The sequence below is a fragment of the Mariniflexile sp. TRM1-10 genome (assembly GCF_003425985.1).
In the GTDB taxonomy this organism is placed as follows: Bacteria; Bacteroidota; Bacteroidia; order Flavobacteriales; family Flavobacteriaceae; genus Mariniflexile.
Genome location: NZ_CP022985.1, coordinates 1,825,313 through 1,882,983, shown reverse-complemented (window position 1 = coordinate 1,882,983; position 57,671 = coordinate 1,825,313). Strand labels below are relative to the sequence as shown.

Annotated in this window: 49 protein-coding genes and 1 tRNA gene (1 of these 50 cut by a window edge); 14 read left to right on the top strand and 36 right to left on the bottom strand. The window is 34.9% G+C overall.

Annotation, left to right across the window (positions count from 1 at the left end; genetic code table 11):
• Nucleotides 1-40 precede the first annotated feature (40 nt).
• Together CJ739_RS08105 and purN are read right to left on the bottom strand one after the other, a co-directional pair.
• The gene (locus tag CJ739_RS08105) at nucleotides 41-682 is read right to left on the bottom strand and encodes a ribonuclease H1 domain-containing protein (protein WP_117178831.1); all 642 of its coding nucleotides are present in this window, start codon (nucleotides 680-682) and stop codon (nucleotides 41-43) included.
• A gap of 43 nt (nucleotides 683-725) precedes the next feature.
• Nucleotides 726-1,298 (bottom strand): phosphoribosylglycinamide formyltransferase, encoded by a 573-nt coding sequence (gene purN / locus CJ739_RS08100; protein WP_117174177.1) that lies wholly within the window; start codon nucleotides 1,296-1,298, stop codon nucleotides 726-728.
• Nucleotides 1,299-1,662: 364 nt separating this feature from the next.
• Between purN and CJ739_RS08095 the strand changes: the two genes are divergently transcribed.
• The 5 genes from CJ739_RS08095 to pyk all read left to right on the top strand — a co-directional run bounded on the left by CJ739_RS08095 (nucleotide 1,663) and on the right by pyk (nucleotide 5,944).
• The gene (locus CJ739_RS08095; protein ID WP_007647141.1) at nucleotides 1,663-1,896 is read left to right on the top strand and encodes an acyl carrier protein; all 234 of its coding nucleotides are present in this window, start codon (nucleotides 1,663-1,665) and stop codon (nucleotides 1,894-1,896) included.
• Nucleotides 1,897-1,908: 12 nt separating this feature from the next.
• A complete protein-coding gene (fabF, locus tag CJ739_RS08090; protein WP_117174175.1) occupies nucleotides 1,909-3,159 on the top strand; it encodes a beta-ketoacyl-ACP synthase II in 1,251 nt (416 codons plus the stop codon).
• A 7-nt stretch (nucleotides 3,160-3,166) separates the two neighbouring features.
• Complete coding sequence (gene rnc, locus CJ739_RS08085; protein ID WP_117174173.1) at nucleotides 3,167-3,907, top strand: ribonuclease III; 741 nt, start codon at nucleotides 3,167-3,169, stop codon at nucleotides 3,905-3,907.
• Nucleotides 3,908-4,025: 118 nt separating this feature from the next.
• On the top strand, nucleotides 4,026-4,511 hold the full coding sequence (locus CJ739_RS08080) for an IPExxxVDY family protein (protein ID WP_117174171.1): 486 nt from the start codon (nucleotides 4,026-4,028) through the stop codon (nucleotides 4,509-4,511).
• Nucleotides 4,511-5,944, top strand: coding sequence for a pyruvate kinase (gene pyk, locus CJ739_RS08075; protein ID WP_117174169.1), 1,434 nt, complete (start codon nucleotides 4,511-4,513; stop codon nucleotides 5,942-5,944). The genes CJ739_RS08080 and pyk overlap by 1 nt, the downstream gene beginning before the upstream one ends.
• Before the next feature lie 184 nt (nucleotides 5,945-6,128).
• On the opposite strand, the gene bglX is transcribed toward pyk, so the two are convergent.
• The 10 genes from bglX to CJ739_RS08025 all read right to left on the bottom strand — a co-directional run bounded on the left by bglX (nucleotide 6,129) and on the right by CJ739_RS08025 (nucleotide 22,538).
• Nucleotides 6,129-8,417: a beta-glucosidase BglX gene (gene bglX, locus CJ739_RS08070; RefSeq protein WP_117174168.1), complete on the bottom strand. Its 2,289-nt coding sequence runs from the start codon at nucleotides 8,415-8,417 to the stop codon at nucleotides 6,129-6,131.
• A 2-nt stretch (nucleotides 8,418-8,419) separates the two neighbouring features.
• Nucleotides 8,420-9,553, bottom strand: a complete 1,134-nt coding sequence (locus CJ739_RS08065; protein ID WP_205419396.1) for a glycoside hydrolase family 16 protein — start codon at nucleotides 9,551-9,553, stop codon at nucleotides 8,420-8,422.
• Nucleotides 9,554-9,601: 48 nt separating this feature from the next.
• A complete protein-coding gene (locus CJ739_RS08060; RefSeq protein WP_117174166.1) occupies nucleotides 9,602-10,489 on the bottom strand; it encodes a glucan endo-1,3-beta-D-glucosidase in 888 nt (295 codons plus the stop codon).
• 11 nt (nucleotides 10,490-10,500) lie between these two features.
• The gene (locus CJ739_RS08055) at nucleotides 10,501-12,588 is read right to left on the bottom strand and encodes a hypothetical protein (RefSeq protein ID WP_117174164.1); all 2,088 of its coding nucleotides are present in this window, start codon (nucleotides 12,586-12,588) and stop codon (nucleotides 10,501-10,503) included.
• Between the two features lie 101 nt (nucleotides 12,589-12,689).
• A complete protein-coding gene (locus tag CJ739_RS08050) occupies nucleotides 12,690-14,171 on the bottom strand; it encodes a RagB/SusD family nutrient uptake outer membrane protein (RefSeq protein ID WP_117174162.1) in 1,482 nt (493 codons plus the stop codon).
• Nucleotides 14,172-14,180: 9 nt separating this feature from the next.
• Nucleotides 14,181-17,198, bottom strand: coding sequence for a SusC/RagA family TonB-linked outer membrane protein (locus CJ739_RS08045; protein WP_117174160.1), 3,018 nt, complete (start codon nucleotides 17,196-17,198; stop codon nucleotides 14,181-14,183).
• 229 nt (nucleotides 17,199-17,427) lie between these two features.
• Entirely contained in the window at nucleotides 17,428-20,244 is a 2,817-nt protein-coding gene (locus CJ739_RS08040; RefSeq protein ID WP_236951628.1) for a triple tyrosine motif-containing protein, read from the bottom strand.
• A 299-nt stretch (nucleotides 20,245-20,543) separates the two neighbouring features.
• Nucleotides 20,544-20,620, bottom strand: a tRNA-Ala gene (locus CJ739_RS08035).
• Nucleotides 20,621-20,626: 6 nt separating this feature from the next.
• Nucleotides 20,627-21,421 (bottom strand): universal stress protein, encoded by a 795-nt coding sequence (locus CJ739_RS08030; protein WP_117174158.1) that lies wholly within the window; start codon nucleotides 21,419-21,421, stop codon nucleotides 20,627-20,629.
• A gap of 475 nt (nucleotides 21,422-21,896) precedes the next feature.
• Nucleotides 21,897-22,538, bottom strand: a complete 642-nt coding sequence (locus tag CJ739_RS08025; RefSeq protein ID WP_117174156.1) for a 2OG-Fe(II) oxygenase — start codon at nucleotides 22,536-22,538, stop codon at nucleotides 21,897-21,899.
• 111 nt (nucleotides 22,539-22,649) lie between these two features.
• Here CJ739_RS08025 and CJ739_RS08020 point away from each other — a divergent pair, with 111 nt between their 5' ends.
• Together CJ739_RS08020 and CJ739_RS08015 are read left to right on the top strand one after the other, a co-directional pair.
• Nucleotides 22,650-23,102, top strand: a complete 453-nt coding sequence (locus tag CJ739_RS08020; RefSeq protein WP_117174154.1) for a 6-pyruvoyl trahydropterin synthase family protein — start codon at nucleotides 22,650-22,652, stop codon at nucleotides 23,100-23,102.
• A 254-nt stretch (nucleotides 23,103-23,356) separates the two neighbouring features.
• Nucleotides 23,357-24,109: a UDP-2,3-diacylglucosamine diphosphatase gene (locus tag CJ739_RS08015; protein ID WP_117174152.1), complete on the top strand. Its 753-nt coding sequence runs from the start codon at nucleotides 23,357-23,359 to the stop codon at nucleotides 24,107-24,109.
• A 53-nt stretch (nucleotides 24,110-24,162) separates the two neighbouring features.
• Here CJ739_RS08015 and CJ739_RS08010 read toward each other — a convergent pair whose 3' ends face one another.
• The 9 genes from CJ739_RS08010 to CJ739_RS07970 form a co-directional block, all read right to left on the bottom strand.
• Nucleotides 24,163-25,428, bottom strand: coding sequence for an MFS transporter (locus CJ739_RS08010; protein WP_117174150.1), 1,266 nt, complete (start codon nucleotides 25,426-25,428; stop codon nucleotides 24,163-24,165).
• A gap of 6 nt (nucleotides 25,429-25,434) precedes the next feature.
• Nucleotides 25,435-27,123 (bottom strand): single-stranded-DNA-specific exonuclease RecJ, encoded by a 1,689-nt coding sequence (recJ, locus tag CJ739_RS08005; protein WP_117174147.1) that lies wholly within the window; start codon nucleotides 27,121-27,123, stop codon nucleotides 25,435-25,437.
• A 42-nt stretch (nucleotides 27,124-27,165) separates the two neighbouring features.
• Entirely contained in the window at nucleotides 27,166-27,588 is a 423-nt protein-coding gene (locus CJ739_RS08000) for an OsmC family protein (protein ID WP_117174145.1), read from the bottom strand.
• A gap of 344 nt (nucleotides 27,589-27,932) precedes the next feature.
• Nucleotides 27,933-28,943 carry a dipeptide epimerase gene (locus CJ739_RS07995; RefSeq protein ID WP_117174143.1) on the bottom strand — a complete coding sequence of 337 codons (1,011 nt, stop codon included), beginning with the start codon at nucleotides 28,941-28,943 and terminating at the stop codon, nucleotides 27,933-27,935.
• 155 nt (nucleotides 28,944-29,098) lie between these two features.
• Nucleotides 29,099-29,668 carry a uracil-DNA glycosylase family protein gene (locus CJ739_RS07990; RefSeq protein ID WP_117174141.1) on the bottom strand — a complete coding sequence of 190 codons (570 nt, stop codon included), beginning with the start codon at nucleotides 29,666-29,668 and terminating at the stop codon, nucleotides 29,099-29,101.
• A gap of 13 nt (nucleotides 29,669-29,681) precedes the next feature.
• Complete coding sequence (locus CJ739_RS07985) at nucleotides 29,682-30,026, bottom strand: HopJ type III effector protein (protein WP_117174139.1); 345 nt, start codon at nucleotides 30,024-30,026, stop codon at nucleotides 29,682-29,684.
• 49 nt (nucleotides 30,027-30,075) lie between these two features.
• Nucleotides 30,076-30,540: a hypothetical protein gene (locus CJ739_RS07980; protein ID WP_117174137.1), complete on the bottom strand. Its 465-nt coding sequence runs from the start codon at nucleotides 30,538-30,540 to the stop codon at nucleotides 30,076-30,078.
• 32 nt (nucleotides 30,541-30,572) lie between these two features.
• Nucleotides 30,573-31,244: a 16S rRNA (cytidine(1402)-2'-O)-methyltransferase gene (gene rsmI, locus CJ739_RS07975; protein WP_117174134.1), complete on the bottom strand. Its 672-nt coding sequence runs from the start codon at nucleotides 31,242-31,244 to the stop codon at nucleotides 30,573-30,575.
• Nucleotides 31,244-31,999 carry a DUF8457 domain-containing protein gene (locus CJ739_RS07970; protein ID WP_117178825.1) on the bottom strand — a complete coding sequence of 252 codons (756 nt, stop codon included), beginning with the start codon at nucleotides 31,997-31,999 and terminating at the stop codon, nucleotides 31,244-31,246. The genes rsmI and CJ739_RS07970 overlap by 1 nt, the downstream gene beginning before the upstream one ends.
• Nucleotides 32,000-32,105: 106 nt before the next feature.
• Here CJ739_RS07970 and CJ739_RS07965 point away from each other — a divergent pair, with 106 nt between their 5' ends.
• The 4 genes from CJ739_RS07965 (at nucleotide 32,106) to CJ739_RS07950 (ending at nucleotide 35,452) form a co-directional block, all read left to right on the top strand.
• Nucleotides 32,106-32,753, top strand: coding sequence for a thymidine kinase (locus CJ739_RS07965; protein WP_117174132.1), 648 nt, complete (start codon nucleotides 32,106-32,108; stop codon nucleotides 32,751-32,753).
• Nucleotides 32,746-33,852 carry an alanine racemase gene (gene alr, locus CJ739_RS07960; RefSeq protein ID WP_117174130.1) on the top strand — a complete coding sequence of 369 codons (1,107 nt, stop codon included), beginning with the start codon at nucleotides 32,746-32,748 and terminating at the stop codon, nucleotides 33,850-33,852. Before CJ739_RS07965 ends, alr begins: the two co-directional genes overlap by 8 nt.
• A 64-nt stretch (nucleotides 33,853-33,916) precedes the next feature.
• Complete coding sequence (gene mscL, locus CJ739_RS07955; RefSeq protein WP_117174127.1) at nucleotides 33,917-34,318, top strand: large conductance mechanosensitive channel protein MscL; 402 nt, start codon at nucleotides 33,917-33,919, stop codon at nucleotides 34,316-34,318.
• A 144-nt stretch (nucleotides 34,319-34,462) separates the two neighbouring features.
• Nucleotides 34,463-35,452, top strand: coding sequence for an aspartate-semialdehyde dehydrogenase (locus CJ739_RS07950; RefSeq protein WP_117174125.1), 990 nt, complete (start codon nucleotides 34,463-34,465; stop codon nucleotides 35,450-35,452).
• 215 nt (nucleotides 35,453-35,667) lie between these two features.
• Here CJ739_RS07950 and CJ739_RS07945 read toward each other — a convergent pair whose 3' ends face one another.
• Complete coding sequence (locus tag CJ739_RS07945) at nucleotides 35,668-36,627, bottom strand: M28 family metallopeptidase (protein ID WP_117174123.1); 960 nt, start codon at nucleotides 36,625-36,627, stop codon at nucleotides 35,668-35,670.
• A 131-nt stretch (nucleotides 36,628-36,758) separates the two neighbouring features.
• Between CJ739_RS07945 and CJ739_RS07940 the strand changes: the two genes are divergently transcribed.
• Together CJ739_RS07940 and CJ739_RS07935 are read left to right on the top strand one after the other, a co-directional pair.
• Nucleotides 36,759-38,906 carry a prolyl oligopeptidase family serine peptidase gene (locus CJ739_RS07940; protein ID WP_117174121.1) on the top strand — a complete coding sequence of 716 codons (2,148 nt, stop codon included), beginning with the start codon at nucleotides 36,759-36,761 and terminating at the stop codon, nucleotides 38,904-38,906.
• Nucleotides 38,907-38,990: 84 nt separating this feature from the next.
• Nucleotides 38,991-39,905: an ABC transporter ATP-binding protein gene (locus CJ739_RS07935; RefSeq protein ID WP_117174119.1), complete on the top strand. Its 915-nt coding sequence runs from the start codon at nucleotides 38,991-38,993 to the stop codon at nucleotides 39,903-39,905.
• 21 nt (nucleotides 39,906-39,926) lie between these two features.
• Here the strand turns inward: CJ739_RS07935 and CJ739_RS07930 are convergent, their stop codons facing one another.
• From CJ739_RS07930 to pdxA, 9 genes are all read right to left on the bottom strand, one after another.
• A complete protein-coding gene (locus CJ739_RS07930; RefSeq protein WP_117174117.1) occupies nucleotides 39,927-40,388 on the bottom strand; it encodes a 3-oxoacyl-ACP synthase in 462 nt (153 codons plus the stop codon).
• 3 nt (nucleotides 40,389-40,391) lie between these two features.
• The gene (gene mtgA, locus CJ739_RS07925; RefSeq protein WP_117174115.1) at nucleotides 40,392-41,075 is read right to left on the bottom strand and encodes a monofunctional biosynthetic peptidoglycan transglycosylase; all 684 of its coding nucleotides are present in this window, start codon (nucleotides 41,073-41,075) and stop codon (nucleotides 40,392-40,394) included.
• The gene (locus tag CJ739_RS07920) at nucleotides 41,068-42,189 is read right to left on the bottom strand and encodes an NAD(P)/FAD-dependent oxidoreductase (protein ID WP_117178823.1); all 1,122 of its coding nucleotides are present in this window, start codon (nucleotides 42,187-42,189) and stop codon (nucleotides 41,068-41,070) included. Before CJ739_RS07920 ends, mtgA begins: the two co-directional genes overlap by 8 nt.
• 188 nt (nucleotides 42,190-42,377) lie before the next feature.
• The gene (gene accC, locus CJ739_RS07915; RefSeq protein WP_117174113.1) at nucleotides 42,378-43,730 is read right to left on the bottom strand and encodes an acetyl-CoA carboxylase biotin carboxylase subunit; all 1,353 of its coding nucleotides are present in this window, start codon (nucleotides 43,728-43,730) and stop codon (nucleotides 42,378-42,380) included.
• A gap of 45 nt (nucleotides 43,731-43,775) precedes the next feature.
• Nucleotides 43,776-44,255, bottom strand: a complete 480-nt coding sequence (gene accB / locus CJ739_RS07910) for an acetyl-CoA carboxylase biotin carboxyl carrier protein (RefSeq protein WP_117174111.1) — start codon at nucleotides 44,253-44,255, stop codon at nucleotides 43,776-43,778.
• A gap of 22 nt (nucleotides 44,256-44,277) precedes the next feature.
• Nucleotides 44,278-45,279, bottom strand: a complete 1,002-nt coding sequence (locus tag CJ739_RS07905) for a beta-ketoacyl-ACP synthase III (protein WP_117174109.1) — start codon at nucleotides 45,277-45,279, stop codon at nucleotides 44,278-44,280.
• A gap of 180 nt (nucleotides 45,280-45,459) precedes the next feature.
• Nucleotides 45,460-45,663 (bottom strand): 50S ribosomal protein L32, encoded by a 204-nt coding sequence (gene rpmF, locus CJ739_RS07900; RefSeq protein WP_069829108.1) that lies wholly within the window; start codon nucleotides 45,661-45,663, stop codon nucleotides 45,460-45,462.
• Nucleotides 45,664-45,672: 9 nt separating this feature from the next.
• Nucleotides 45,673-46,212, bottom strand: coding sequence for a YceD family protein (locus CJ739_RS07895; RefSeq protein WP_117174107.1), 540 nt, complete (start codon nucleotides 46,210-46,212; stop codon nucleotides 45,673-45,675).
• Between the two features lie 73 nt (nucleotides 46,213-46,285).
• The gene (gene pdxA / locus CJ739_RS07890) at nucleotides 46,286-47,332 is read right to left on the bottom strand and encodes a 4-hydroxythreonine-4-phosphate dehydrogenase PdxA (RefSeq protein WP_117174105.1); all 1,047 of its coding nucleotides are present in this window, start codon (nucleotides 47,330-47,332) and stop codon (nucleotides 46,286-46,288) included.
• A 224-nt stretch (nucleotides 47,333-47,556) separates the two neighbouring features.
• Between pdxA and CJ739_RS07885 the strand changes: the two genes are divergently transcribed.
• On the top strand, nucleotides 47,557-48,153 hold the full coding sequence (locus CJ739_RS07885) for a riboflavin synthase (protein ID WP_117174103.1): 597 nt from the start codon (nucleotides 47,557-47,559) through the stop codon (nucleotides 48,151-48,153).
• On the opposite strand, the gene CJ739_RS07880 is transcribed toward CJ739_RS07885, so the two are convergent.
• The 5 genes from CJ739_RS07880 to CJ739_RS07860 form a co-directional block, all read right to left on the bottom strand.
• The gene (locus CJ739_RS07880) at nucleotides 48,150-48,353 is read right to left on the bottom strand and encodes an Fjoh_0651 family PID-CTERM protein (protein ID WP_117174101.1); all 204 of its coding nucleotides are present in this window, start codon (nucleotides 48,351-48,353) and stop codon (nucleotides 48,150-48,152) included. The genes CJ739_RS07885 and CJ739_RS07880 overlap by 4 nt on opposite strands.
• A 532-nt stretch (nucleotides 48,354-48,885) precedes the next feature.
• The gene (locus CJ739_RS07875; protein WP_117174099.1) at nucleotides 48,886-49,467 is read right to left on the bottom strand and encodes a transposase; all 582 of its coding nucleotides are present in this window, start codon (nucleotides 49,465-49,467) and stop codon (nucleotides 48,886-48,888) included.
• 104 nt (nucleotides 49,468-49,571) lie between these two features.
• Complete coding sequence (locus CJ739_RS07870) at nucleotides 49,572-49,979, bottom strand: hypothetical protein (RefSeq protein WP_117174097.1); 408 nt, start codon at nucleotides 49,977-49,979, stop codon at nucleotides 49,572-49,574.
• An 8-nt stretch (nucleotides 49,980-49,987) separates the two neighbouring features.
• Entirely contained in the window at nucleotides 49,988-54,421 is a 4,434-nt protein-coding gene (locus CJ739_RS07865; protein WP_162880162.1) for an RHS repeat domain-containing protein, read from the bottom strand.
• A 59-nt stretch (nucleotides 54,422-54,480) separates the two neighbouring features.
• Nucleotides 54,481-57,671: the 3' portion of a hypothetical protein gene (locus tag CJ739_RS07860; RefSeq protein ID WP_117174093.1), read on the bottom strand. It continues 1,738 nt past the right edge of the window; 3,191 of the gene's 4,929 nt are visible here — the last part of the coding sequence; its start codon lies off the right edge, out of view; it ends in the stop codon at nucleotides 54,481-54,483.

The following is a 57,671-nucleotide window of genomic DNA, read 5'->3' as shown; positions in this document are numbered from 1 at the left end:
TTGTGAATAGTATCGTTTTAAACAGCTACAAGAAAATCTGTTATTTTCGTCCAAAATCGGCAGGAATTTCGCCCCAAGCTTTGGTTTCCCATTTTACTATAACGGTGGTATAGGTATTTGTTTTCAGCCAATTTTCAGCTCTGTCAACCAATTCAAAAAGGGTTTTGTTTTTCTCGTTTCGTTCTAACTTGGTATTGCAGCGTTTCTTTTTCACCCAACTTATGGCGGTTTTACTATCAGTATATAAAATACGGTCACTATTGTTTTTTTTAAGCAATGCCAAACCATGCACAATGGCTAAGAACTCCCCTATATTATTGGTACCCTCTTCAAAAGGACCTTGAATAAAAAGTTGCTTTTTGCTTTTGGTTTCTACACCTCGGTATTCCATAATACCCGGGTTTCCACTGGAAGCTGCATCAACTGAAATGGAATTGTAATTAGGTAACCCTATTTTTTTTAGCTGTTCTACGGATAATTCACTTTTAAAACCGGCTTTTTTTCCAACATAGTTAAAATAATTACCTTTTAGAGCTTCTTTAGCAGCATCAAAACTTTCAAACGATTTATATTGTGCACCTTCAAAATTGGTTATTTGTGCTTTGCAATCATTCCACGTTTCAAAAACCCCTGTTTTGTGGCCTTTCCAAACGGTATAATATTTTTTCTTTTTCTTACTCATTTTTGTCATTCCCTCGAAGGAGGGAATCTTATGAATTTAAGTTTTAAAGTTTTTCTAACAGCAGCTTTTCAACAACTTTCGGAAAATGGGCCATTTCCAATTCGTGAATTTTAGCTGCAACATCTTCAGCTGTATCGGCATCACTCACCATACATTTTGCCTGAAAAATAATGGCGCCTTCATCGTAATGTTCGTTTGCAAAATGAATGGTTATACCCGTTTCAACCTCTTTATTTGCAACAATAGCTTCATGTACATATCTACCGTACATACCTTTACCCCCATATTTAGGCAATAACGCTGGGTGAACATTAATAACTTTATTTGGGAATTCATTTAGAATAAACTCAGGAAATTTCCATAAAAAACCAGCCAAAACAATTAAATCGGGCTTTGAAGCTTTTAAAATGTTAAGCACATCATTGGTTTCTGTAAAAGCTATTTTATTAAACGATAACGCGCTAACCTTTAAGTTTTTGCATCGGTCTAAAACTTTGGCATGAGGATTATTTGTAAGCACTAAAACAACAGACGCATGTTCGCTGTTGTGAAAAAATTTAATTATATTTTCAGCATTGGTTCCAGATCCGGAAGCAAAAATTACTATACGTTTCATCTGTTTATACTTATTTGTTTTTTAATTGTCAGATGGAACACCCTGAATAATCATCCTCGTGTTTGTGAATGCCATTCCCATGGGTGTTTCATCAGCTTATTTTTTATTTTTAAACTAGTGTCAGATGCCTTTCGTAATAAAATTCATAGAATAACTCATAAAATTTTCAAACTCATTTCATTTTACAGACAAAATGCTTCATTATTTCGAACAAAAAAAAGAATAATTATTAACAATTAAGAGTTAAATTTGAAATACTTAAAACTAATTTTAGTAAATTACCAATACATTTTTAACAGAATAGCAAATTATAAAATAAAGTTTTTTATTTTTGCGACTTAATTAAAACTTAAAATTAAACATTATGTCAGACATTGCATCAAGAGTAAAAGCGATTATCGTAGACAAATTAGGAGTTGATGAGAACGAAGTTGTAACTGAAGCAAGCTTCACAAACGATTTAGGAGCAGACTCTTTAGACACTGTAGAATTAATAATGGAATTCGAAAAAGAGTTCGATATTCAAATTCCAGATGATCAAGCTGAAAATATTGCAACAGTTGGTCAAGCTATCTCTTATATAGAAGCTGCAAAATAAGCAAAAACATTTATGGAATTAAAACGAGTTGTAGTCACGGGTCTAGGGGCTTTAACACCTATTGGCAATACCAAAGACGAATATTGGGAAGGCTTAATTAGTGGTCAAAGTGGTGCTGCGCCTATAACATATTTTGATACCGAAAAGTTTAAAACCAAATTTGCTTGCGAATTAAAAAACTTTAATGCTACCGATTTTATTGACAGAAAGCTTGCCAGTAGAATGGATAAATTTACACAGTATGCCATGGTAGCAGCCGATGAGGCTATTGCCGATGCTAAGTTAGATTTAGATGCCGTAAATAAATTACGGGTAGGTGTTATATGGGGTGCAGGTATTGGAGGTTTAGAAACTTTTCAGGAAGAAGTTTTGAACTTTGCTAAAGGTGACGGAACACCAAGATTTAATCCGTTCTTTATTCCTAAAATGATTGCAGACATTGCGCCAGGAAACATATCCATTAAATATGGATTTATGGGGCCAAATTACACAACGGTTTCTGCTTGTGCTTCTTCAGCAAACGCTATGTTTGATGCATTAAACTCAATTCGTTTAGGGCATTGTGATATAGTTGTTACAGGTGGAAGCGAAGCAGCAGTTACTATTGCTGGAATGGGTGGTTTTAATGCCATGCATGCCCTTTCAACTAGAAACGAAAGTCCAGAAACAGCATCGAGACCTTTTGATGCTACTAGAGATGGCTTTGTACTTGGCGAAGGCGCAGGTGCACTTATTTTAGAAGAATATGAGCATGCAAAGGCAAGGGGAGCAAAAATTTATGCTGAGTTTGTTGGCGGAGGTTTATCGTCTGATGCTTACCACATGACAGCACCACATCCAGAAGGAAGAGGTGTTGTTGCCGTAATGAAAAATTGTTTAGAAAATGCAGGCCTAAAACCGGAAGATGTAGACCATATTAATACTCATGGAACTTCTACACCATTAGGCGATGTTGCAGAATTAAAAGCAATTTCAGAAATATTCGGTAGTCATGCTAAGCATATAAATATTAATTCAACAAAATCAATGACTGGACACTTATTGGGTGCTGCAGGAGCTATCGAAGCTATTTCGGCTATATTGGCTATGGAACATGGTATTATTCCGCCAACTATTAACCACACTACGGTAGATGAAAATATTGATCCAGAACTAAATTTAACTTTAAACAAAGCCCAAAAACGCAATATTAAAGTAGCAATGAGTAATACATTTGGATTTGGCGGACATAACGCTTGTGTATTATTTAAAAAATTAGACTGAATCCCGAATGAAAAACATTCGTAACATATTAAATTCCCGTTTTAAACGCAACGGGAATTTTTTTATGGAATTAACCAAAATTCTCGGGTTTAAGCCAAAAGATATTAAGTTCTATAAAAAGGCATTTACACACCGATCTATGAACATAAAAGATAGCAAAGGAAACGCTATTAATTATGAACGATTGGAATTTTTAGGTGATGCTATGCTAAGTGCTGTTATTGCATCCCATTTATATCTTGAAGTACCTGCAGGTGATGAAGGCTATCTAACCAAAATGCGATCTAAAGTAGTAAGTAGAGAGCATTTAAATGAACTTGGAAAGGAACTAAACTTAATTGGTTTAGTGGAAAGTAAGATCCCTCCCGGTCAATTTGGAGATAATATACACGGTAATTTATTTGAAGCCTTAGTTGGTGCTATTTTTTTAGATAAAGGCTATAAATATTGTGAAAAATTCATTTATAAACGTGTTATAACCCCTTATGTTGATATAGAAACCTTAGAAGGCAAAGTAATAAGTTATAAAAGTTTACTTATAGAATGGTGCCAAAAAGAAAAAAGAACATTTGGTTATAATGTTTATGAAGATACCGGCAATGACGAGGTTAGGCACTTTTCGGTTAAACTATCCATAGACAACAAAGTTGTTGCCAAGGCAAGAGCTACTTCTAAAAAAAAGGCTGAAGAAAAAGCTTCAAAACGTGCTTTTTTTGTATTTCAAAACAAAATGTCTAAAATGATTTAGACTATTTCAAATAAAGTAATTAACTATAACGTTTTAGTTGTTTTACTTGTTAAGATTCGCCTAACTTTTATATATAGAATGGTTTTAAATACTATATTTACAACGTTTAATGTAAGTTATGGCAGTACACAAACTTATTCTTGATGATATTTTTGAACAGGTAGATTGCACTTTAATAGCAATTTATTGTACCATTGAAGATTATCGTTTAGCATATCTTCTAAATAAACATTTGAGTACCAATCTTACTCGAAGAACATCAAATTTAGACTTTAGTTTTAATAATGCCACTTATTCAATTTTTGAATGGGAAGATGCTAAGCAGCTTACAACATGGAGTTTGGTGTCTAATATTTATAAAACAGAAATTTATAAAAAAGACAATGTCAATTCATTATTTAATACAGAAGAAAAAGTAACACAAACACTATATTTAGTACCAGAATATAAGGCTGTTAATTATTTTTTAAAAATAGATAACCAATTTAATTTAAGTAAAGAAAAAAGTATTTTAAATAAAATATTAAAAATACAACAAGTAGTAACAGCCTTTAGTATTGATATTAACCAATTAAAATCAAAAGACAATTTAATTTTTAGCTAATGCCATTAAGAAAAAAAACCAAGATAGTTGCCACATTAGGTCCAGCTACAAGCACTAAAGAAGTATTAAAAGGAATGCTTGAAGAAGGCGCAAATGTATTTAGAATTAACTTTTCCCATGCCGATTATAAAGATGTAGCAGAACGTATACAAATGATACGGGAACTAAATGATGAGTTCGGTTTTAATGCTGCCATATTAGCCGATTTACAAGGTCCTAAGCTTCGAGTAGGAGTTATGAAAGAAGAAGTGGTAGTAAATCCAGGAGACGAAATAATATTTGCAACGGGCGAACGATTTGAAGGCACAAAGGAACGTGTGTATATGACTTACGATAGGTTTCCGCAAGATGCAAAACCAGGTGAACGCATCCTTTTAGATGACGGTAAATTAATTTTTGAAGTCGTTTCAACCGATGGTGAATCAGAAGTAAAAGCAAAAGTGATTCAAGGTGGGCCATTAAAATCTAAAAAAGGGGTAAACTTACCAAACACCAATATATCACAACCTGCTTTAACCGAAAAAGACATTGAAGATGCTTTATTTGCTATAAGTCAAAATGTAGATTGGATGGCCTTGTCATTTGTGCGTCATGCAGAAGATTTAATGCAACTGCGTGATTTAATAGAAAAGCACAGCGAACATAAAATCCCGATTATAGCAAAAATTGAAAAACCAGAAGCCGTAACAAATATTGATGCCATTGTAGCGCATTGTGATGGTTTAATGGTAGCTCGTGGTGATCTAGGTGTAGAAGTTCCTGCAGAAGAAGTACCACTTATTCAAAAACAATTAGTATTAAGAGCTAAAAAAGCTAGAATACCAGTAATTATAGCAACCCAAATGATGGAAACTATGATTACTAGTTTAACACCAACACGTGCCGAAGTAAACGATGTCGCAAACTCTGTTATGGATGGAGCCGATGCGGTAATGCTTTCTGGAGAAACATCGGTTGGTAGTTACCCTGTTCAAGTTATTAGGCAAATGGCAAACATTTTAAGAAATGTTGAAGATTCACCATTAATTAAAGTGCCACAGTTGCCACCACATATTCGTACAAACCGATATATCACAAAGTCTATTTGTTATCATGCTGCTATTATGGCAAATGAAATTGATGCAAAGGCTATTTCAACATTAACTAATAGTGGATATACTGCATTTCAAATTTCGGCTTGGAGACCATCATGCCATATATTAGTGTTTACATCAAACAAACGTATTTTAACGCAATTAAGTTTGCTTTGGGGAGTTAGGGCTTTTTATTACGATAAATTTGTTTCTACCGATGAAACTGTAGGCGATATAAATAGAATTGCTAGAGCGAACAATTATGTACAAAAAGGTGATATGGTAATTAGTTTAGCTTCCATGCCAATTGCAGAAAAAGGTATGGTAAACACCCTGCGTGTAAGAGAGATTTCTCAATAGGATTTAAGTTGCTTTTGCATAAGCAATAGCGCTATATAATAGAACTAAGTCAATTTGACTTCGTTCGGACATATAAAGATATCTTAATGCCCGTTTAGCAATAGACGGGCTTTTGTTATTAGGGTTTTTTTAATTGCAAACACTAAGTATTAATAAAAGCAAGTCCATCGCTAATTTGAACACGCTATTCTATATTAAATTTTGATTCTAAAACAGTTTTAGAACTGCCACCAACATACACTTTAAATTCACCTGGTTCTAGAATGAATTCGCCATCATTGTTATAAAATCCTAATTCTTTCTCTGTTAAACTAAACTTAATGGTTTTTTGATGATTTGGTTTCAATTCAACCATTTTAAAGCCCTTTAACTCTTTTACGGGCCTTGTTACGCTTGCAAATAAATCTTGAATATATAGTTGGGCGACTTCTTTTCCTGTTATGTTTCCAGTGTTTTTTACATCTACTGAAACTTCTATCGTTTCGTTTGCAACTTTTTTAACAATCATATTGTTATACGAAAAAGTAGTATAACTTAAACCATGACCAAATGGGTATAATGGGTCGTTACTTTCATCTATATAATGCGACCAAAAGACTTCGTTTGGAGCCGGAATAACAGGTCTTCCAGTATTTTTATAATTGTAATAAATGGGCACTTGACCAACATTTCTAGGAAACGACATAGGCAGTTTTCCGCTTGGGTTATAATCGCCATATAAAACTTGTGCAACAGCATTTCCACTTTGTGTTCCCAAATGCCAAGCTTCTACAATAGCGGGTATGTGTTTATCTGCCCAAGTAATAGTTAAAGGTCTTCCATTGTTTAAGACCAAAACAATGTTTTTATTAACCTTATATACGGCTTCCAAAAGCTCTTGTTGTACCCCAGGCAAATTTAAATCGGTTCTACTTCTGGCTTCACCACTTTGAAACCCATGTTCACCCAAAACCATCACAACAACATCTGCTCTTTTAGCGGTTTCAATAGCCTCAGGAAATCCACTTTTATCTTGAGTATTAATATTTAATTCTATGGCAAATTCGGTTTTCCCTATAACTAAATCAGCACCTTTGGCATAGGTTAATTTGTTGCCTGTATATTTTTGTAAGCCTTCTAAAACAGACACAGCTGTGTTATCTTCCGCAGCAATGCGCCAACTACCTAGCGGACTGGTTTTATCGGCAGCTAAAGCGCCTATTAAAGCAATATGTTGTCCTTCTTTTTTAAGAGGAAGTATTTGATTTTCATTTTTAAGCAATACGATAGATTTTTTAGCCACATCTAGCACGGCATCATGAATGTCTTGGCTTCCGGTCACTTCTTTTTCGTATGCTTCGTTGCAATATTTATAAGGATCGTCAAAAAGCCCCAATTCAAATTTTACTTTTAAAATACGTGTTACAGCGTCGTCTATAAGTGATTCTTTAACTTTTCCTTCCCTAACTAAATTTGCTAATTCATCCACATACGCATAGGACTCCATATCCATATCTGAACCAGCAATTACAGAAAGTTCGGAGGCATGTTTTTTGTCTTTTGCATAGCCATGAGCAATCATTTCGTTTATAGAACCCCAATCTGAAACCACAAAACCATCAAAACCCCATTTGTCTTTTAAAATATCGCGTTGTAAATAAACATTTCCAGTGGCTGGTATTCCGTTTAATTCGTTAAAGGAGTTCATGAATGTTTTTACACCAGCTTCGGTGGCTGCCTTAAACGGTGGGAAAATAATATTATAAAGTGTCGATGTTCCAATATCGACAGTGTTATAGTCTCTGCCCGCCTCGGCAAAACCATAGCCAGCCCAATGTTTAGCACAGGCAGCAATGGTTTCGTGAGATGATAAATCGTCTCCTTGAAACCCTTGTACTCTTGCTATTGCTATTTTTGAACCTAAATACGGGTCTTCGCCAGCACCTTCCATAACACGTCCCCAACGAGCGTCTCTTGAAATGTCTACCATTGGCGCAAAGGTCCAGTTGATACCTGCTGCTGCAGATTCTTTTGCTGCTACTTGAGCCGATTTTTTAATGGCTTCCAAATCCCAACTCGCGGCTTCAGCTAAAGGTATCGGGCTTAAAGTTTTATAACCGTGTATCACATCGAACCCAATGATTAAAGGAATGCCAAGCCTTGTTTCTTCAACAGCAATTTTTTGAACCGCTCTTACTTCCTTAACACCTCTTACATTAAGCATAGAACCTACATAACCTTTTTTTAAATGTTCATACTTTTTTGCTGCATCACCATTAGCAGGCTTCGGGCCTGTAACATCCCAAAACCCGTTGTATTGGTTCATTTGACCAATTTTTTCTTCCAAAGTCATTTTAGACAGCAGTTGGGCTACTTTATTTTCAATTGAATCGCCGGAATTACTGATGTTATCCTCTGAATTATTGGTTTGCTTTTTACATGAAGCAACTAATATAAAGGCAATAAGTAAACTATATAGACTGTTATTTTTCATAATTATTGATACACTTTTATGTAATCTATCTCCATTACTGATTCTGTAAAATTTGGGTCAATAGAAAACCAACTGCCACCCATGGCGATATTTAAAATTAAAAACTGTGGGGCATTATAAGGCCAAGTGCTATTATTTTTAACTGTTGGCTTATAACTATACTTTAAGTTTCCGTCTACGATAAAGTTTAATTCATTCGCTGTCCATTCCAAGCTATATACATGGAATGCTGTGGCATAATCACTTATGGTTGTTTCACCAACCTTAGTGTTTGCACAACCGCCAGAACACGATGGTGTGTGTGTTGCACTGGAAATAATTGCAGGGTTATGTCCCCAATGTTCCATAATGTCTATTTCACCACAAGCAGGCCAGCCCACACTATCTATATTAGCTCCCAGCATCCAAATAGCAGGCCATGTGCCAGAACCACTTGGTAGTTTCGCTTTTACGTCTACACGTCCATAAGTGAAATCGAATTTTCCTTTCGTTAATAATCTTGCCGAAGTATATTCTGAACCTTGATAGTTTTCTTTTTTAGCGGTTATTTTTAATACCCCATTTTCAACTTTTACATTATCAGGTCTGTTGGTGTAAAACTGTTTTTCACCGTTACCCCAACCACATAAGTCTGGACAACCATTACCTAAATCGTAATTCCATTTTGTAGGGTCTGGAGCGCCAATGGTATCAAACTCGTCGGACCAAACTAATTGAGGCCCTTTTTCAGTAACAAAAACAGCCACTTTTTTAAAATCACTTATCGTGTGTCCTGTACTGGAATAGGCAAATACCGTTATAATGTAGTCGTTTAAACCTTCATTTGTGCACGTATAATTAAAAGTACCTGTTGTATTTTTTACTTCGGCTTCACTACCTACTTTAAAGCCATAGGTTACGGCATTTGTTGCGGTAGCATTACATGTTATAACACCAGAACCATCGCCATTAGGGTTATTAATAGTTGTTCCTGAAATAGTTACCTGTAATACTAAATTTTTAGGTATAATATCTTTAGGCTCTTCTGTTGTAGTATCGTCTGTACCACTAGAGCATGATAATAACATTATAAAGCCAATTTGAATAATATAAAGCATCTTTTTAAGCATTTTTTCAATTTTTAATATTTCCTCCATTTTAAATAGGGAGACTATTAACCTCCCTATTAAGAGACTGTTTAAGTTTTATTCTGGTATCAACCTAAACCACCAATCAAATTCTCCGTTTCCATCTGTAGTTCGAAGAATCATCTCATCTGCAGAACGACTAAATATTTGATAGCTATGGTTTCCTCCTACATAATATCCTATAAAACCAATACCTGTTAAGCTTAAAGTTTCAACATCATTGGGAGCCGTTAAAGCCCATTGAGATGTGTAAGAACTAAACGTATATTGTTCTATGTCTGCTCCGTTTACAGTGCCACCGGATCCACCTAATTCATTAATTAAAGGATCACGTCCAAACACAAAACCATCTGGCCCTACGTTGTGTGAAAATGTTCCATCTACATTAAAAGTATATCTATCATCATACATTCCTGAATTAGCTTTATCTCCTGGAGCAGCACCATAATATTCAAATTCGGCACCTCCTATGGGCCCCAATCCGAAGTGTTTATTAACTTCTGAAGCTATTTTCCATGTTCTTGAACTGTTAGAAGTAAGCATCGTTAATAAATCTGCCGGTGGTTCATATAAAGCCTGTACTTCCACTTCTATTGTTTTACTTGAAGAAGCTCCTGCGGTCCCAAAAGCAATTACAGTAACCGCATAGGTGTTTGTCCCAAGTGTTGTAAACGTATGTGTTGTACTACCTGATTTTTGAAGCTTGGTTTGCCCTTGAATTACAAATTGATAAGCCGTAGCATGATCTGCTTTAGCCGATAGTTTAATTTCTCCGCTTCCTAATCCTGGTGCTGGCGATTCTTCTCCATTATCTAAATAAGTAACCGTTACTTCAATATTAGAAGGCACTACAATCTCCCCAAAAGGAATATCATCATCTTGACAGCTAGTAACGCTTAGAATTGATATTAAAAAGAGGCTCAATATGTTATTTAATTTTTTCATCTTTCTAAATTTTAATTATGAAAATAAAAGTTATCGATATATACTTTGGCACCAGAAGATTCAAAGATTAATTGGGTAATTGCCGAAACATCTGTTGTATAGTTTGCTAAAGGAATATCCACACTTACCCAAGTTCCTTGCGTAATATTTGCTAAGTATTCTATATCTTCTTTTAGCGGGTCGCCATCGCCAAAGTTTGTATTGACTAACTTTAAACCAAGTGTGGTGGCATCTGGCGTGAAGTAATCAAAATGAGCATATTTAAAGCCCGCTAAGTTGGTTGGATTGCCATAATCGGTTACAATGCCCGTATAATTCAGTGTTTCATATAACCATATGTTATTACCGCCAATATCAGTAGTTGTTAAAGTGGTTGATTGTCCCCAATTAGGATTTACTTCGTTTAAAGTTACATTGGTATAAGCATCACTAAAAATGGACACCACACTGTTAGCATTAAGTGTTGGAGTCGGTGCAGCAACTGTTGGAGCCGTACTATCACCATTGTTATAAAAATAAAGATTGTCTATATATACTTTTGCCATAGAAGACTCGAATACTAATTGTGTAATGCCTGAAATATCTGTGGCGTAATTTGATAAAGGAATATCTACACTTACCCATGTTCCTGGTGTTACACTTGAAACATATTCTATATCCTCTTTGAGAGGATCACCATCGCCATAGCCTGTATTTACAAGTTTTAAGCCAAGTGTTGTAGCATCTGGTGTAAAATAATCAAAGTGAACAAATCCCATTCCTGATACATCGGTAGCATTTCCATAATCGGTTACAATACCCGTATAATTTAAAGCCTCATATAACCAAGTGTTATTTCCTTGTACATCAACAGTTGTTAAGGTGGTTGATTGTCCCCAATTTGGATTTATTTCATTTAAAGTAATATTGGTATATGCATTACTAAAAATTGAAATGACATTCGCTTGAGGAGCTGTTGGTGATGGTGCGCTAACTACTGGTGCCGTTGGAATAGATGATGGTTTATAAAAATAGATATTATCTAAAAATATGGTTCCAAATCCGCCACCAGCCCATGGCGATCCTACAAACTTAAATTGAAAAATATCTGCCATTGATAATCCTTGATCTGTAAAATCACTTAATGGAATATCGAAACTAACCCATTGGTCAGCCACTAAATCCTTTAAAACAGCTTTTTCACCAGTTGCCGTACTAATTGGATAGATTTCCAAGGCGGCTAAATCTGCCGTCCAAACATCAATGTGTAAATACTCCATAGAAGAGGCATCTATTGTAGTGCCAAAGTCTATACCTTCATAATTTATGTTACCGTATTGAATTATCATATTTCCGTCAACATCAATTTGTGTATAGGTGGTTGATTGCCCCCAATTTGGATAAAAATCTACACCAGATAAACTTGTATAGGCATCACTATAAATTGAAATAACATCGGCCGCATCACGTCGTGGTGGGGTTGCTGCATTTGTAATAGGCTGTAAAATAGCCGTTACTTCAAATTCCTGTGAATATTCTGTAGTTTCAATAGCTCCTCCCATGGCAACGACTCGAATGGTATAAGTTCCTGCTTCTTGGTATGTGTAACTCACTGTTTCTCCTATGTTTCCTAACACGGGATTGTCGTTTCCAGTTTCACCAAAATAAACTTCGTAAAACATAGCAAAATCTGCAGTAGCAGTAACATTTACTTGTTTAGATAAAGTGGCATCATTTTCGATGGTTACAACTAAATTTTCAGGAGCTTTAAATGAAACGGTTAAGTCTTTTGAAACGTCGCTTTTAAGCCCTGTAATACCAACAGCTTCTATGTTTACGGTATAATTTCCTTCGGCATAAACATGTTGGGCACTTGCACCTTGTTTTACAGTAACAGGAGAAGACCCGTCATCAAGGATGATATTGTAAGAAACAGCGCCCTCTGCATTAGGTGTTAAAGTTACTAAGCCCGTGTTATCTTGAGTAATTTGAAAAAGTGCAGAAACGTTTGTCGGCGCTACCACATTATCTACAAAACTCAAATCATTAGTATCTTCAGTACAATTAATAAAGAAGATTAAAACTAGGCCTAACCTAAATATATATTTTAATGTTTTCATATGTAACTATTAAATTGTTTTTTAAAGATCATATGAAACACCCCTTGTGTAATCATCCTCATGTGTGAAGCGTTTTTCCATGGGTGTTTCATATCTTATTTTTAGTTTTGGTATCCTGGGTTTTGTGTCCAAGTACCGCCTGACAATTCTATTTCTTGAATAGGAATTGGAAAAAGTTCATGTTTCCCAGCTTGAAAACCTGGTATTGCTTGGGCTGCTCTTCCTGTTCTAACCAAATCGAAGAAACGATGCCCTTCACCCACTAATTCAACACGACGTTCTTTATAAATATCGTTTGTTAGGTTAGCTCCAGTAGTTGCAACATTGCCTAATGTGGCTCTATTACGAACTTTGTTTAAATAATTTTGAGCTCTTGTATCACTAATACCACCTCTGTTTAATGCTTCGGCAGCCATTAGTAGCACATCCGCAAAGCGTATAACCCTTGTGTTATTTGGGTTTGTAAGCGCAGCATCAGGACGGTTGGCATCTCCTAAACGAGCTATGTATTTTCTATTATAATAGCCTGTTTGTTCATATCCAGCATCTTCATTATAACTGGCTGTTGGATTTTCTTCTATCCATTTTTCAATATCTAAAATGGAATAGTCTAATCTAATATCGCCATCTTCAAAAGCATCTACGACATCTTGCGTAGGTACATTAAAGCTGTATCCAAAATCGAAAACGGGCCCTACATAGCCTCTTACTCCGTTAAAGCCAACGGCGTAGTTACCTTCTAAACATTGAAAACAATCGTAAGAGCCACCATCAACATCTGAATATTGTATTTCAAAAACCGACTCTATATTATTTTCATATTCGTTCTCCCACATTAATGGGGCGATATCTGAAGATAATAAATCATGCGGTCCATTGTTAATTAGATTTTCCAATACGGTTGCAGCTTCACTAAATTTTTCTTGATACAAATACGCTTTACCTAATAAAGCTTCGGCAGCACCTTTTGTTATTCTTCCCGTTTGACTTTGGGTGTACGGAAGATTAGCAGCAGCAAAAATTAAATCTTCTTCTATTTGAGCGTAAACTTCAGCTTTAGGGGTTCTTTCTATTCCGAATTGATCACCGAACTGTATGCGCTTATCTACTGCTAAAGGCACATCACCAAACCATTTTACCAATTCAAAATAATAAAAGGCTCTTAAAAATCTGGTTTGGGCCAATACACTAGTTTTGTTTGAAAACTCAATCTTATCTTTAAATTCCATGATATAATTGGTACGATTAACTCCTGTGTACATCCATGTCCAAATATTTCTTAATTGGGCATTAACGGGTGTATGAATCATGTCGTCAATTTCTTGAATTCCTGGTGTGTCCGTGGCACTTTCACCACCTGCCAGTGTATTATCTGAAGCTATTTCGGCTACTTGAAATTGTTGTGCTGTTGCTTGTAAATAATCGTATGCCGCAATTAAAGCTTCTTGATAATCTGCTTCGGTATTGAAAAAATCCTCAGAGTTTACATCTTGTGAAGCCACGTCAATAAAATCGTCAGCACACGAAAACATGGTTATAAAAACAAATGAAACAAGGATATTTATAGTTTTAAAATTTTTCATATCGCTTAATTAAAGTTTTAAGTTAATTCCTAATAAAAATGTTTTAGCACTAGGATAAAACCCTTGGTCTATACCACCTCCAAGAGGTGCTCCGCTGGAAGCAGTAGCATCGAAACCTTTGTATTCTGTAAGTGTAAATAAATTGTTTGCAGATACATAAATACGAAGTTTGCTTATTTTGGAATTTTGTAAAAGTTTATCGGAAAATGTATAGCCTAATTGCACGTTTTGCAAACGAACAAAAGAACCATCTTCAACATAAAAATCTGAAAACAGCCCATTAGGCGTTGCTCCGTTAGACACTCTAGGAAATGTATTACTTGTACCTTCTCCAGTCCAACGCGCTAAATATGAATTGGTTCTATTCGTTAATTGTTGTCCACGTTCGTAATTACGAACAATATCGTTTCCAACAGATGCAAATGCATAAGCTGCAAAATCAAAATTTTTATAATCTATAGAGATGTTAAGACCCATGGTAGCATCTGGCAATGGCTTACCTATATTGCCTCTATCATCATCTGTAATAACGCCATCATTATTTCTATCTACATACTTAATATCGCCTGGTTCTGGCACAATATCTCCAACCGCTGAAGCATCAATGTCTGCTTGGGTTTGAAAAACACCATCGGTTTTGTAGCCATAAAAATAACCCATGGGGAATCCTGCTTCCATTCTAGATGGCGCTGGTTGACTAATACCAAAACCACCGCCGGTTAAAAAGCCTGTATCAGTATCAACAAATAGCACTTTATTTTTTAAATAGGTTACATTGTATTTTATGTTAAACTTGAAATTACTACTAAAATTTTCAGAGTAACCTATTGCAAATTCAACCCCTGAGTTTTCAACAGTACCACCATTAACTACTGGTGCGCCACCAGTACCCAATAAACCGGATACTTCTGGAATTACCAATAAATCTTCTGTTCTTCTTTTAAAATAATCTGTAGTGACATCTATTTTATTATCTAAAAAACGAAGGTCTAAACCAATATCGAAGGTTTTTTGCTTTTCCCATCTAATTTCAGGATTAGCAATACCACCACTTGCAGTACCAATAAACTCAATATCATCAAAAATATAAGTGCCTTCACCATTTAATAAAGAAACATATCTATAATCTGGAATTCTGTCATTACCTAAAATACCGTAAGACGCTCTAACTTTTAATAGATTAATAAATGAGTGGTTTTTAAAAAAATCTTCCTCAGAAACTATCCATCCAATAGAGCCAGAAGGGAAAATACCAAATCTATTTTTGGGTCCGAATTTGGTGGAGCCATCGCGTCTAACTACTGCAGAAAGTAAATATTTTCCTTTGTAATCGTACTGTAATCTTGTGAAATAGGATAGCAATCTAGAATCAAAAGTTGGATTTCTGCCTGTAAATCGGTTAATATTTTCAATATCAGATGTTTCATCTAAATTGGCATTTACTATATTATTATCAATAATATCGAATCCTGTTGCTCCAGTAAACTCGCCTGTTGTTTTAAATACCGATGTTCCTAACAGTACATTAATGTTATGAATGTCGTTTATTTTGTTTTCATATTTAACAAAGGCATCAAATGTATAATCTCTATAATAATTTAAACCTTCAAAAACACTGCTTCTATCAACATTGCTATTTTTTCCACTTCCAAAATATGCAATAGGATTAAATACCTTAGATGATACTTCAGAATAGTTAAATTGAATATTAGATTGTACCGTAAAATGATCTAGGAAATTATAAGCTAAACCAGCATTTCCGCTTAATTTCATAACTTTACCTCTATCATAAGTATCATCTATTTGAGCTAAGGGGTTGATAACCTCACCTCCTAAACCTTCGGCTAGAGTATAATCGCCATTTTCATCGTACATCGTAAAGGTTGGTGCCATATTAATAGCATTAAAAAGCACCGAAGAATTAGAGTTTTCAGGAAGGTTTCTTTTGTTGGTTCTCATTAAAGTAAGACCCGACGTCCATTTAAAATGCTCTAAAAAGTCTAAATTGTAGCTTACATTATTTGTGAAACGTGTAAAGTTTGATTTATTTCCTCCAACGATTCCATCTTGGGTTAAAAAAGAACCACTATAGGAATAAGCAGATTTTTTACCACCCCCGCGAAACGACATATTGTGGTTGGTAATCGGCGCATTTTCAAAAACCAAATCTTGCCAATCTGTACCCACACCTAAGTCTGCCAAATTAGAAAAAGGTGGCGTATTGCCTCCAGCCGCATAGGCTTCGTTAACAATAGCACCATATTCTGTAGCATTTAGTACAGGGATTTTACGTGTCGTTTGTTGAAAACCACCATAGGCATTATATTCTACCGTAATAGGCATTTCTTTGCGCCCTGTTTTGGTTGTTATAAGTATCACACCATTAGCAGCTCTTACACCATAAATACCCGCTGTAGCATCTTTAAGTATGTTAATACTTTCAATATCGCTAGGGTTTAAAACACTTAAATCTTCAATAACATTGCCATCAACTAAAATTAATGGTCTGTTATCACCATTTGTAGAAACCCCTCTAATACTTATTGTAGAGGCTCCACCCGGCGTGCCAGATTGCGAAGTAATAGTAACACCCGCAACTTGCCCCTGTAACGCCTGTTCAATTCGTGTGGGCTTTAAGGCTTCGATACTTTCGCTAGAAACAACGCTTACGGCTCCTGTAATTTCTTTTTTGGTTTGCGTTCCATAACCAATAACTACAACTTCGTCTAACTTAGCTAAGTCTTCCTGAAGTTGAATCGTTAATTTTGAATTATCAGCAACCTTAATTTCTTGTGTAACATAGCCTATATAACTAATGGTTAGCGTAGAACCTAATTTAACATCTGTGATAATAAAGTTACCATCAAAATCGGAAGTAGTTCCTTTACTTGTATCTTTTACAAGTATGTTTACTCCAGGAATAGGCATGCCACTTTGGTCTAGAGTTATCCCGCTTACATTTACATTTTGCGCACTTGAATATGCAATGAAAAATAAAACAAGAACTTTAAAGAGATAATGTCTCATATACATTTAGTTTTTTAGTTTTAGTAAATTTAATTCTATAGCATGACGTATTGTAATAATTAACCATAACAAAAAATATACATGACAAAAAAAGACTGGTATTTTTAAGAAAACACCAATAATTAAGGTCGTTGTTAAGAAAAATGTATTTTAAGAATTTTATTTTTTTATACTCAAATACCGTGAATGTTGTGGTGTTGTATAGGTAAATACCACACTTGTTGTGTGGTTATATTTTTAAAATATAATCTGTTAAGCTGTCGTCGTGCTCCAAATTCATTTTTTTTCGTAGTCGATACCGTTTAACTTCTACACTTCTTGCCGAAATGTTTAGTAGTGGTGCTATTTCTTTTGAAGATAAATTAAGTCTTAGGTAAGCACAAAGGCGTAAATCGTTGGATGTTAAAGAAGGGTGTATCGATTTTATTTTTTTAAGGAAATCCTTATCGGCATTGTTAAAAGCTTCTTCAAAGGCATGCCAATCATCAGTATTATTTAAGTTTCTATCTATGATTTTTATAACCTGTTTTAGGTTTTTGTTATCTTGAGCCTTGAGCAATTCTTTTTTAATAGTGTTTAAAAACTCATTCTTTTTAATTAAGCTCATAGTTGAAATGCCCAATTCCCTGTTTTTGTTTTCAATATCTTGTCTTAGCTTATCATTGTTAAAATGCATTAGCTGCTGCTTGTTCTCGAGTTCTTTTAGTTCTAACTCTTGTTGTGTTTTTTCTAGTAATTTTTCTCTTTGTTTTCTATAATAACGTTTGTATATGTTGTGCATTAGTAATGAGAAAAGTAGAATAAGAAACAAATATCCCGCAATGGCTATATTAGATATGTACCAAGGCCTTTCTACCGTAAATGAATAGGTTTCTGTATTTTCGGAAAACTGATTCCCCAATCGTGCTCTAACATAAAAAGTGTAGTTGCCATGAGGCAGGTTTTCAAATAAAGCATTTGAACTCGTTGACCATTTACTCCACTCGTTATAAATACCATCTAATTTAAATTGATATTCGGCTACTATATATTTTTTATACTCTGGTATGCTAAATTCAAATTCAATATTGTTTTCGTTATTTTTAAAGACACCTGCTTCGTTTTTATTAATTAAATTAAATTTATATTCGTGCTTATAGGTGCTTGTGGAAATTGAATTAAGACTAATTTTGAAGGTTGTATCAATCATTTTATCTAAGTCAATCAAAATATAACCTTGCGATGTACCATACAAATACAAGTTGTCTTTTATATACGTTATGTTTTCATAACCAGACACATCATTTCTTAGGTTAATTGGTAATGAAATGGTGTTGATTTTTGGAACATCGCTTAACTTTCTTGGGGCTATATAGCTAATATTGTATTTTGAAAAACCCCATAACTTATTGGATTTGGTATCTACAACTAGTTTTCCAGATGTATAGTTTTCTTTATTGAATAACTCGCTATAAATAGTGTCTTTAATAAATTTTTGTTGTTTTTTATTGTATTTGAAAACACCTTCTTTATAGCTATATAAAATATCATTTTGGTATTTAACAAGGCTTGATTTAGCCCCTTTTGAAACAGATAGGTCTTGGTCAATACGTATGGCTTTGGTTAAATTGCTGTCTAGCGTTACTTTAAAAACCCCCTTATATTCGTGACTAACAAGTACTTCTGTGGGATTAAGGATTTCAAAATACCTGCTTGAAATATCAAAGCCTTTAATTTTGTTCCTAAGCTTCCAGCTTCCATTAACGTTTTCAATAACATTAAGGCCATTATAATTTCCTTGAAGTAATAAATCGTTTCTAGTATCAATTTTTTTTATGCCCCAGGTTCCTAATACATCTAAAACCAAATCAGCTTTAGTACCGTTTACGACAAAAGTTCCTGAATTATGCCCACAAAAAAGGGTATTGTCAATATTTGTTAAGCACCAAACGGCACCCTGAGTACCTTCCAATAGCGTAAATACCGTTGAATTGTCTTCTACTTTTTTATAAAACAAGCCTTGATTGGTTCCCAAATACAAGTAACCATTAAAATTTATCGAAGCGTTTATCGAGCCAATATTCCCCTTTTTGTCATTATAAATTCTGAATGGCGACTTTATGTTTATACAATTGATGCCGTTTTCCAATCCTAGCCAAATATTGTTTTCTAAATCTTCAAAAACAGATAATACCGTGTTATTGCTTAACCCACTGGTTTGGTCTATTTGATAATTAATATGACCTTCTGGCGTGAGATGAATAATGCCGTTTGAAATACTGCCTAGCAAAAAACTTTTGTCTTTTAATTGGATGCTGTTGTAGATTCTAATTCTTGATAGGGTTTCGTTTGCAGGGATGTTCCATTTATTAAGTTCGCCATCTATTAATTGATAAAAACCGGCATCTTCCGTTTCAAATAAAATAGTATCGTTATGGTAAAATATATTTACAAGTAGATTTTCTTTTAAAATACTATTATTTGAGACTAATTTAGGTTTACCATTTTCTATTTCGTAAACACCTTCTTTAACTTTTTGAAAATAAATGCTTTCATTAACCTTAAATATTTTATAGATGGTAGTGTCTGATTCTATTATGGAATATGCCTGTGTTTGCTGGTTGTATATGTATATCCTGCTTAATGATTGAAATAAAATGCAATCATCAATAGCAATTATGTTCCAAATTTCTTCGTCGTCGAGAAAAGGGATATTCAGCTTTTGTGAAAGTGATGTGTATTTTAGCGTTCCATAAATGTTTTGTTCCCAATAGCCGAATTCCCTATAACTACCCGTGTAAATAAGATCCTCTATGACATTAACAGACCTAATGGTTGTTTGGTTTAAAGAAACGTAGAGGGTCCATTTGGCTCCGTTAAACTCCAAAAGCCCTTTGTTATTTGCTACATAAATGTATTTGTCTTTAGATTGGGATATGGACCAATTTTGGTTTTCAGCACCATAGTCGGTTGGTGTATAAACTTCTATTGGTGGTTTTTCTTGAGATTCTAAATAAAAACAAATACAAAATATTAATAAAGAAAAAATTAGTTTGGTTGGTTTCAAAACAAAACACGTATTGTTGTGTTACTAAGTTAATAAAAATAAGGCATAAAAACGCTTTTGTATGGTTTTTGTATGGATTATTATTTTTAAACAATCTTGGTTTATTTTACCTAATTCTAAATTTTATGCTACTTTTTCAATGCTACTGAAAGTCGTTCTTTTTGAGATTCCATCATTGAAACATTTGAGGTCACACTATGAAAGTATGAAAATTGAAGTAAGAGTAACATAGAAAATTGTCAACCAAAACATTCCCAAAAAATAAAAAACCTCGTATTTACTAGAAACACAAGGTTTTTTGGTGGAGAAGATGGGATTCGAACCCACGACCTCTTGGCTGCCAGCCAAGCGCTCTAGCCAACTGAGCTACATCCCCAACTAATTATTTTAATTCGCTTAACACCAAAACAGGTAAGCTACTGTTAAAATCTTTTTTATAAATTTGGTTATTCTCCCATTTCTTCATAAAAAACCCTCTTTTTCGTCTTACGACACAAAGCATATCTGGGTTATGCATTTTGTAATGCTCTAAAACACCATGATAGGTTGTTGGGTTTTCAGAATGTATCACCTCCGATACGATACTCGATAACTCGTCGTTAACATCAAAATCTCCTTCATTATAATAAGGCGTTTTTACTAAAAGCAAATTAACCACCGCTTTAAAATTATTTTTTATAGCTTTTAATGGAGTAAGCACACCTTCCTTTTTAATAATCGCAGATTTTACAGCCATCAAAATGGTTTCAATAGGCTTAAAAACATAACCTTCTGGAATTATTAAAGTTGGAATTATCGTTTGCTTAACAATTTTACCTGATGTTTTTCCTAAAAACAAGTCATCATCTTCTGAATAGATCCTTGGTTCAATCAAAATTAAATCAATATCTGCTGCTTTACAAACCAACTCTATAGTATCAATAAATTTTCCTTTAAGCGCTCTTACAACGACCTCAACATTTTTGGTGTCAACTTTAGAAACCAGATCGTTTAAATAATTAAGCGTATCTTCTTCTAAAATATGATCTATTTTTATCATAGTGCCTGCTTTGGTATAAACATTATATACTTGAACTACATAAAGTCTGGCTCCAAAAGCTTGAGCAAAATCTACAGCATATTGCAAATTGCTTAATGCATTTTGAGAAGCTCCAACAGGTACTAAAATATTTTTCATATGAAATATTTATTGTTTCTTAAAGGTCATATGGTATCGCTTTGTTTTTATTCGTGTTTGCGTTTCCAAATCATGGCGATTTCATGTTGTAATTAATTTAATGCAAAAGTAATTAATTAAATGAATTATAAAACTCTTCGCAAAGATATACGAAATTAAATTATAATTTTTAATTACTATAGAGACTGTTTAAAATTTGTTTTTAACCGAAAATGAGATAAAATTTGTACAGATGAGGCACTTTTGCAAGACATAGCACCACCATGCATAAAAAAGTAACGAAATATGGATAAAATTTAGCCATTTCTTAGGAAATAGAAAAAGTCAAGATGAGTTCTATAAATATTTTTACATTTGCACATTAAATTCAACAGCTATGGATATTTTAAGTTTTATAAGTGGTAATGGTTTGTTTCTGGTTTTAGCCCTTGTTTTAATAATCGTTTATTTTGTAAACAAAAGAAAAGGCCGCTAATCAACGTGTTTTTAACCAACCCGTAATACTTAAGCGTTCGGTATTTACCGGTTTTACTTCGTGTTCAATAATTTGGCTTTCAAAAATGACAACACGCCCAGGAAATGGATAGATAATCTTTTCTATTTCGTTGCCATTTTCATTTAAATACAACACCAATTCGCCACCATTTTCTGGCAACCATCCGTCTTCATTTAAGTAACAAACAAACGATAATTTGCGTCTGTCATCATTTTGAAAGGTATCAATATGTCTTTTATAATAAGTGTTTTTGGGGTAAATGGCATAATGAAACTCTTTGTGCAAAATGCCCAAAAAACAGGTTTTATTTAAATAACCAACCAAATCGTTTATTTTATTAAAAAACAACTTTTCGGCAGCATCGGCTCTAGTTTCATCCATCCACAAAATAACATCTCCTCTTATAGACTTCACAATCGTTTCATTCAATCTATTACCAATAGCAGCTTTTTTAAAATTGTCCTCTTCATATTTTTCTTGAATAGATTGCCTTAAAACCGCGACTTCTTCATCTGTAAAAAAACTTTCAACAATGCTAAATTGTTGCTTTCCGATATCAGAAATTATCTGTTCATAAAGCGGATTTTCAACAAAATCAATGGCTTCAAAAAGGTGATTCATAAACACTTATAAAAAAACTTACTGCTCTCATTGAACAAAAGCGCACAAATGTAATCTAAAAACAAATTGCTTTTACAAAACTCCTATCTTTGTATTTTAAATTTATCCCTAATGAGTTTTATTCGCATCACAAAACAATTTTCTTTTGAAACCGGTCATGCCCTTTATGGGTACGACGGTAAGTGTAAAAACGTTCACGGACACAGCTACAAACTATCTGTTACCGTTATTGGAAAACCTATTTCCGACACCAAAAACGTGAAATATGGTATGGTTATAGATTTTGGCGATTTAAAGAAAATAGTAAAAGAAGAGATTGTAAATGTGTTTGACCATGCCACCGTTTTCAATAAAAACACACCACACGTGGAGCTCGCAAAAGAACTTGAAGATAGGGGTCACAATGTGTTGCTTGTCGATTATCAACCAACCAGCGAAATGATGGTGATAGATTTTGCAAAAAAAATAAAACGCCGTTTACCAGAAAACATCGATTTACATTCGTTAAAACTTCAGGAAACCGATAGTTCTTTTGCCGAATGGTTTGCTTATGATAATATTTAGGGCGTTACCTTTCAGGTCGGGCTTTCGCAAGTCGCACTCTGCGAGGAGCTCCAACAATTGCTTCAAATACGGAGTATTCACGAATTCAAAAACATAAAATAGAATTCATGAGTAATCCCTAACGCACCTGCCAGCTATGTCTAGTTCTAAAATAAATATCCGTCTGGTATTACCAAAAGCAGCACTAATCTTTATTATTTTTACCCTCCGATAATAAGATTCCTGCCTTCGCAGGAATTATTTATATTTACCACATGAATATTCCACAAGGAAAAAAAATATATTTTGCTTCCGATAACCACCTCGGAGCGCCAACCCCAGAAGCTTCCCGCCCCCGCGAAAAGAAGTTTGTTGCCTGGTTAGAGAGCATTAAACATGATGCTGCTGCTATATTTTTAGTAGGCGATTTATTCGACTTTTGGTTTGAATACAAAACAGTCGTTCCAAAAGGCTTTACCAGAACGCTTGGTAAACTTGCCGAAATTACGGATTCTGGAATTCCAGTTTACTTTTTTGTTGGCAACCACGATTTATGGATGAATGGTTATTTTAAAGACGAACTAAATATACCTGTTTACCACGAACCCAAAGAATTTACCTTTAACAACAAAACGTTTTTTATTGGCCATGGTGATGGTTTAGGTCCTCACGACAAAGGTTACAAACGCATGAAAAAGGTATTTACCAATCCGTTTTTTAAATGGGTTTTTAGATGGGTACACCCCGATATTGGCGTTAAAATTGCACAATATCTATCGGTGAAAAATAGATTAATTTCGGGTGATGATGATGCTAAATTTTTAGGTGAAGACAATGAATGGTTGGTGCAATACTCCAAAGAAAAACTAAACGAAAAGCATTATGATTATTTTGTTTTTGGTCACCGCCATTTACCTTTAGACATTCAACTTAATGACCATTCTAAATACATCAATCTAGGTGATTGGATTAATTATTACACCTATGGTGTTTTTGATGGTGAGCGTTTTGAGTTAAAAGAGTTTTAAAATACTGTTACAGACCTCACAGGTTTTAAAAACCTGTGAGGTCTGTTTTAACTTCAATCTTTATTATGCTCCTCCAAATCCTTTGTTAAATCCAATTTCCTAAACGAAGGCGATACAATACCTGTGGTAACAACGGTAATTAAAGTCATCGTACCTCCAAAAACCACAGCAGTTACCGTACCCATAAGTTTGGCTGTTACACCACTTTCGAAAGCTCCCAATTCGTTTGAAGATCCAACAAACATAGAGTTTACTGATGATACACGTCCACGCATATGGTCCGGTGTTTTTAATTGTAAAATGGTTTGTCGTACCACCATGGAAACCCCATCGGTTACACCACTAAAAAATAATGCTGCTACTGAAACCCAAAATATAGAAGACAGTCCAAACACAATAATACAAACTCCAAAACCAAAAATAGCGGCTAACAATTTCATGCCCGCATTTTTACTAATAGGAAGGTAAGCCGTAATTAGCATGGTTATGAATGCCCCAACTGCAGGCGCAGCACGCAACACACCAAAACCTTCGCTACCAACTTTCAATATATCCTGTGCAAATATAGGTAAGAGTGCAATGGCACCACCAAATAACACCGCCACCATATCTAAAGTCATAGCGCCCAAAATGGCTTTTGTTTTAAATACAAACCGTACCCCTTCTTTTAAACTTTCAATAACAGGCTCACCTATTTTAGGGTTTAAAATAGGTTTTCTTTTTATCTGTAATAAAATAATAAATGATAAAACTATCAACCCAAAAATGATGCAAAGTGACCAATGCACACCAATCCAACTAATAAAAAAACCTCCAAACGCTGGTCCTAAAACCGATGCCATTTGCCATGTAGAACTATTCCAAGTGGCAGCATTAGGATATACTTTTTTAGGCACTATTAAAGCCACTAATGAGAATATGGTGGGACCAAAAAACGAACGCAAAAACCCTCCAAAAAACACCAAAGCATAAATACCATACAGTACGGATTTAGTTTCCCAACTGCCTGTAACCGCATCCCATGTGAGTAAAAACAGGCCAAAACTAATTATAGAAAAAGCCGCTATGCAAAGCGCTAACAGATTTCGTTTTTCTTTCTGGTCTACAATATGGCCTGCAAACAGAGCCATGGTAAATGCTGGAATTATTTCCATTAGACCAATAATACCCAACGATAACGGATCTTTAGTTAAACTATACACTTCCCATTCTATGACGATAAATTGCATAGACCAGCCAAAAACAAGCACAAAACGCACTAATAAAAAGATGTTGAATTCCTTAAAGCGAAGTGCTGCATAAGGATCTGTTTTAGCCATACTTTATTATTTGATGTCTCTTAATTTGAGTTGCAAAGACACATTTCCCTGCCATTCGTTTTCATCGACAGAATAAACGGCTTTAAATATTCTTTTATTTGAAATTAAATCGAATTTATCGCCCATTCCAAAACCTATAGCTACCAGACTTTTAGATTGTGGTTGGGCAACGGTTATTCTTAAATGGGTTTTGTCTTCACCTACACATTTTCCGTAACCAGTATCAACCAAATTGTCGGTCATAAAAACAGGAGTCATATTATTAGGACCAAAAGGTGCAAACTGTTTTAAAATCCTGTAAAATTTTGGAGTGATGTTTTCCAAATCAATCTTAGCATCAATTTTAATTTCGGGCGTTAAAAGATTTCTGTCGATGGTTTTTGAAACGACATCTTCAAAAGCTTGTTTAAAGGCTTCGTAATTCTCTTCCAAAAGTGTTAAGCCCGCAGCATATTTATGACCACCAAATTGTTCAATATGTTCGCTACACGCTTCTAAAGCGTTATAAATATCAAAATCACGCACCGAACGTGCCGAAGCAGCTAGTCTATCGCCACTTTTTGTAAACACCAATGTGGGTCTGTAATAGGTTTCGGTTAATCTAGAAGCCACAATACCAATAACGCCTTTATGCCAATCTTTATGGTAAACAACAGTAGTAATTCGGTTTTGCTCATCTTGCTCTTCAATTTGTTTAAGAGCTTCTTCGGTAATTTGTTTGTCTTTTTCACGCCTATCGAGATTATAATTGTTAATTTCTGAAGCGTATTTAGCTGCCAATTCACCATCTTCCTCTGTTAAAAGTCTTACCGCAAAATTACCGTGTTCCATACGCCCTGCAGCATTAATTCGAGGTGCTATAATAAAAACTACATCGGTAATCGTTAATTCTGTTTTGTCAACTTGATTTAAAATAGCTTTTATTCCTGGCCTTGGATTGGTATTAATTACCTGTAACCCGAAATATGCTAACACTCTATTTTCACCATCGATAGGCACTATATCTGCGCCAATAGCGGTTGCTACCAAATCTAGATACCCCATTAAATCCTCGGGGGTCAAACCGTCTTTTTGGGCCAAGGCTTGAATTAATTTAAAACCCACCCCGCATCCACATAATTCTTTATAAGGATACGTGCAATCTTCTCTTTTGGGATCTAAAACCGCTGTTGCTTGTGGTATGGTATCGGCAGGTCTGTGATGGTCGCAAATAATGAAATCAATTCCTAATTCTTTAGCGTAAGCGACTTTATCGACCGATTTTATACCACAATCTAAGGCAATGATGAGCGTGAAATTATTTTCTAAAGCGAAATTGATTCCTTTATATGAAATACCGTATCCTTCATCATATCTATTGGGAATATAGGTATAAACCAAGCTGTGTTTAGACTTTAAATAGGATGCCATTAATGCCACCGAGGTTGTCCCATCAACATCGTAATCACCATAAACCAGAATATTTTCTTGGTTAGCCATGGCTTCTTCAATTCTGGCTACGGCTTTATCCATATCTTTCATTAAATATGGATCGTGCAAATCGTCTAAACTTGGTCTAAAAAAAGTTTTGGCATCTTCATACGTTTCAATACCGCGCTGTATTAATAATGTAGCCACCACTTCATCTACTTGAAGTGCTTTTTGCAAAGCTTCAATTTTTTTAGATTCGGGTTTGGGTTTTATTGTCCAACGCATCTATTTGGTTGAAAGTTTAAGGTTGATTTAGAACTTTATTTATTATTTATTATGAAAATGGGTTTCTATGGTTAATTCTGAAAACTGTCGAAACATTTCCATAACACCACAATATTTTTCAACCGATAAATCGACTGCTCTTTGAAGTTTCTTTTCACTTAGATTTCCACCATAAAAATGAAAATGCATAGTTACTTTATCATAATATTTCGGATCTTCTTCAGTAAGATTTGCTTCTATATCTATTTTAAAATCAGCCACATTCAATTTCATCTTTTTAATAAGCAACGCCACATCCAGGCCTGAACAACCTGCTAAAGCCGATAACATTAATGCCTTTGGGCGATATCCTTCTCCATTTCCACCATTTTCTGGTCCTGCGTCTATAAACAAATTATGTCCCGATGGATTGGTGCTTTCAAACTTCATGTTTCCCAACCAAGTTGTTGTAATAAGGTTTGTCATTTTTATTAAGTTTTATTTGATACCATTTAAGATGGTATTCCCTATTTAGATGGTAAAAATACATATTAATTTTCCAAAACAAACATTTGGGTTTATTTGTTGTCTAATTCTACAAAAAACTTAACTTATAAAAAATGTACTACTAAAATCTTTATTTTTATTTAAATGACATTCTCTTAACAAATTAACTATTGATATTCCGTTAGTTGGTTTAAGCTCAACTGATGATTTTACATATTAGGGTAACCACCTTTGAAAAGCTAAAACTGATGAATGCTTGATATTCGAAGGTTTTGATATGAATTTAAGTTTATCATATATGCAGAACATAGGTTATTAAGCTTTTAAATTAAGGCAACACCTGTTCCATTTAAATCACTGTATTGCGTAACGCCGTGATTAAGTGTAATGCCTGTGGCGATATCGTTTTCTATAAGCAACACCCCATCCATATCTACATAATCTAAAAGCGGTAATAAATGGGCAATTGCCGAAATACCCACCGAAGATTCCGTCATGCAGCCCACCATGGTTTTCATGTGCAATTCTTTGGCATGAACCAACATACGACGTGCAGGTGTTAAACCGCCACATTTTACCAATTTAACGTTTATTCCATGAAAATGGTTGTAGCACTTGGCAACATCGGCTTCTACTTGGCAGCTTTCATCCGCAATTATAGGCAACACCGATTTTTGATACACTTCTTTATGTCCGTCCCAATCATCGGCTTTTAAGGGTTGCTCTAAAAATTCAACCCCTAGTTCCCTCAAAGCTTGGGCATTTTTAATGGTTTCATCAACGTGCCATCCGCCATTAGCATCAATTCTAAAAATAGCATGGGTATGTTTACGTAATTCCGTAACTATTTTAATATCGTCTTTGGTGCCTAATTTTATTTTATAAATAGGCCATGGCAACTCGTTCATTTTTGAAACCATTTTTTCAATAGAATCTATGCCGATGGTGTAGTTTGTTAACGGATTGTTCGAAATATCATAACCCCAAAGCTCATAAAGTTTTTTGCCTTTTTGTTTGGCATACCAATCGTTATAAGCTTGGTCTAGAGCGCACAAAGCAAACATATTTTGCTTTAAATGGGGATGCATGTGTTTCCAGAATTCTTCGGGAGTGGTGTGGTTTGCCGTTTCAATTATAGATTTTAAGCTTGTTAAATCGTTCTTCATTTTTTCAACAGTCATATTATAATAAGGGTTTGAGGTAGCTTCGCCAAACCCAGAAAAACCGCCCTCTTTTAATTCAACAATTAATGTGGGTTGCTCATTATAAGATTGCCTGGAAATTGAAAATGTATGTTTTAATTTTAAGTTGAACGATCTGATTATTAACTCCATAAAACCCTTTGTATATTTATTGAAAGTTACTAAAATTATAGTATTGGGTGTGGACTGTTATTTGTTTTTTTTCGCCACTAATTCACGAATGGATTTTAAGCTATATTAATTAATGAAAAAGTAAATGATGTTATTAAATTTATTATATAAAATAATTAAATCAATTCCTGAACCCTACTTCTCAACTCCGGCAGCACCTCAATCTCAAACCAAGGATTCTTCGTGAGCCAAAACCTATTTCGCGGTGAGGGATGTGGCAATGGTAAATACTTAGGTAAATATGCTTTAAAATTAGCAACCGTTTCGGTTAATGTATTCTTTGCTTTATTTTTCAAATAATAGTTTTGTGCATACATCCCAATTAAAAGAATCAACTCTACATTAGGTAAGTGTTCCAACAAGGGTTTATGCCATTGTTGTGCACATTCAGGTCGTGGTGGTAAATCACCCGATTTTCCTTTTCCGGGATAACAAAATCCCATGGGCATGATGGCTATTTTGGTTTCGTCGTAAAAAACAGCATCAGTTACTCCCAACCAGTTTCTTAATTGCTTCCCACTAGCGTCATCCCAAGGAATGCCTGTTTTATGAACTTTTGTTCCCGGTGCTTGCCCAATAATCACAATTTTAACTTTGGGGTGGGCCGATACAATGGGGCGCGGCCCTGAAGGCAGATGTTTTTCGCAGATGGTACATTGTCTTATATTTGATAACAAGTCTTGCATCTGAAACAAAAAGCTATTTAAGTTTTAGAGGTTCTCCGTCAAAAGCCAAACCTTCAAAACCCGTTTTCATAAAATTTCGAATGTTTTGATGCCCTGTACCATTTGGGTCGTTTAACACATCCTCAAAATAGAACTTTCCAAAACAAGCCAATGTTTCATCTTGTGTAAAACCTTGTAATTTGGCGAAGGCAAATAATTTACAAGACCCCGAATTTTCACCTGCATTATTTTGTAAAGGACCATTTTTAAAAGCAGTTGGTGTAAAATTGTAGTTTGATTCTATTACAGCCATGGTTTCTGAAAACTCGATGTTGTTTGGCGTGGTTTTTATTTTTTGTTTAAATGTTTCTAAACTCATTTTTACTAAATATTTTTAAAACTTGATGCATCTGATAAAACAGTGCTTATTAACCTAAATATCTTTTTAAAACAATTCGTTCTGCATAACCTTCTTTCCACATCTCTACTTTATAAGAGTCTTTTGTGTTTTCGCTGTAAGCAGATTCTAAGTTTATTGAATAAACACGAACTCTATATTCCCCATTTTCGATTTTAGTTTCCATTTCGATTTCGGAAGATGGACAATCAATTACTTGTAAAACTCCAGATTTGATTTCTATACTTGCTTCTACAACATGGTCAAAACTACTAAAATCATTAGTTAGACTTTTTGAATTTAAAATTTCTAATAGACATTTTACTTTTCCTTCATCATTAGCTATTGAAATACCTAAAATATTTTTTTCAACCGCAAGCTTATCCGCAAAAGCTTGATCTGTCCAAAAATTTTCTGAACCAGTACTTCCCGTTGGGGTTTTGTCACTTATATAAAACTGCCCGTAATCAGTTGTGAAATTTAAATGGAATTTCATTACAATACTATTTCGGCTATTTCTTAGACTAATTATTTTTTTCCACCAACCACAATAACTATTTCGCCTTTTGGTGGTTTATTGGTGTAATGATCTAATACCTCTTTTGCAGTACCACGGATGGTTTCTTCATATAATTTTGTAAGTTCTCTAGATACCGATACCTCTCTGTCTTCGCCAAAATACTCGCAAAAATTAGCGAGGGTTTTTAGTAATTTATGCGGACTTTCATAAAAAATGATGGTTCGGGTTTCTTCAGCAAGTAACAACAAGCGTGTTTGTCGCCCTTTTTTAACGGGCAAAAATCCTTCGAACACAAACTTGTCGTTTGGTAAGCCCGAATTTACCAAAGCTGGCACAAAGGCGGTGGCTCCAGGTAAACAATCGACTTCAATATTATTTTCTATACAAGCACGGGTCAGTAAAAATCCGGGGTCGGAAATAGCCGGTGTTCCCGCATCGCTAATGAGCGCTACAGTGGTGCCGCTTTTTAATTTTTGAATTAAGTTTTCAACCGTTTTATGCTCGTTGTGCATGTGGTGCGACTGCATGTGGGTTGAAATTTCAAAATGTTTTAATAGTTTCCCCGATGTGCGTGTGTCTTCGGCAAGAATTAAATCGACTTCTTTTAAAACTTCAACAGCTCTAAAAGTCATGTCTTTTAAATTTCCAATGGGTGTTGGTACAATATAAAGTTTGCTCACTAATTAAATCGGTTTTCTAAAATTTGGAAAAAACGCTCTTCAACTTCTTCTTTGCTCACCCAATTGTTGTAATCTGGTTTTACAATGTCTATAAGAAACTGTTTGGCATTACTAAACGATTCAAAAGTGTTAAGTTGGGAAATAACACGCTCATAATCTTCACTTTTACCTTCAAATAAATGTTTAATAAAAGCTATTTTATCGTTAAGTCCTATGTTTAATCCTCCTCTTTTTAATTTATCGTTTAATGATTTTTTTTCGTTTGGAATACCATTTGGAATACCATGCTGTATTTTAGAAATAGGATCGAAAACTGGCATGTCTTTAAAACTAGACATTAAATCGTCTAAGTCATTTTTCTGGCTTTTCTGTTTCGGAATGGCTTCTTCTAAAATTACTTCAATATCTTCGGGTTCATTTGGCATATGTGCCACCATGCCTTTAATGGTTTCAATGCCAGGCTCCATAATATGGTCATCTTCAACCTCATCCAGATTAATATAAATTTTATCTTCTACTTCAATGGCATCACTTATTTTGTTGTTAAAAGCACCATCTAACATATCGAAAAAAGAGGTGTCACTTCCTATAGTTGGTATATCACCTTCAAATTTTTCATGGGCAAATTTTAATACCGATAACTTTTCAAAAAGTTCCGATACTTCAGCATGCATTTTAACAACGTCTTCTTTTCCTTTTAACTTAAGGATTCTGTGTGCAATACTTATCAATTCCGACTCTAACTTCTTCTTCATTGTTATAAATTTTAAATTATTGCTATTTAGGCTTTTGTTTTTTAATAAATTTACGCCACCTTTATACAAACGAATAATCGTTTTATTTTAGTGTTAAAATTACAAAATGTTTCTTGAAAATACAGTAAATCATAAAGAACAATTTGGATGGATTGAAGTTATCTGTGGCTCAATGTTTTCAGGAAAAACCGAAGAACTAATCCGAAGGCTTAAACGCGCGCAATTTGCCCGACAAAAAGTAGAGATTTTTAAACCTACCATTGATGTGCGTTACAACGAAGATATGGTAGTGTCGCACGATGCCAACCAAATTCGTTCTACCCCCGTTCCTGCAGCGGCTAATATCCCTATTTTGGCCGATGGCTGTGATGTCGTTGGCATTGACGAAGCCCAGTTTTTTGATGACGAAATTGTACGTGTTTGCAATGATTTGGCCAACAAAGGTGTTCGAGTTATTGTAGCTGGACTTGATATGGACTTTAAAGGCAATCCCTTCGGCCCCATGCCCAATTTAATGGCAACTGCCGAATATGTTACCAAAGTCCACGCTGTTTGTACCAGAACAGGCAATTTAGCGCAATACAGTTACCGAAAAGGGAAAAATGATAATTTGGTGTTATTAGGTGAAGTTGACGAATACGAACCTTTAAGCAGAGCCGCTTATTACAAAGCCATGACACGCGATAAAGTTAGAAACATGAAGGTGAATGATGCCGAAGAACTGACTCCAAAAACCCAAAACCCGGATGCCTAAAGCGCAAGAAACCGTACTTGAAATCGATTTAAAAGCTTTAAAACATAATTTTGAACACTTAAAATCGAGAATAAACAACCATACCAAATTTATGGCGGTGGTTAAAGCGTTTGCTTATGGAAGTGACGCTTGCGAAATTGCCAACTATTTACAAGATCTACCTGTAGATTATTTTGCCGTGGCTTTTGTACATGAAGGTGTAACGCTTAGAAATGCTGGTATTACCAAACCTATTTTAGTATTACACCCACAGGCGGTAAATTTTAATGCTTTAATAGAAAACCGTTTAGAGCCCAATTTATATAACACCAAAATTTTAAACGAGTTTATTTCTATCGCTTCTGCGGAAAAACAACATGACTATCCTATTCACATAAAGTTCAATACCGGTTTAAACCGATTGGGGTTTTCTGAAAATGACGTAGATTATATTGTTTCAAAAGTAAATGAAACTTCAGCAGTAAAAATAAAATCCATTTTTTCACATTTAGCAGCTAGCGAAGACTTAAACGAAAGGGATTTCACCATAAATCAAATAGAAACATTTAAAAATATAGCAAAAACGCTTATTAATGCTATTGGCTACAAACCATTGCTTCATATTTGTAATACTTCTGGCATTTTAAATTATCCAGAAGGCCATTTTGATATGGTTAGAAGTGGTATTGGAATGTATGGCTTTGGAAATTCGGAAAAAGAAAACAAAAATTTTAAACCTATTGGTACTTTAAAAACGATTATTTCCCAAATCCATGCTATTGAAAAAGGCGCATCTATAGGCTATAATCGTACTTTTAAAACCGACAGATTTTTAAGATCGGCAACGCTGCCTATTGGACACGCTGATGGCATTGGCAGACAATACGGTAAAGGTAAAGGATATGTAATAATCAATCATCAAAAGGCTTATATTCTAGGAAATGTATGCATGGATATGATCATGGTTGATGTAACAAACATTGATTGCAAAGAAGGCGACGAGGTGATCGTTTTTGGTCCCAATACTACCGCCGAAAATTTAGCCGAAACTGCTGGGACTATTTCATACGAACTTATAACAGCTATTTCGCAAAGAGTAAAACGGGTTTTCTTGAAATAAAAAATATAAAATTATCATTCTTTTATTTATTTTAGTGATTTACTAACCAATAAACTTATAATTTATGTTAAAAGAGTTTAAAGATTTTGCAATGAAAGGCAACCTTGTAGACATTGCGGTTGCTTTTGTAATGGGTGCTGCCTTTAATAAAGTTGTCACTTCATTTACTGCTGGAATTGTATCACCATTAATTGGGTTGATTTTTAATTCTGACTTTAACGATTTAAAATATGTTATTACACCAGGAGTTGCCGATGAAGCGGGTACTGTAACTGGTGAAATTGCTGTACTTTATGGAAGTTTCCTAACAAGTTTAATTGACTTTATCATTGTTGCATTCGTTATGTTTATGATTATAAAAGCGATTAGTAAAATGAAGAAAAAAGAAGAGGAAGCTCCAGCACCACCAGCAGGACCAACACAAGAAGAATTGCTTATTCAAATCAGAGATTTGCTTAAAAAATAACAAAGTGTTAAATATATAACAACGTGTTATTTGTTGTTAAAAAGCTCTCGTTTTTAGAAAACAAGGGCTTTTTTTTGATCCTAAAATATAATTATTACTTAGTTTTGCCTCGTAAATTTTATTGAATCTTTAAATCAAATTAAAATGAAAGTAGCTGTAGTTGGCGCCACTGGAATGGTTGGTGAAGTGATGCTAAAAGTTCTTGCTGAACGCAATTTCCCAATAACTGAATTGCTTTTGGTAGCATCTGAACGTTCTGTTGGAAAAAAATTAACATATAAAAATAAAGAATACACCGTCATTGGTTTAGCCGATGCTGTGGCTGCAAAACCGCAAATCGCTATTTTTTCGGCAGGAGGGGACACATCGTTGGAATGGGCACCTAAGTTTGCTGAAGTTGGTACCACTGTAATTGATAACTCTTCGGCTTGGAGAATGGACCCTACTAAAAAATTGGTAGTCCCAGAAATCAATGCACACGAGCTAACTAAAGACGATAAAATTATAGCAAATCCTAACTGCTCGACCATTCAAATGGTGTTAGCATTATCGCAACTTCATAAAAAATATAAAATGAAACGCGTGGTGGTTTCAACTTACCAATCGGTTTCAGGAACTGGTGTTAAAGCGGTTAAGCAATTAGAAAACGAAATGGCAGGTATTGAAGGTGATATGGCTTATCCTTACCCAATTAACAGAAACGTACTGCCTCACTGTGATACATTTTTAGAAAATGGCTATACTAAAGAAGAAATGAAATTGGCCAGAGAGCCTCAAAAAATATTTAATGACAAAACATTTTCTGTAACAGCTACCGCAGTGCGTGTTCCTACTGCTGGAGGGCATTCAGAATCTGTAAACGTGCAGTTTGAAAACGATTTTGATTTAGCTGATGTTAGACAAATAATCAGCAATACTCCTGGTGTTGTTTTACAAGATAATACAGCAACCAATACCTATCCTATGCCCATATTAGCGCATGATAAAGATGAGGTATTTGTGGGGCGTTTACGTAGAGACGAATCCCAACCAAACACACTAAATATGTGGATTGTTGCCGATAACTTACGTAAAGGGGCTGCTACCAATGCCATTCAAATTGGAGAGTATTTAATAGCAAACAACTTAGTATAATTTTCAATAGGATTCTATATCTTATTGAGACTAAAAAGCATAGTTCTATGTCAGACTGAGCTTGTCGAAGGCCTTTATTGCCTCTTCTTTCGATAGCTTCGACAGGCTCAGCTTGACAGGCTATTTTAACTTACTGATAATCAATATCGGTTTCGACAAGCTCAACCTGACAAATTAAATTTAAAGGACTTTTTAGAAGACAGCTTTTTTTATAATCAATCGTTTTGTTTAATAAAATAGAGTTCCTTATTTGTTGAAGCTATTCTCATGATAGTTTGAAAAATATACTCACAAACCATTTTCTCACCTTCTAAATTTATTAGCTCTAAAGTATCCTCAGGCGTATGGTATTGCGGATGCCCGCCTGTATGCATTCCCATTACTGAAATTCCTTTTTTATAAAACGACACATGATCAGAACCCCCTACCGATCCTGCATGGACCACCGGGTTCAAACCTAAACTTTTTCCTAAATGGGTCATAAAATCTACGCCTCCTGGAAACGTTCCCGCGCCTCCCATATACACCTGCTTTTCTTCATTAAGTCGACCCACCATATCCATATTAATCATAAGCTTCATCTGTTCCAAAGGCACGATAGGGTGTTCAACAAAATATTCACTTCCCAACAGTCCTTGCTCTTCAGCTCCAAAAGCAATAAATATAATACTGCGTTTTAATTCTAATTTGTACCCCACTAACTTTTCTGCTATTTCCAATAAAGCTGCAGTGCCACTAGCATTATCATCGGCTCCAAAATGAATGGTGTGTTTTTTATCCGATTTTGAAGAAGGACCACCCAAACCTAAATGATCATAATGTGCCCCTAAAATAATATATTCATTTTTTAAAATGGCATCATTACCTTCAATAAAACCTATAACATTCCAAGTAGATACCAATGGTTTTTCCGCTACACCTTCTTCTGCCCTTAATCTGGCTTTAAAATGTTGCTTATATCCTCCTTTAAAAGATTCAATTCCCGATTTTTTAAAATCTTTCTCCAAATATTTCACAACACGCTTATTAGTTTTGCCACCCGGATAACGTCCTTCATTTTTTCTTGAAGTTAAAAATTTAATATGCTCCTTAATCTCGTGCTTGGTAATATCTGACTGAGAAAACAACGAAAAACAATTTGCTATTAATAATAACCCTAAAAAGACCTTCTTCATAACTAAAATTAATTTATAAAATGTATAAGTAAAAGTACAGCTATTACTATGTAAAATTTAAACTTTTAAGACCAACAACACATACTGAGGGATTTTCGTTATTTTTGAATTCATTGCAAATCAATAATTATATGAACAAATTAATTATTAGTATTGCAGTCGCTATAAGCTTTATGGCTTGCAAACAGAACCCTGTAGAAAAAAAAGTGCCAGTGAATTATCCTGAAACAAAGACAGTTGATAGTATAGACTCTTATTTTGGCGTTAAAGTTAACGACCCTTACCGTTGGCTAGAAGACGACAGAAGCAAGGAAACAGAAGCTTGGGTAAAAGCTCAAAATAGGGTAACCAACAACTATTTGGACAATATTCCGTTTAGAAACGAACTTAAAGAACGCCTTTCAAATCTATGGAATTACGAAAAAATAAGTGCGCCATTTAAAGAAGGCAACTATATGTACTTTTCTAAAAATGATGGTTTACAAAATCAATATGTTATTTATAGGAAAAAGATTGGTAGTGAAAACGAAGAACTGTTTTTAGATCCCAATACGTTTTCGAAAGACGGGACAACATCTTTAGACGCTTTAAGTTTTTCAAAAGACGGCAGTATTTTAGCATATTCCATTTCTGAAGGAGGTAGTGATTGGAGAAAAATTCTAATCATGAATGCCGAAACGAAAAAGATTATTGAAGACACTCTTATTGATGTAAAATTCACTCAAATATCTTGGTATAAAAACGAAGGATTTTACTATTCCAGTTACGATAAACCTAAAGGGAGTGAGCTTTCGGCAAAAACAGACCAGCACAAAGTATATTATCATAAACTTGGAACGCCTCAAAGTGAAGATGCTCTTATTTACGGTGGAACACCAGAAGAAAAGCACCGATACATTTATGCCAATGTTACAGAAGATAATAGATATCTAATCATCACACCGCGTATTTCAACATCAGGAAATAAACTCTTTATAAAAGATTTATCACATAAAAACAGCCAATTAATTTCTATCTTAAATCATACCGATAGTGATTCACAAGTTATTGAAAATGAAGGCAGCAAATTATTTATAGTAACCAACCTAAATGCTCCAAACAAAAAAATAGTTTCAGTGGATGCTTCAAACCCAACCCCAGAACATTGGGTAGATGTAATACCGGAAACCAAATTTGTTTTAAACCCATCAAAAGGAAGTGGTTTTTTCTTTGCGAATTATATGGTTGATGCCATATCTAAAATTAAACAATACGATTACAACGGTAAATTAATAAGAGAAATAGAATTACCAGGATTAGGAACTGCTTCTGGTTTCTCTGGAAAAAAAGAAGATACGACGTTATATTATTCATTCACTAATTACAATACACCTTCAAGTATTTATTCGTTAAACCCTAAAACAGGTGACACCAATTTATATTGGTCACCAGACATCGACTTTAACAGTAATGACTACGAAAGTAAACAAGTTTTTTTTAATTCAAAGGATGGCACTAAAATCCCTATGATAATCACCCATAAAAAAGGCTTGAAACGGGATGGCAAAAACCCAACCATGCTTTATGGCTATGGCGGTTTCAACATTAGTTTAACACCTGCTTTTAGTATTACCAACGCCGTTTGGATGGAACAAGGCGGTATTTTAGCTGTACCAAATTTGCGTGGTGGTGGCGAATATGGCAGAAAATGGCATGATGCAGGGACACAGTTAAAAAAACAAAATGTATTTGACGACTTTATCGCTGCCGCGGAATACTTAATAAATAACAAATACACGTCTTCAAATTATTTGGCGTTAAGGGGAGGTTCAAATGGCGGTTTATTGGTAGGTGCTGTTATGACTCAGCGACCTAATTTAGCAAAAGTGGCATTGCCAGCGGTCGGGGTTTTAGATATGTTACGTTATCATACCTTTACTTCAGGTGCAGGTTGGGCTTTCGATTATGGTACAGCCGAACAAAGCAAAGAGATGTTCAACTATTTAAAAGGCTATTCCCCTGTTCATAATGTGAAAGCTGGTGTAGAATATCCCGCGACTTTAATCACAACGGGCGATCATGACGACCGAGTGGTACCGGCACATAGCTTTAAATTTGCTGCTGAATTGCAAAGTAAGCAAACAGGGGCAAACCCAACTTTAATTAGAATAGAAACAGATGCAGGCCATGGTGCCGGAACACCTGTAAGTAAAACTATTGAGCAATATGCTGATGTTTTTGGGTTTACACTTTTTAATATGGGGTTTGATCAATTACCAATGAAAATCAATAAAAACTAAAGTATTCTTTATGTGTCGGTTCGAGCGCAGTCGAGAACTATTTTAAGACATCTCGACTGCGCTCGATGTGACATTAATTTATTTATGCTACAAGTAAACAACCTGACATTCCAATACAAAAAACAACCTATTTTAAAAGATATTAATTTCTCTGTTAAAACAGGTGAACATTTTGCCATTATAGGTGAAAGTGGTTCAGGAAAAAGTACGCTTCTAAAATTACTTTACGGGACTTACGATTTAAATGAAGGTCAGATTTTTTGGAAAGACAAGGAAATATTAGGTCCAAAACACAACCTCATCGTTGGTCCTGAATTCATGAAATACGTGGCTCAGGAATTCGATTTGATGCCTTTTATTACAGTCGCCGAAAATATTGGTGCGTTTCTTTCTAATTTTTATCCTGATGAAAAACAAGCGCGCATAAAAGAGTTGCTGGAAGTGGTAGAGCTACAGTCCTATGCCAATACAAAAGCGAAAGAATTAAGCGGCGGACAAAAGCAACGGGTTGCTATAGCAAAAGCCATTGCGAAACAACCCGAGGTATTGCTACTCGATGAACCTTTTAGCCATATTGATAATTTCAAAAAACAATCGCTACGCCGAAGTCTTTTTAAATATCTGAAAGAAAAACATATCACTTGTATTGTCGCTACACACGATAAAGATGACGTGCTTTCATTTTCTGATCAGATGATCGTATTGCACGATGCCAAAATTATGGCAAAAGGCACTCCTGAACAACTATACAAGAACCCACAAAACAAATTGATTGCTTCATTTTTTGATGAGTTTAATGATATAGAAAATTATGGCATTGTCTATGCAAATCAATTGAAATTAGTCGAAAATTCAAACTTAAAAGCAACGGTTAAACACGCTTATTTTAAAGGAAGTTATTACTTAATTGAAGCCGATTTGAATGGTAAAATGGTGTTTTTTGAAAGTGATATTGATTTAGATAAAAAATTAAATATTTGTCTTTCTGTATTAAAATAATCTAAAAAGTCAAGATGAGTTCTAAAATATCTTTTCAATTTTAAACTGTTGCTCCCTAAAAACAACCGCATTCCCCACTGTTTTTCCCATAAGCAATTGCCCAATAGGCGTATGGGGCGAAATAGCATAAAATACGTCGTTATCTACTTTTAGTTCACCGGCACTTATAGCAATAAAATAGTTGCTTTTATTGGTGTAAACAACAGATCCCAAACCAATAAATTCTGAAGTATTTGAAATTTGTATCTTCGATAGGCTTTCTTTGGTTTTTTGAATTTCCGCCAATTGACTTCCTGCTTTTTCACGTTCCAATTGCAGCATCGCCCTACCTGTTTCGTGTTTATCACCAGCACTACTTTTGGTTTCAGAGGTTAAAGATTCCTGTATTTCGTTAATAGTATTTTGAATCGTATTAAATCTGTTTTCAACAAAATCAAAGCATTGTACATACAGCTCTTTTTTAATTTCTAAACTCGAAGCCATAGCTTAATCGTAATTTAAAGGACCAAAAAAGCGCATTTGACGTGTTATCCAATTCTTTCTACCTTGAATATAATTGGTTGCAGGATTAGCTCTGTATCGTAACGGACTAGGCAGAATGGCGGCAATGGCAGCAGCTTCTTGTTGACGTAAATTGGCAGCCGATCTTTTAAACCAATGTTGCGCTGCGGCTTCGGCACCATAAATACCGTTACCCATTTCAATGCTGTTTAAATAGACTTCCATAATACGCTCTTTAGACCAAATTAATTCTATTAAAAACGTAAAATAAGCCTCTAAGCCTTTACGTAACCAACTACGCTGTGGCCACAAAAAAACGTTTTTTGCTGTTTGTTGGCTAATGGTACTTGCGCCTCTGGTACGCTTGCCTTTTTTGTTGTATATGAGCGCTTTTTCAATGGCTTTCATATCAAACCCATGATGGTTTAAAAAGTTTTGATCTTCGCTACAAATCACTGCTAATTGCAAGTTTTTGGAGATGTGGTCTATAGATTCCCAATCGTGTTTCCAAACGATATCTTTTCCATCTATTTTTTGTTCAACGGTTCGTATAACCATGAGTGGGGTAACAGGAATGGGCATCCACTTAAATACAATAACCAATCCTATAGAAATTGCAAAAAACCAAAGGAGCCCTTTAAATAAAAACCTAAATAATTTTCTAATCATGATATGCTATTAATTGTGCTAATTCCTTTCCTACCAAACTCCCAATGGCAATTCCCATACCGCCGAGTTTTACACCGCAATATACATGATTACCCAATGATTTTACAATAGTATTTTTTAGTTTTCCAACGCCCATAATACCACTCCACCTTTGTTCAATTTCAAACGGAATTTCAGGTAAAATAACCGTTTTTAGTATACTTTCCAATTTGTTTTGAATAATATAGGTTTGAGCAAAATCGGTTGTTTCTTCACCTTTAAAATCTAGGTTTCTGCCACCACCTAACAAAATTCGATTATCAATGTTTCTAAAATAATAAAAACCTTTGTCTAAATGAAACGTGCCTTTTATATGGAGATTATCTATAGGTTTTGTAATGAGCACTTGTGCCCGTGCTGGCTTTACATCTTCTTTTATAAGTTGCGTTGCAAAACCATTAGTAGCAATACATAGTTTTGATGTTGAAAACTCGACCGAATTGGTTTTTATTTTTACTGAATCGACAGCTTCTGAAAAGCCTTCAACCGTTATGTTATTTAATATTTTGATACCTTTTGATTGTGCTTTTTGAAGGAGAGCTTCCATCATCTTTCCTGTATCTATCTGTCCTTCAAACGGATTAAAAATATAATGCTCTTTTACCTTTTTAAAATGAAAACTGTTTGGTTTCATGCTGAAAACATCCTTTTTAAATATAGGTTGAAGCAATCTATTGATGTCTACTTGTTTTGAAAGACATGCTTCAAACAAATCATCATCATTTAAAAACAACTCATATCCACCATAGTTTTGATAATTTATAGCGCGCTCACCCAAAGTTTCTTTTAACAGCTGTAAACCATTCACACGCTTTTTTACCAGATTAAAAACCTCTTCTTCTGAATGCGATTTTAGGTCATCAAGTATTTCACTAAGGCTACCAAAACAGGCAAATCCTGCATTTTTTGTGCTGGCACCTTGTGGCAACATACCTTTTTCCAATATTAATATGTTGGCTTTAGGGAATTGGTCTTTTAACCGTAAGGCACAACTTAATCCCACAATACCGCTCCCAACAATAGTGAAATCTATGTTGGTAAACCATGATTTTATTTCCCAGTAAGAGAGAGTCATTTTTGGTTGATGGTTGATGGTTGATGGTTGTTGGTTGATGGTTGTTGGTTGATGGTTTTTTTGAACCAACTTTGAAATTATAATCTCTTTAGCTTTGCAACTCTGCAACTTTGTAACTTTGTAACTTTAAAAAAAGCAAAAGGAACACCATAAAAAAACTCCGAAATTGCTTGCGGAGTCTTTACTATTTATTCTTCAACTTGTTTTTCTATAACAAAATCTTCCATAAATTTAGTGGTATAATTTCCAGCTAAATAATCTGGATGCTCCATTAATTGTCTGTGGAATGGAATGGTGGTTTTTACACCTTCTATTACGAATTCGTCTAAAGCACGCTTCATTTTATTGATGGCTTCTTCTCTGGTTTGCGCCGTTGTGATTAACTTGGCAATCATAGAATCGTAATTTGGCGGAATGGTATAACCTGCATACACGTGGGTGTCTAAACGCACACCATGACCTCCTGGGGCATGTAACGTTGTGATGGTTCCTGGTGATGGACGGAAACCATTAAACGGGTCTTCAGCATTAATACGACACTCGATGGAATGTAATTTTGGTAAATAATTTTTACCAGAAATTGGCACTCCTGCAGCCACAAGAATTTGTTCACGAATTAAATCGAAATCGATAACTTGTTCTGTAATGGGGTGTTCTACCTGAATACGCGTATTCATCTCCATAAAGTAGAAATTACGGTGCTTATCTACTAAAAACTCGATGGTTCCTGCACCTTCGTATTTAATATATTCTGCTGCTTTAACTGCGGCTTTTCCCATTTTTTCACGAAGTTCATCGGTCATAAATGGTGAAGGTGTTTCTTCGGTTAGTTTTTGATGGCGACGTTGGATAGAACAATCTCTTTCCGATAAATGACATGCTCTTCCAGTAGAGTCTCCCACAATTTGGATTTCAATATGTCTTGGCTCTTCAATAAGTTTTTCCATGTACATATCGTCATTCCCAAAAGCCGCTTTACTTTCTTGACGTGCAGAATCCCAAGCATCTTTTAAGTTTTCCGGTTTCCAAACGGCACGCATACCTTTTCCACCACCACCGGCAGATGCCTTAAGCATAACTGGATAGCCGGTTTTTTTGGCTACTTTTTCACATTCTTCAAATGACTTTATAACCCCTTCGCTTCCTGGAACACAAGGTACGCCTGCAGCAATCATGGTAGATTTTGCATTGGCTTTGTCTCCCATTCTGTCAATCATTTCTGGAGAAGCACCAATAAATTTTATACCGTGTTCTTCACATATCTTTGAAAATTTAGCATTTTCAGATAAAAACCCATAACCAGGGTGAATAGCGTCTGCATTAGTAATCTCAGCCGCCGCAATAATATTGGATATTTTTAAATAAGACAAACTACTAGATGGAGGTCCTATACAAACGGCTTCGTCTGCAAATTTAACGTGCAAACTTTCTGCATCGGCTGTAGAGTAAACAGCAACTGTTTTTATGCCCATTTCTTTACAGGTTCTAATAACACGCAATGCTATTTCCCCTCTATTGGCAATCAATACTTTTTTAAACATAATTTTATAAAAATTATGAATTCAGAATTCTGAATTCTGAATTAATTAAGATGGATCTACTAAAAATAATGGTTGATCGAATTCAACAGGTGAAGAATCGTCAACTAATATTTTAACTATTTTACCTGAAACTTCAGATTCGATTTCATTGAAAAGTTTCATAGCTTCTATAATACAAAGCACATCGCCTTCAGCAATGGTTTGTCCAACCTCTACAAATAATGGCTTATCTGGAGATGGTTTTCTATAAAAAGTTCCAATAATTGGCGATTTTATAGTGATGTATTTTGAATCTTCTGTTGCTGGAGCAACGGACGCAGAAGGTTCCGCGGTTGGTTTTGCTTCAGAAACTGGCACTGCCATTTGTGGCATTTGAGCCGCTACAGGCGCATAATGCACTGCTGTTGTTTCTGAATCTGATCCTGTTTTTATGGTGATTTTAATATCATCCATTTCTAGTTTAACCTCGCTTGCCCCTGATTTGGCAACAAACTTGATTAAGTTTTGAATTTCTTTAATATCCATAATCTTACTAATTAGTTAATGGTTAGTTTACTGAATTATATGCCCATTTTAAATAAATGGCACCCCAATTAAATCCGCCTCCAAAAGCGGCAAAAATTATATTATCTCCTTTTTTAAGTTGTGATTCATAGTCACTTAATAGTAATGGTAACGTAGCAGAAGTCGTATTACCATACTTGTGAATATTAATCATTACTTTCTCTTCTTCCAATTCGATGCGTTGTGCAGTAGCGTCAATAATACGCTTATTTGCTTGATGCGCAGCCAACCAATCAACATCCTCTTTTGTTAAATTATTACGCTCTAATATTTTTACAGTGGCATCTGCCATGTTGAATACCGCATTTTTAAATACTGTTTTCCCTTCTTGAAAAGCATACTGCCCCCCTTTTTCTATGGCTTCTGGGGTTATTGGAAATGAAGAACCTCCGTAGGTAGCCTGTAAAAACTCCCGACCTGTTCCGTCACTTCTTAGATATTCATCCTGAAGTCCCAAACCTTCTTCATTAGGTTCGAATAAAACGGCTCCTGCTCCGTCACCAAAAATAATACAAGTGGCTCGGTCTTTATAATTGATAATTGAAGACATTTTATCGGCTCCAATTAACAATACATTTTTATAACGGCCAGATTCAATATAACTGGCTGCTACGGACATACCGTACAAAAAACTAGAACATGCAGCATCCATATCGAATGAAAATGCATTTACTGCACCTATTTCGGTAGCCGTAAAAGAAGCCGTTGAGGCCGCTTTCATATCTGGAGTTGCGGTTGCAACAATAACAAGTTCAATAGTTTTAGGGTCTATGCCTTTTTTATTAATAAGGTCTTGTCCTGCTTTAATAGCTAAGTAAGAAGTTCCTTTTCCTTCGTCTTTAAGAATTCGACGCTCTTTTATTCCTGTTCTAGAAGTTATCCATTCATCATTAGTATCAACCAATGTTTCAAGAATTTGATTGGTTAATACGTATTCTGGCACATAAGCACCAACAGCGGTTATTGCTGCTGAGATTTTTCCCATAACTTTATAGTTAAATTGATCAAAAAATCATTAAAATTGAACAAAAACGCTCAAAATGTCGCGAAAACTACTAAAATTTGACGAAACATTGTGCAAATTACGTGTTTTTGTCCTTTAGAAAAAGCATATCATAAAAAAAACGCTCACATGTGAGCGTTTTATTATATGCGTGCATACAATTTATGCTACGTTTTCTACAGCTTCAGAGTTATCAATTAACACTTGACCTCTGTAATATAATTTTCCTTCGTGCCAGTGAGCTCTGTGGTATAAATGTGCTTCACCAGTTGTTGGACAAGTAGCAATCTGTGGCGCAGTTGCTTTGTAATGTGTTCTTCTTTTATCTCTTCTTGTTTTCGAGATTTTTCTCTTAGGATGTGCCATTTTTTATGTTTATTTATCCGTTAATAGTTTCTTTAATGTATTCCAACGAGGATCGGTTTCCTCTTCAGTTTCTTTTTCTTCCTTAAGCTTTGGGCTTAATTCTTCTAACTTTTTAAGTATATCGGAATCTAAAGTTCCGTCTTTAACTCCAGGATGTACGCGTTTAATTGGTACAGCAAGTACAATTAATTCGTAAATATATTGTTGTATGTTAATTTCGTATGTTCCGTGAGGTACAATAAGAATATCAATAAACTCATCATTGTATTCATCTCCAAACTTTACCACTAAATCGAACTCATTTTTTATGGTCTGATCGAAAGGTTCGTTTGTTAAATCGCAATTAACATTTACAAATCCTGAAATTTTAAAGTTTAATTCTAATAACGTAGTTTTCTTGTCCAATACAAGATCTACGTTAACATTTACATCATTAAACTCTTCATACTCAAAATATTCAAAGAACGTTTTCTCAATTTTATACTCAAAATGATGCTTTCCAAACTTTAATCCTACAAATGGGATTGTAAACTCTTTTAATGGCTTCATTCTCACATCTATTTTGAGCCTGCAAATATATAAATTTTTATTTAAGCTACATTACTTATAAACATTTTTTTGTTTACATCTTTTGATTTGATTTTTTCAAGGGGTTTGACGTAAGTTCTTCATAATCAAATCTATTTTTAAATATTTGAATAGCAGCAAAAACAGCTTCCTTAAAAGAGTTCTCGTCTGCTACCCCTTTTCCTGCAATTTCGTAGGCTGTTCCGTGGTCTGGAGAGGTTCTAATTTTATTCAACCCCGCAGTAAAATTAACGCCTTGACCAAAAGACAGTGTCTTAAATGGGATCAAGCCTTGATCGTGATAGGTGGCTACAATGGCATCAAAATTTTTATAATTATTGGAGCCAAAAAAGCTATCGGCAGCATACGGTCCAAACACTAATTTACCTTCTTCTTTGATTTTTTGAAGTGTTGGTCTTAAAATCGTATCGTCTTCATTACCAATAACACCATTATCGCCTGTGTGCGGATTAATACCTAAAACGGCTATTTTGGGTCTAACTATATTAAAGTCTTTTAAAAGTGAATTATAAACAGCATTTATTTTTTTAATGATTAAAGCTTCGGAGAGGTGCTCTACAATATTTTTTACGGGCACATGGTCTGTTAGCAATCCAACCCTTAATGTGTCGGTTACCATAAACATAAGGCTTTCGCCTTCTAATTGTTGGGCCAAATAATCGGTATGCCCCGGAAATTTAAATGCTTCGGACTGTATATTGTGTTTATTTATAGGCGCAGTAACCAAAACATCTATTTGACCGTCTTTAAGTGCTTTTGTTGCCATTTGTAAAGACTTAATGGCATACGCTCCTATTTTAACATCTTCTTTGCCAAACTCAATATTTACAGGTTCATTCCAGCAATTAAATACATTAACCTTTCCAAAAAGGAGTTGATTTAAATTGTTAATGCTGTTAAAATTGATTTCTGAATTAAAATGTGTTTTAAAAAAATTCATGGCTTTTGCCGAAGCAAAAATAACTGGTGTACAGAATTCTAACATTCTAGAGTCTTCAAATGTTTTTAAAACAATTTCTCCACCAATGCCATTTAAATCACCTATTGATATGCCAACTACTATATTTTCTGATTTCTTCATTAAGAATGACAACTTTTGTTTGTAATTTTGATATTTATTCCAAATAAATACCAAAATAGTCTATTAAATTTGTTTCTTTTTAATCAGTATGTCCATATAAAATATAACCATAACTGAGACTATGTTTAAATTTTCTATTTTATCTGAACAAAAAATAACTCAAATTAATAACCCCTTGAAATTCATTTGGAATTACAAATTTAGTTAAATAAACAAACAATACTATGTTTACTGGAATAATTGAAGATATTGGAACCGTTTCTAATTTAAAAACAGAATTAGACAACCTTCATATCACTGTAAAAAGTACCATGACCCCCGAATTAAAAATTGACCAAAGTGTCGCACATAACGGGATTTGTTTAACGGTTGTTGCCATTAACAGCAATGAATATACTGTTACCGCCATAAAGGAAACCCTAAATAAAACCAATTTAAGCACTCTTAAAATTGGTGACCAAATAAATTTAGAACGCGCCATGAAACTAGGTGACCGACTTGATGGCCATATGGTGCAGGGACATGTGGACCAAACAGCAGTTTGTACCCATGTTGAAGAAACTAATGGAAGTTGGATGTTTTCTTTTGATTATGATGCTTCTCTTAATAATATTACCATTGAAAAAGGCTCGATAACCATAAACGGAACAAGTTTAACGGTTATAAATTCAAAAAAAGACAGCTTTAGTGTTGCCATTATACCTTATACCTATAACCACACAAACTTTAACACCTTTAAAAAAGGCACCGTAGTAAATTTAGAGTTTGATGTTTTAGGAAAATATGTATCTAGACTTTTAGAGCTTAGAACGCTTAACTAACCGTTGTTTTTTTTAAATAAGAGTTTTTTAGCCCCATAAAGCAAACCAACACAAACACCTAATAGCACACCGCCATCTATGGGCAACCCAGGCGGCGGCGGCCCAGGCGGCGGCGGATCACCTCCAGTTTGGGCAGCACATACAACACTTATTAATACAAATAAGATTGAGACAACTATTCTTTTGTTTTGTATTATCATGGTATACAAAGGTATAAAAAACCGAATAAGCAAAATAATTACATTGCGAAAAAATGTTCGTTAATCGTCCAAAATATTCGACAAAATGCAATTATTCTACTATTATAAACGATACTATTGTAAAAAAAGTATCTATCTGATATGAAAAAAATAATCCCTCATTTTTTATTATCGTAGCAAATATATATAAATATAGTACAGAAAAGAAATTAAAAAAAGATTGATTTATATTGATTATTAAACAAATAGCACTTTAAAAAGATAAGACCTCAATTAAGTTTTACTGTTTTAAATATACGCCCTTGATATAGATTGACCGCAAAAAGTCAATTTACACAAAACACCCATGAGAATAGCGTTCACATACCCGAAGATGATTATAAAGGGTGTTCTATCTGACAGCTCCCCGAAGTGTTCCTTCAAAAAATAGACATTCTTTAAAGTTGGGTTGTTGTGCGAAGTTGGGTTGCTGTGCGAAGTCTCCCGACTTCGCCTCTGCTAGCGCTCGTTTGTAACGAGTGCCCTTTAACAACTAACCAAAAAATCCAGCATCGTCTATTTCTAAAATCGTACTGTCATCTTGATAGTTTCTGGCACTAGAGTATTTCCATTCTACAGGGTTTGTTACAAAACCATTTTCAACTGGATTGTTATGTATGTAATCTATTTTTTGTTTTACAACCGATTCACTCCATAATTCTATAGGTTTATTATGATGCTGCCAAAATTGATATTTGCTTACATTACCTTGTTTCTTACCCGCTCGCTCAAACATCCATAAAAGCCATTCTTTTCTGCTTTCCTGTGGGTTATTTTCAATGGCTTCTATTACTTTTTTTGCCGTATGCTTTTTAAATGCTTGTAACAATTCCATGGGTTGCTCGTTGCTTGACCGAAATATAAAATGAACCCTTCGACCTAGCTCAGGACAGGCATGGCTGGGCATAAAACAATAGGCATAGACTTCCATACCCTTTTCCGCTCTGCAATAATGAATGCTGTCTGCCAAAACATTAAAATAAACGTGTCTTGTAAAAACGTCAAGCCAATATACTGTAGCGAACGATACAAAATATAAGCCCGCCTTGTTATGAAATTTATATTTTCTACTCATACTGAAAAATACAAAAAGCTATTCTAAATATTTGGAATAGCTTTATTGTTTTTATTATGGCTTTTGTTTGCCTTACTCTGTACGGCACTCGTTACAAACGAGCGCTAGCGGGGGGGCGTCAAAATATACTTCTTTTTTCTAGAAAACAATTCGTTTTGTTCTAATAAAAAATAATATTTTTTATTATCACTTTTAAACTTAATAAAACTTGCAGCAAAAAAATAGTATTTAATATCTTCTATCTCTGATCTTTTGAATACTTTTTCTTGAAAGTTAACATAAACAAATTGCTCATCAAAAGAAATATTATTGAGCTTATTTATTTTCAACAAATAAAGTAGAACAAATAATATAACAGCTACCGATAAAAGTAATAACAAAACTAAATCAAAATATTTTTCTCTATTATATAATATAATAGAAATTATTATCAAAATAAACAAGATACCAACAGTGATAATATAAAGAAATGTTCTTCCTTCTTTAAATGACAAATTTACCTTTTTACTCATACACTAAATTATTTAAAAATCTCTTTTTTTACTCCTACTCCAAATTCTACAACCACACCTGCTCCTATAGCAGCACCTAAACCATGTTGCCTATAAATTTGTGTTGAATTTTGTTTGAATAAATCTGTTTCAACACCAACTTGCAACAAAGATGTAAATCCAGCATTTCCATTCAATATTAATTTTTGGAGCCCTCCATTTGGTCGAGTTTCACCCTTATCATTTATTTCACTACCAGTAACACTCAAATCAACGTTTAAACCATAAAAAGAACCTCCAAACCCAGTATTCAACTCTAAATTTCTTCCATAAAAATCTTTTCCTCTAAAACCATTCTTTGAATCGAATGTAAGTAATGTTCTTGATAAAATATTTGCCTTAATAGCAAACAAATCAGATAAATCAGCGTTAACTTGCAACCCTGCTGAAACTTTAAAAGTATAATCAAATTTAGAAAAATCAAATTTTGGTCCTAAATCATCTACATTTTTAAACCTATGAAAAGTTAATTCACCAGTTTTAGGATCTGTATATCCAACCGTATGGTAACCTTTGGAATCGAATGGGTTTTTTGAGTAACGTGATCTGTAATCTGATATTTCATTAGATTGTAAATAATTTAAACCTTCATTGCTAATCCATCCATTTCCTGTTAAAAAATTACCTAGTTCTTGCCAAAATCCACCGTCAGAGTCAACTCCATTAATGGGATTATTTCCCATCCCCAAATAAGGGCTTGTATATTGCCCATAAGGATCCGTAGTCAACCATCTGCCAATCCTGCTATCCCAAAGCCTCAACTCAAAAGCTTCCTTTTGGGTTTCTTGATCTTTCTCCTGTCCCTGGTAGGCATAACGGTAGCTGTTTGCGCCGTCGTTGCGTCCTGGCATGGGCATCCCGAAGGGATAGTAATCAGTTGCAACTACAGCTTCAGGAGTGCTATTGTTTCTTTGTACTACAGCCCTAACATTGCCTAAATGGTCTGTTAATTGATACACACTGTTACCTCCTGTTCGGTAATACACCCCTAAACGACTGGCCCCATAAATGGTATGCTCTTTAGCCGCTCCATCTCGGTAAATAGCCAATGCGGTCCCTGCGGCATCCCTAACATAGTGTTCTATATAATCTAAATTGGTACTCCCTGAGATATAGGCCTCCTTTTTTACACGGTGCCCTTTATCATTGTAAAAGAACTTAACCAAAGGTACATTTTTTTTGGATACCTCGGTTACCAAACCACTTGCATTATATTTATACCTAATAATATTGGTTGGGTCGGCGATAGTAACATATTCATGATCTTCTATTAATTGCCCAATACTGTTGTATTTGTAGTTATCACCATCTTGGTCGCCAATATCGTCCGCTCCTGCCACATCGCCAGCTGCATCATCCACCCGCAACAACTGGTTGGGTTTATCTGCCTTATAGGTGTAGTTTAACTGGTCCATGGCTTTGCTTGTACCGTTTTTGTTACGGTTCAGGGTACGTATGTTACCATTGGCGTCATAAGTAATATCGAATACATTGTAATCTCCCGACTGGAACGTACTTGGTGTACCTGATACTATTTTGGCCGTAACCTCTTTACCTATGTCCGGTTTTGCATGAAACCCAGGCAACCATGTAACACTGTTGGTGGCGTTAAAATTTTTGGTAACATTTTCATGGAGGTTATCGTCAAAAATATTTATTGTTGAACCATCGCCCCCTGTATCATTATACTGTCCATAAATGGCATCGGTTAACCAATTGTTTTGGTTATAGTAGTAGCTATAGGTTCGTTCGGTATTGCTGGGGCTACCATTGTTAATTTCAATATCTTTATTGTTCCAACGTACTCCTTTTATATTGCCATTGAATTGGTTTTGGCCATAAGTAAAAGTGCCGATATCGTCCCTTTGGGTACGGTTATAATCTTTGTTATGGTAATCTATTTGCATGCTGAATAAATCACCTGGGTCATTACTACCGGTTAAATCAGATGGATTAATGGCTTTTAACTGGCCATTTAGGTTGTACACATAGTCTATTCCCTGTAAGGGCTCTCCATTTAAAGGCGCTATTTCCACACGCTTTAAGGCGCCTGTTTCGTAATATTTGTAATCGGCATGGGTGGTATATGTACTTCCGTTTGTAGAGGTCTCTACTTTTACCAAACTATTATCTACGGTGTCATAGGTGTAACGGTGTATAAAACGCTCGGTTGACGTATTTTTTTGGAAATCTACTTTTGTAACGGCTCCTGTTATTGGGTCGTACTCGTAATCTATGGTTTTGTTATTCTGTGCTCCTGTACCTAAGCCAGGAATATTTTGTACGATCCACTTTACACGTCCGTACACATCATAACTGTAATAAGTGGTTGTATTGTCATTTGATGTTTTTGCAACGTTGCCGGCCAAGAACGTTGGATTACCATAACTACTATGCACTCCTGTTAGATAACTTATATCGCTACTTTCCAAATAATCGTATTTGGTAAATTGTTGTTCTTTTTTACTCGAAAATGAAAATGTGGGCGTATCAGGATTTAAACCTGAAAACGCACCAACTGCAACGCCGCTCTCCACAGGCCTGCCCAAATCATCATAATTGGTATATGAGAATTCTTGATCGCTAGTGTTACCATCTGCATTTGGGTCTAACTGTCTTGAGTTTTGCGAAAAGCGTATTTGTCCATCCTTTCTATATAAGAACCATGCATCGCCTTCGTCTGGACTGTGGGCTTGGGTGAGTTGTCCTAAAGCATTGTACTCGAAAGTGGATTTTGGCTTTTGTGCTTTGGTAGCCCCAACGGGTTGGTAGGAAGCTATCAAACGGCCTGCTTCGTCATATTCGTTTAAGCTATAGTCATAATAATTTTCCCAGCATTCAACACTTACTATAGTGGCGGGCATTGTGGGGTCGGGATTATAACTGTCCAGATTGGTAATGGCTACACGATAGAACCCTGGTTCTAATGTGGTGGTGCTTGTTGTTACTTCTGCTTCCGTAGTTAAATCGAACACTTTGGTATTAATCCCTGAAACTGTATGGATTGTAAAGCCTTGGGCCCCTTCTGGCACATGTACGTCCACAAAGCCTTGTTCGCTGATACTTATGGTTGTAGTTCGCGGTGAGGCTCCCCCAACACGTGCTGCTGCCAAGGTTTTGCCATCTGAGTCTGTAAACATTACGGCTTCCCTTCCATGAACATCCCTGCTAATAGTTTTTATTACCTTTCTTTGGTCACTATCATAACTTGCATCCCCAAAAGCGACCGATTTTGAAAGTTCTTGACCCGCCGGCATGCTAAAGGTATAGCCTTGTAGCCAACTATCGGGTGTACCATCATTATTGGTATCTACTTTATTGCCTCCAAGGGTTTTAAGGGCCGCTCCTGGATTGAGCTCGCTGTAAATGGTTCTTGAAAAGGGATAAGAGGTGATGTCTTGATAACTATTACCCTTTGCCCTTGTGGCATTAGGGTCACTTGTATCGGTAACATTGTATGTACTGTAATACCGCCCCAATGTATTGGTTATAGTACTACTTAATGGTGTTGGTTGCTCTGTTTTATCTACTCCATTGACAATACCTTCATAATCGTTTATATTATACACTAAGTTATTTTCATTGTATACAAAACCAGTACTATACTGAAAGTCACCAGATTCGCGTACCGGCGCGCTCAAAGTACTTAATGCAGGTCGCCCTTGGGTATCATATAAGGTTTGTGTCGCCCAAGTTCTGCTTGTCTTAACATCTAATGTTTGACTTTGTGTACCCTTGCCCAAATCGTTAAAATAGGCTTTGGAACTCGCTGTTAATATGCCGTTAATAGCATAGCTTTTGGAAGTTATCCAGTTCATGTTTTCGAAACCAAACCCGCATCCGTTATTTTGAGTATCATAATGATAAGGACAATCATCCAGATTGTTTTGTACATATCCATCTGGTGGTGTTTCACCAGAATTGAGCGTAATGTATTCTGAATTAAAATTACCAAAGCCATCACCATCACTATCAGGATACCAATCAATTTTAGGTAAAATGTTCAAGTAACCCGTATCTCCAAGATAATCATTTCCCTGCTGGTAATCCTGATCATAAAATTCAACTAAAATCTTCACATTTGAACCTACTGAGGCTTCAGTAAAAGTAACATCAAAATCATAACCATCATTCTGAGATGGGTTCCATTCAACGGATCCTAAAGGATCCCATAGTATATTATATGCATAAATATTAATGTTTGGATGAGTAATATAGTTTTCAATGGTAAAGGTCACGGTCTCACCTTCAAAAAATTGGACATTACTTGGATCCTCACCGGTAGCTTTTATCGTAATAATTGGAGGAACTGGTGTTTGTGCATTTAATTTCGAACCAATTATAAATAAAAACAACGCTGGTATTAAATAGCCAAAAATATTTCGTTTATAATAATTATACATCTTTCTCTTTATTAAATTAATGTAACAAGCAATCATAATTTTGTAGTATCTAGTAAGTCTTAATAGTTATAATCATACTTATAATTATAATCATACTTATAATTATAATCGTTTTTTCTTATAAGTTTAAATCCACCCGATAACGGACCATTAAAGTCTACTACTTCGGTATAGGTTTTAATGAGCCTTCCAGCACTATCATATTCAAACCTTGTCGCCAAACCATTGTTACCTATCATATACCAGAGCTCGTCCCACTCATTGTACACATAGCCCGTCATGGAACTTGCTATAGGATGGAGTCGGAAATCGTCGAAATACACGGTGCCGCTAGCAGAAGTTACATAGACTGTTTCAGCACCAGAGCTTAGGTCTTCATAATGGGTTTTCAATACCCAATTGCCTGCAAAAATTTCTTCCCCATTAAATGCCTTTGTAATGCCTTTAATATTAATTCTGGCATTGACGTGAGCCGCTTTTTCTACCCATACCGAAACCTTATATTTTCCGGCACGATGCTCTCCATACAGCATATTGACCTCAAACCCTTTGGCTCCTAAACCGATGGCTATGGAACGGGCTCCGGTATGCGATTTGGTAGTATTTGTTGTTGAAGCCCTGACCTGCCCGTCAAAATATAATGTATTGGACGTTACATACTCTGCACCACTATAAAACATCTCGGTATAAGCCGCATTACTTACGGCCATTATCTTACTGTTGTTATCGCACATTTTTGTAGCAGCATAATTACCATTTATATCTTTAATTTCCAGTACTTTAGAAAAATCATTGTAGTTTGTTATTTCAGAAAGTTTTTGCCATCCTTCTACTTGTAAAGCATTTTCCCCATTCCAATTGAACGCAGTGAAACTTTGGTAGCTACCATCATAGTTTAAGTCACTTTTCCAAGTAAATTTTTTATGTTTACGCCAAATGTTATAACCCCAATCTTTCCATGTCTGAATTTGAGCATCATATAATTGCCAATCATCTATTGAAGATTTTCTAAAATATGATAATGTCTCAGCTTCTTGACTTAACATATTTTTATTATCTTCATCATCTGCCTTACTACCCATATTATTATATTTTCTAAAAGCTGATTCACTAATTGATTTAAATTCTGAGCCATTACTTGAAAATGAATATACCTCTTTAGCTTGCCCAGAAATAAGATCAAAATTACCAAAACGCGTTGTATAACTAAAGCCATTTTTATATTCAGTGCTTGATTTCAATAAAGATGGATACTTTATTCTCTTAGTATTATTTACATGCCAATTTTCTGGATGATTAGGTATATAATCAGGGTGTGATGGACTAAGGACAATACGTCTATACATTTGATAAGATTCTTCAACAACACCAATTTTATTAGGCAACTCATTTATTTCATAATATTCGTTAGTCAGCCTACTAAGTAATTGATCTTTAGAATTAAAGCTACTAACCGATAACAATTGACCAATACTATTTAAATTGTCTTTAATTTCATAGTTAGCGATATCTAAATATCCAACTCCTACAGCATTTGCTGTTGGTTGATATGCGTCTTTCCTTTCAACATTCAACTCATAAAAATCACCATATTTAATCTGTGTACTAGAACTTTTGTTCATTATGTTAAATTTATACACAGAACTACTGTTAACCTGATTATTATTATCTAGTGATTCTTGTTTAACATATTCATACATTGGTTTTGGTGCTGGCAACTCAAAACTGTAAGGCACTTCTTTTACAGATTCTGGAGCAAAGGGAACATAGGATACCCACCCTAAGCCATCTTGATTTTCACCATACTTATACTTAGATGTATAGGTATTAATATTATCTGCTATCGTTATATTTTTTACACGTATGCCTGCACCAACGTAGAATTCATTATTAAGGTTTGAAGTATTAAATTTAAGTTCTACATAATTTCCTTCGTTGTAACTATCTGTTATACCACAACTCATTGGTTGAACACAATTAGAATAAACATATTTGTTTTCAGTAATAATACTTAATGTGGGCTCAACTTTTATTATATATTTATCACCATTTGCAGGCAAGCTAATCTCTCTAATTATTGCTTGCCCTTCATATTTATCAAATTTATACGTATGCCGTTTCCTGAACCGATTTCCTGAACCATAATTAGAGTCAAAAGCAATATCATAACAGTAAGACAAGCTTAAATCAATCAAATCATTAACCTGTAAATTAAATATACTTTTACTTGGAAAACTTATATACCCATTAGAATCCCTTGCTCCAAGCGTTTTATCTTTACTGCGTAATACAATTTCATGAGATGTTAAAGATCTATATTGATTGGGCTCGTAACTAACTAAAACCTTCCCTCCAGTAGGTGTTATTATTTCACTTAGAGACCAAATTTCTGATTTTAAAACATTATAACCCCACTCATCTTGATGGTTAACGTTATAGATATAATTAGCATTATTAATTTTATTTATATAATTAAATCTATATGGGGGCATAACTCTTGCTCCTCTTTTACCATCAAAATACACTCCCGTAAGTGTTAATCTTCCTTCACTTGAAGCACCAGTATATGGGGTACCTTTAGCCAAAACGTCTGTCCCTGCGTTAATATGATCAAAATAAATTACTTTTATTGCATGATCCTTAACCACTTGCCAATTATCCGTTATGTCGAACACATTATTTTTCAAACCATAACTAGCTGTTCGAACTGGCACCTCAAAAACGTTGTCCTCATAAGGAAATTTAATATCTACATTTCCGGTTCCATTATTTCCTCCATAAGCCTTATCTGCTATATTATGTTCATTTTTTACTAAAATTATTCTATCCAACCGTAAGGTTTTATGCTCAGGGATAGTAAATCTTTCCTCATAATCATCGTCTTCTTGTTCTATGCCTTGCTTATGATCAACAGATGAGTATTGCCAATAAGGTGAACGAGCGTCTTCTCTTTCACTTTTTAAGAACAAAGCAGTGTGGGTTCTGGTTTTTACACGATCTAAAAAATATTGCTGTTTTATTCCTCTAACCCAAGACTTTACATCTGGATCTGTTTCATCAACCTGATATTCTTTTCCATAAGGACTTTGCCAAACAAAAGCATCATCCCATAATCCATACTCAAAACTTATCCAATATCCTAAATCGCCATCATCGACAATTCCATCTCCATTATCTACAAAATCTGGCCCCGTTACAGCTGTTAATAACCAATGAGTTGCATAAGGCTCTAGTTGTCTTTGCTCTTGGT

What these genes read in the sequence shown, in the direction of transcription:
- CJ739_RS08020 (WP_117174154.1), top strand. Translation starts at nt 22,650, where the DNA reads ATGAGTTTTATTCGCATCACAAAACAATTTTCTTTTGAAACCGGTCAT.
- accB (WP_117174111.1), bottom strand. Translation starts at nt 44,255, where the DNA reads ATGGATATTAAAGAAATTCAAAACTTAATCAAGTTTGTTGCCAAATCA.
- CJ739_RS07995 (WP_117174143.1), bottom strand. Translation starts at nt 28,943, where the DNA reads ATGGAGTTAATAATCAGATCGTTCAACTTAAAATTAAAACATACATTT.
- CJ739_RS08045 (WP_117174160.1), bottom strand. Translation starts at nt 17,198, where the DNA reads ATGAGACATTATCTCTTTAAAGTTCTTGTTTTATTTTTCATTGCATAT.
- bglX (WP_117174168.1), bottom strand. Translation starts at nt 8,417, where the DNA reads ATGAAAAATAACAGTCTATATAGTTTACTTATTGCCTTTATATTAGTT.
- alr (WP_117174130.1), top strand. Translation starts at nt 32,746, where the DNA reads ATGCCTAAAGCGCAAGAAACCGTACTTGAAATCGATTTAAAAGCTTTA.
- CJ739_RS07970 (WP_117178825.1), bottom strand. Translation starts at nt 31,999, where the DNA reads ATGAAGAAGAAGTTAGAGTCGGAATTGATAAGTATTGCACACAGAATC.
- CJ739_RS07895 (WP_117174107.1), bottom strand. Translation starts at nt 46,212, where the DNA reads ATGAAGCCATTAAAAGAGTTTACAATCCCATTTGTAGGATTAAAGTTT.
- CJ739_RS07870 (WP_117174097.1), bottom strand. Translation starts at nt 49,979, where the DNA reads ATGAGTAAAAAGGTAAATTTGTCATTTAAAGAAGGAAGAACATTTCTT.
- CJ739_RS07930 (WP_117174117.1), bottom strand. Translation starts at nt 40,388, where the DNA reads ATGGCTTCGAGTTTAGAAATTAAAAAAGAGCTGTATGTACAATGCTTT.
- CJ739_RS07950 (WP_117174125.1), top strand. Translation starts at nt 34,463, where the DNA reads ATGAAAGTAGCTGTAGTTGGCGCCACTGGAATGGTTGGTGAAGTGATG.
- CJ739_RS07965 (WP_117174132.1), top strand. Translation starts at nt 32,106, where the DNA reads ATGTTTCTTGAAAATACAGTAAATCATAAAGAACAATTTGGATGGATT.
- CJ739_RS07880 (WP_117174101.1), bottom strand. Translation starts at nt 48,353, where the DNA reads ATGATAATACAAAACAAAAGAATAGTTGTCTCAATCTTATTTGTATTA.
- mtgA (WP_117174115.1), bottom strand. Translation starts at nt 41,075, where the DNA reads ATGATTAGAAAATTATTTAGGTTTTTATTTAAAGGGCTCCTTTGGTTT.
- CJ739_RS07885 (WP_117174103.1), top strand. Translation starts at nt 47,557, where the DNA reads ATGTTTACTGGAATAATTGAAGATATTGGAACCGTTTCTAATTTAAAA.
- pdxA (WP_117174105.1), bottom strand. Translation starts at nt 47,332, where the DNA reads ATGAAGAAATCAGAAAATATAGTAGTTGGCATATCAATAGGTGATTTA.
- CJ739_RS07980 (WP_117174137.1), bottom strand. Translation starts at nt 30,540, where the DNA reads ATGAAATTCCATTTAAATTTCACAACTGATTACGGGCAGTTTTATATA.
- purN (WP_117174177.1), bottom strand. Translation starts at nt 1,298, where the DNA reads ATGAAACGTATAGTAATTTTTGCTTCCGGATCTGGAACCAATGCTGAA.
- CJ739_RS08030 (WP_117174158.1), bottom strand. Translation starts at nt 21,421, where the DNA reads ATGAAAAATATTTTAGTACCTGTTGGAGCTTCTCAAAATGCATTAAGC.
- CJ739_RS08055 (WP_117174164.1), bottom strand. Translation starts at nt 12,588, where the DNA reads ATGAAAACATTAAAATATATATTTAGGTTAGGCCTAGTTTTAATCTTC.
- CJ739_RS07865 (WP_162880162.1), bottom strand. Translation starts at nt 54,421, where the DNA reads ATGTATAATTATTATAAACGAAATATTTTTGGCTATTTAATACCAGCG.
- CJ739_RS07940 (WP_117174121.1), top strand. Translation starts at nt 36,759, where the DNA reads ATGAACAAATTAATTATTAGTATTGCAGTCGCTATAAGCTTTATGGCT.
- CJ739_RS07945 (WP_117174123.1), bottom strand. Translation starts at nt 36,627, where the DNA reads ATGAAGAAGGTCTTTTTAGGGTTATTATTAATAGCAAATTGTTTTTCG.
- CJ739_RS07935 (WP_117174119.1), top strand. Translation starts at nt 38,991, where the DNA reads ATGCTACAAGTAAACAACCTGACATTCCAATACAAAAAACAACCTATT.
- CJ739_RS08065 (WP_205419396.1), bottom strand. Translation starts at nt 9,553, where the DNA reads ATGGAGGAAATATTAAAAATTGAAAAAATGCTTAAAAAGATGCTTTAT.
- pyk (WP_117174169.1), top strand. Translation starts at nt 4,511, where the DNA reads ATGCCATTAAGAAAAAAAACCAAGATAGTTGCCACATTAGGTCCAGCT.
- rnc (WP_117174173.1), top strand. Translation starts at nt 3,167, where the DNA reads ATGAAAAACATTCGTAACATATTAAATTCCCGTTTTAAACGCAACGGG.
- CJ739_RS08105 (WP_117178831.1), bottom strand. Translation starts at nt 682, where the DNA reads ATGAGTAAGAAAAAGAAAAAATATTATACCGTTTGGAAAGGCCACAAA.
- CJ739_RS07990 (WP_117174141.1), bottom strand. Translation starts at nt 29,668, where the DNA reads ATGCAAGACTTGTTATCAAATATAAGACAATGTACCATCTGCGAAAAA.
- CJ739_RS08010 (WP_117174150.1), bottom strand. Translation starts at nt 25,428, where the DNA reads ATGGCTAAAACAGATCCTTATGCAGCACTTCGCTTTAAGGAATTCAAC.
- CJ739_RS08080 (WP_117174171.1), top strand. Translation starts at nt 4,026, where the DNA reads ATGGCAGTACACAAACTTATTCTTGATGATATTTTTGAACAGGTAGAT.
- accC (WP_117174113.1), bottom strand. Translation starts at nt 43,730, where the DNA reads ATGTTTAAAAAAGTATTGATTGCCAATAGAGGGGAAATAGCATTGCGT.
- CJ739_RS08050 (WP_117174162.1), bottom strand. Translation starts at nt 14,171, where the DNA reads ATGAAAAATTTTAAAACTATAAATATCCTTGTTTCATTTGTTTTTATA.
- CJ739_RS08000 (WP_117174145.1), bottom strand. Translation starts at nt 27,588, where the DNA reads ATGACAAACCTTATTACAACAACTTGGTTGGGAAACATGAAGTTTGAA.
- recJ (WP_117174147.1), bottom strand. Translation starts at nt 27,123, where the DNA reads ATGCGTTGGACAATAAAACCCAAACCCGAATCTAAAAAAATTGAAGCT.
- CJ739_RS08015 (WP_117174152.1), top strand. Translation starts at nt 23,357, where the DNA reads ATGAATATTCCACAAGGAAAAAAAATATATTTTGCTTCCGATAACCAC.
- rpmF (WP_069829108.1), bottom strand. Translation starts at nt 45,663, where the DNA reads ATGGCACATCCTAAGAGAAAAATCTCGAAAACAAGAAGAGATAAAAGA.
- fabF (WP_117174175.1), top strand. Translation starts at nt 1,909, where the DNA reads ATGGAATTAAAACGAGTTGTAGTCACGGGTCTAGGGGCTTTAACACCT.
- CJ739_RS07875 (WP_117174099.1), bottom strand. Translation starts at nt 49,467, where the DNA reads ATGAGTAGAAAATATAAATTTCATAACAAGGCGGGCTTATATTTTGTA.
- mscL (WP_117174127.1), top strand. Translation starts at nt 33,917, where the DNA reads ATGTTAAAAGAGTTTAAAGATTTTGCAATGAAAGGCAACCTTGTAGAC.
- CJ739_RS08025 (WP_117174156.1), bottom strand. Translation starts at nt 22,538, where the DNA reads ATGAATCACCTTTTTGAAGCCATTGATTTTGTTGAAAATCCGCTTTAT.
- CJ739_RS08060 (WP_117174166.1), bottom strand. Translation starts at nt 10,489, where the DNA reads ATGAAAAAATTAAATAACATATTGAGCCTCTTTTTAATATCAATTCTA.
- CJ739_RS07920 (WP_117178823.1), bottom strand. Translation starts at nt 42,189, where the DNA reads ATGACTCTCTCTTACTGGGAAATAAAATCATGGTTTACCAACATAGAT.
- CJ739_RS07985 (WP_117174139.1), bottom strand. Translation starts at nt 30,026, where the DNA reads ATGAGTTTAGAAACATTTAAACAAAAAATAAAAACCACGCCAAACAAC.
- CJ739_RS07905 (WP_117174109.1), bottom strand. Translation starts at nt 45,279, where the DNA reads ATGGGAAAAATCTCAGCAGCAATAACCGCTGTTGGTGCTTATGTGCCA.
- CJ739_RS08095 (WP_007647141.1), top strand. Translation starts at nt 1,663, where the DNA reads ATGTCAGACATTGCATCAAGAGTAAAAGCGATTATCGTAGACAAATTA.